The following is a 55,897-nucleotide window of genomic DNA, read 5'->3' as shown; positions in this document are numbered from 1 at the left end:
AGCGGACCCGGTTCGCCGTCCGTGACGCCCAGCGGCTCGCGATGGCGGGCCGAAACACGCCCGATCCGCGTCACGCCGGGCCGCTCGACAACGCGGTGGCCAGGCTGGACCGTGCGATCGCCGCCCTCGATGTCCGCCACCCCGACTACTGGCACTTCCTGACCGAGACGGAGGCCGTCCGGCAGACCGCGGGCCAGGTCGTCTCGGACATCCGCGAAGGGCTCGGCGCCGGCAACTGAACGCCTGTCGCCGGCGGAAAGCCCTGCCTCCTGGGCCGTGTCCGACCATTCCCGCCGGGCGGGCGGCGCCCGGCACGGCACCCCGCGGCGCTGTCGGATCGCCCGAGTACATCCAGGGGCCCTGGTGCGGGGACGGCGGCCGGGCAGGCTACGTTGCGGGGATGAGTCTCCTTGATGATGTGGCCGAGCGCGACGGCTGGCGATGCTGGGTGTGCGACGAACCGGTCGACCCGGACATGTCGGTGAACGATCTGCGAGGGCCCAGCGTGGACAGCCGGACCGCCGACCGGAAGGCGAAGGTCGCCGAGCGGCTCGCGCACCGCGGGTGCAACTCCCGCAAGGGTGCGGTCAAGGTCGTCGTCGCCTGGCCCGACCACCTGTACGTGGCCGAACCCGCGCCGCTGATCGCCGTCGCCGAGAGGCTGGAACGCAAGGGGGGCCGCGAGACGGTGGGCCGCTGCCCGAACGAGCAGGACGCCCAGGAAGCGGCCGACTGGCTGGTGGACCGGTTCTCCCGGCTGGTGCCGGGGCTGCCGGTGACGGCGGACATCCGGGCGGGTGGCGGCCAGTTCCTGGTCACCCTGGCCGCCGGCCGCCGTTGACCGGGGATCAGGGGCGCACCCTCGCGTCGGGCTGACTCCGGCCGGGGATCAGGGGCGCACCCTCGCGTCGGGCCGCCCCGCCCCGTCCGGCCCTCGCCGGACACCCGCTGCACCCGCTGAGCCCTGAGCCCTGCCCCCGCTCCGTCAGGACTTGTCCCGTTCGGTCCCCGGGCCGATGCTGGAAGGGATCCGTGCGCCGGTGCGAACCTCCGGAGAGGGCCGGGACGAACCTCCGTGGAGACCCGTGCGTCGGCGCGCACCTCCCGAGGAGGCCGCCATGAGGAAGCCCGGCAGCACCGGACCCGCGAAGACCGTGTACGAACAGGCCGACCCCGTGAAGGCCGCGCCCGACAGGGTCGAGGCCGTGAAGGCCCAGCCCCTGCATGCCCGTCTCAACGAGGAGCTGCCCGTCGACCACCGACTCAGTCAGGTCTACCGGGTCGGCGCCGGACTGATGGGGCTCGTGCTCCTGGTCTTCGGCATCCTCGGCCTGATCAACAAGATCGGATTCTTCGACACCGGTGGCGACACCGTCGCCGGTCTCAACACCAACGGCGCGCTGAGCATCCTCTCCATCTGCGTGGGGGTGCTGCTCTTCGGCGGCATGGTGGTGGGCGGCAACAAGGCGTCCACGCTCAACATGACGGTCGGTGTCCTCTTCATCGCCAGCGGTTTCGTGAATCTGGCTCTGCTGGACACCGGGCTCAACTTCCTCGCGTTCGAGATGCAGAACGTGCTGTTCAGCTTCATCGTCGGGTTGATGCTGATGTTCTTCGGGATGTACGGCAGGGTCAGCGGCGGACTTCCGCACGACAACCCGTACTGGCGGGCCCGCCACCCGGAGGAGGCCGCCCGCGAGGACCGCGCCCGCTCCGACCGGCCCCGGATGATGCCGGGCACCCGCCCTCAGCCGCACGCGTGAGGAGGGACGGCCCCAGCGGCGGGTCCGCCGCTCTACTCTTGCTCCATGCCTCGTTACGAGTACCGCTGCCGCACCTGCGGAGACACCTTCGAGCTCAGCCGTCCGATGGCCGAGTCCTCCGATCCCGCCGTGTGCCCCGTCGGCCACGACGACACCGTCAAGCTGCTCTCCGCCGTCGCCGTGGGCGGGACCTCGGGTTCCGCGCCCGCCCCGGCGGGCGGCGGCGGAGGGGGCGGCTGCTGCGGCGGGGGCTGCTGCGGCTGAACGGACCCGGAGCGACAGGATGAGTGCGGGTGCCCCCGGGGGCACCCGCACTCATCCTGTCGCCTCAGCCGGCACTCACACCTTGCGCGAGAGCGTCAGTCCGTCCGCGACCGTGAGCAGGACGCTGTCCATCCGGCGGTCGGCGAGCACGTGGTCGTTGAACTCCCGGATGGCCGCCGCTCCCCCGGTGGCGTGCGGGTCCACGACTCCGCCGTGGAAGAGCGTGTTGTCGGTGGCGATCATGCCGCCGGGCCGCAGTCGGGGCACCAGCTCCTCCCAGTACGCGATGTAGCCGCCCTTGTCCGCGTCCAGGTAGGCGAAGTCGATGTGCGGCTTCTCGGGCAGGGCGCGCAGGGTGTCGAGCGCCGGCGCGATGCGCAGGTCGATACGGTCCGCGACCCCCGCCTTCTCCCAGGCGGCCCTGCCGTACGCCGTCCACTCCTCCGAGACGTCGCAGGCGATCAGGCGCCCGCCCGGTGCCAGCGCCCGGGCCATCGACAGGGCGCCGAAGCCGGTGAAGGTACCGACCTCCACCACGAGCCGGGCGGCGGTCAGCCGGACCAGGAAGGCGAGCAGCGGGCCCTGTTCCTCGGCCGACTGCATGCCCGCGCTGTCCGGCAGTTCGGCGTACGTGGTCGCGACGAGCTCCTGCTGGACGGGGTCCAGCGGCGGGTTGTGCGCGAGTACGTACGCGTACAGCTCGTCCGTCATCCGGGTTTCGTTGCCCTTGGTCATCGTGCGCAGCTCCTGGACTGTCGGTGCGGCGTGGTGCCGTTCGGGTTCAGCCTGCCCAAGAGGCCGCCGGTTGCCCAAGACCTCTCGTCAGCCGCGCGCCGCCGCCAGGAACCTGCGCAGGATCTCCTCCCCGGCGAGGACGCCCTGCTCCTGGAGGGCGACGACCCCGCCGGTGTGCCAGCCGCTGTCGGCGAGTTCGCCGTGGCCGGGGCGCCAGGCGAGGTCGGTGCTGAGCAGCAGGTCGGCGTCGAGGAGGGAGTCGCCCGCGGAGAGGGTGAGGCCGGCGCCGGTGCGGCGGGCGACCTCGCGGACGGCCGCGCTCTTGGTGAGTGGCCGGGGTACCGCGTAGATCTTGCGGCCCTGGAGGGAGACGGTCCAGCCGCGCGGGCCGGCCCAGTCGACCAGTTCCTTCACCCAGCTTTCGGGGAGCAGGGAGCGTTCGACGACGAGGTATGCGAAGAGGTCCTCGGCGACCCGGTCCTTCAGCAGCCAGGCGGGTTCGGAGACGGCGGCGAGGTGGGCGCGGACCTCGGTGAGCGGGGCGCACTCGCCGGCGATGCGGTCCAGGACTCCCGCGTGCCACTCGGGGTCGGACTCGCCGTCCACGAGGATGTGCCCGCCGTTGGCGACGACCGCGTAGGCGGGCGCCGGTCCGGGGAGGCTGATGCGGTGGTACTGCTCGCGGGTGCGGGTCGTGGTCGGTACGAAGACCGTGGTGCGGCCCAGCTCTTCCAGCAGGGCGGCGGCCGTTTCGGTGACGTAGGAGAGCGGTTTGCTGCCGTACGTCTCGACGCAGAGCAGCCGGGGTGCGTCGGCGTCCGGCATGGTGAGCTGGAGGGCGTTGGTGGAGTAGATGAGGGTGCGGTCGAGATCGCTGGCGACCATCGCCACGGGGTTCGTCCCCGGTGAGGTCACTGTTCCGTCACCGCCTTGCCGTCGGCGCCCGTCGCACCCCGGGTGTACTTGGGGTGGATCAGTCCGACACAGCTGTACGGAAGTCCGTCGACCTCCTCGACGGGCACCCCGCGCTGCTCCGCGAGGAGCCGTACGTGGTCGAGGTCGGCTCCGGCGCGGCGGTCGGCGAGGATCTTCCAGGGGACCCGGCGGAGCAGCACGCGGGTGGTCTCGCCGACCCCGGGCTTGACGAGGTTGACGTCGTTGATGCCGTACTCCTCACTGATGCGCTCGACGGCCGCCCAGCCTTCCCAGGTGGGGGCGCGGTCTGCGGCGAGCAGGGTCTTGGCCTCCTCGGCCGCCTCGTCGGCGACCTCGTCGAAGCGGGCGGCGACGGTGTCCAGGAAGTCGAGGGAGACGTCCGAACCGGCCAGTTCCCGGTAGAACTTGGCGCCGTGGAAGTCGTCCGGGCCGACCAGGTCGGCGCGGAGTACGGTGCGTGAGATCAGGCCGGAGACCGTGGAGTTGAGGCAGGCGGAGGGGATGAGGAAGTCCTCGCGGGTGCCGTAGGTGCGAACGCAGCCGCCGGGGTCCGCGAGGACGGCGATCTCGGGGTTGAATCCCTCGAACTCCGCGAGGGCGAGGGCGAGTTCGCGGGTGATGGCGCCCTTGCCGGTCCAGCCGTCGACGAAGACGACGTCGGCGGGGTCGTGGTGGGCGGCGAGCCAGCGCAGGGCGTTGGCGTCGATGCCCCGGCCGCGCACGATGGAGACGGCGTAGTGCGGCAGGTCGAGTCCGTGGCGGTGCTGGGCCCACCGCCGCATCAGGACGCCGACGGGTGTTCCGGCGCGGGCGAGCGAGACCAGGACGGGGCGGGGGCCGCGTTCGGCGAGGACCGTCTCGGTGACGGTGCCGACCGCGCGGGCGATGCGGGCGGCGGAGGTTTCCAGGGCGGCCTGGAAGAGCGCCTGGTAGGCGGGGCTGGGCTGGTACTCCACGGGGAGCGATTCGGCGTAGTGCGCGCCACCGCTCTGTATCGCCTCCTCGCGTTCCTCCGTGGGGGCCTCCAGCTCGGTGTCCGAGAGGTCCTGGAGCAGCCAGCCGACGTCCTCGGCGGCGTACGAGGAGAATGCGGGGCCTCTGAGGGGCTCGGGCAGCATGGTGAATTCCTGCCGTTCGGGGGTGTACGAGGGGATGACCGCGAGGAGCACCCGGCCGGCGTGAGCGGCGAGGCGGGCCAACAGCCCTTCGGGGGCGTGGAGTTCGGGAGTGTCGGCCTGCGAGTCGACCACTACGACGACGGCGTCGAAGCCGGCCCCGGCGACGTTGTAGGTGTACCGGTCGCCCGGCCCGTCCGCCGGGGTGTCGTGGGCCGGGAAGACCAGCCTGCTCCGTATCGCGTAGCCGGGGTCGTCGACGGCGAGGACGGGTGAGCGGGTGGTGGTGGAGTAGCGGACTTCGGCGTCGGTCAGCTGTTCCAGGGCGGTGCCGAGGCGCAGCGGGGCGTACATGAGTTCTTCGAAGCCGAGGACGAGTACGCGGCGGGGGCTGTCGGGGCCGCCAGCGTTTCCGGCGGCGGGTCCGTCGTGCAGGGCCGCGGCGATCCGGGCGGCCATGTCCGGGAGCGCGTGTTCCAGGGTGGCGCGGTGGGCGGGGGTGAAGCCGTGCCGGCCGCCGTCCGGGAGGCCCTCGGGCCATCCCAGGTCGACACGGGTGATTCGAGCGGCCTCCCCGGCCTCCCCGGCCTCCGCACCTTCCACGGCCTCCGCACCTTCCGCGGCCTCCCTCGCCTCCTGCGCGGCGACGAGGGCCTGTCCCCGCTCCAGCACCCCTTCGGGCAGCACGACCGTGCCGGAGCCGCGGGCTATGAGGTCGACCCGGGCGCCTATCTCGGCGGCGAACTCCGCGAGCCGCCCCCGGTCCGCGGGCGAGCGCATGTCGGCGAGGGCCACGATGACGTACCGCTCGCGGGGATAGAGGTCGTGGAGCGCGCGGATGGTGTTGAGGACGGTGTTGCCGGTGGAGAACTCGTCGTCGACGAGTACCAGCGTCCCGGGGCTCGCGAGCAGCGCCGGATCCTCCGGGAGCAGCAGGTGGGAGGTGGCGTGGGAGTGGGATTCCTCGAAGCCGCCGGCCCGGACCACGCCCGGAACCGGGCGGCGGGTGGAGTGGAGGTAGGGCGCCGAGCCGATGCCGTCGGCGACCGAATGGCCGAGTCCGGTGGCGGTCTCGGCGTATCCGAGGACGATCGCCCGGTCCGCCTCGGGTCCGAGCAGTTCGCGCACCCGGTGGCCGAGCTCGACCCCGGCGCCGTGGACGACGGACGGGAGCTGCGGGACGTGCTTGCCGAGGACGTGGGAGACGAGCAGATGGGCCCGCCGGGGGTTGTGCCGCAGGGCGAGGCCCAGCATGTCCCTGATCTCGGAATCGCCGGTGAGAGCGACTCCCAGCCGCTCGGCCACCCAGCTGCCCGACCACACCACGTCCATCGTCTCTCTCTCCGTCGCCCGCCCGCTCATCGGTACGCGCTCACTTCGCCCCGGCCGCGGCCAGCAGGTCCACGAAGCCGATGTCCTCACGTGCGACGCCGAAGACCTCGGCGCGCAGGAGAGTGCGTTCGGCCCACGCCCGGTGCGGTTTCACTTCATTCATCTTGTTCGTATACGCGGAGCGCAGCACTCCGCCGGCGTCGCGCTCGGGCCGCAGAATGTCCTGGGCGTCGCTGAATTCCTCGTGGCTGACGACGGAGAGCGCGTGCACGGGGTCCACGTGCGAGGGGTGGATGCAGGTTTTGCCGAGGAGGCCGTTGGCCCGGTCGAGTTCGATCTCCCGGAGCAGCCCGTCCAGGTCGTGCTCGATGAGCGCGGTGCGCAGTTTCTCCGCCCGGCCCTCCTGGAAGGGGCTGCGGCGCAGCTGCGGCTTGAACATGCGTTCCTGGTTGCGGAAGTACTCCCAGACGGGGCCGGTGATGGTGAATCCGGTGCCGTCCGCGCGCCCGAGGACATTGACGACGTCGGAGATGACGGCGCTGACGATCTGCACGTCGTACGCGGTCATGTCGGAGGATCTCCGCAGCCCGTAGGCGGAGCAGAAGTCGGTGACTCCGAGCCGCAGCGCGAGAACGTGCTCACGGTGGGTTCCGACGACACGCGCGATTCCCTGGAGCGTTTCGGTGCGGGTTTCCAGGTGGAGGAGTTCCGGCGATTCGAGCACCGGCATGGCGAAGAGCCGCTGCCCGGAGGCCGCTTCCGCGCGGGTCAGTGCCGCCAGGAAGAGTTCTCCGCGGCGTTCGGTGAATTTCGGCAGGACGAAGCCGGAGAGCAGCCGGACCGAGGCGCCGAGGCGGTTCACCAGGTCGGTGATCTGTTCCGGCTCACGCACGCGGACGAAGAGGAGGGGAATCGCCGCGTCCCGGTCGGCGAGGTCGGCGAACTGCTTGACCAGGTTCTTCTCCGCGCCTTCCACTTCGGTGTCGGCGATCGAGTCCTCCAGGCAGAGGACCATGGAGATCACGCCGCGCGCGGCTTGCTTCACGACGTCGTCCGCGAGCCGGGGACGGGTGGCCGGGGCGTAGAGCGTGGCGCCCAGTGCCGCCGAGAGCACCCGGGCGGAGGCGTTCGCGTCGAATGCGCATGGTTCCTGGAAGAACAGTCCCTGCCGGGCAGCAGGCGAGATGTGCCCGAAATGACGCATGATTTTCCCCCGTACCGCCTGATCGATCGAACAACGCATGGCCGGTAATAGTACGTATGGACGGGTGTCCGCAGTTCCCCGCATATGTGAACTTCGGGTAACTCGCCCGTGTCGGAGGGCTCCGGCACGGTAAGGTGCTCCAGCTCAGCTCTACCCCCGGATACCGGTTTACGGCCCCCGCGTTGTCCGGGGAAGCCGCCAACAGGCAGGATGACGGGCATGACGCAAGGGATGCTGAAGGGTTCGAACGTCCCCCTCGATGCCACGGCCGTACGGGCCGTGCTGCGCTGGACTCCTGGGGCCGGGGTTCCGGACGTGGACGCCTCCGCCCTGCTGCTGGGTGCCTCGGGGCGGGTGCGCATCGACGAGGACTTCGTCTTCTACAACCAGCCCCGGCATCCCTCCGGCCATGTGCGCCGCCTGCCCAAGCGCACCGTCGCCGACGGGCTGACCGACACGGTCGAGGCGGATCTGGCGGCGCTGGACCCCTCGGTGAACCAGGTGGTGATCGCCGCCTCCTCGGACGGCGCGAGCTTCGGGAGCGTCCACGACCTGCGGATATCGCTGTACGACGCGACGGCCGGGGACGGCGCCCCGCTGGCCGTGTTCGAGATCCGCCCCGAGACCGGTGAGGAAACCGCCATCATCTGCGGCGAGCTCTACCGGCGCGGGGACGGCTGGAAGTTCCGTGCGGTCGGCCAGGGCTATCCGACCGGGCTGATCGGGCTCGCGACGGCCTTCGGCATCTCGGTGGACGACGGGGAGCCGCAGCCGGCCGAGCAGCCCGAGCCGGACGGCGAGCGGGAGGACGCGGCGGCGCCCGGCCGCCCTGCTCCGGAGCACGCCGGCGACCTCACGGTCCCCCAGCCGCAGCCCGGGTACGGCTACCCGCAGCCCGCCACCGCCGCACCGGCCTACGGCTACCCGCAGCCCGCCTCCGCCCCGGCGGCGTACGGATATCCGCAGCCCGCCTCCGCCGGGTACGGCTACCCGCACCCGACGAGCGCGCCCGCGTACGGGTATCCGCAGCCCGCTGCGGCTGCCGCGCCCGCACCGGACCCGCATTTCGTCCTGCCGCCGCAGGGCCCGCAGTTCGTCCGGTCCTGAGCGGTCAGGCACGCGACTTGTAGCCGCGGCCCCACTGCATGCCGAAGCCGTAGAGCCGGTCGAGCTCGGACTGGAATCCGTAGACGAACTTGACCTCTCGGCGCACGATCAGCTCCTCCTTGACGTTCTCCACGGTGAACACGGCGCAGGAGCGGGCCTGCGGAGCGCGTTCGTCCAGCTCGATCTCGATCCGCGGGCCGTTGCCCGGGTACAGCGTGACCATCGCGTGGGTACGGTCGAACGCCGGCGTCTGGTCGTAGATGTAGACGAAGAACAGCAGGCGTCTGATCTTGTCGCGGTGGTCCATGTTGACGTAGACCGTCTCCCCCGAGGGCGCGCCGAAGCGGTCGTCCCCGCTGAGCCGGATGTACGGCGGGTCGTTCAGGTCCCCGACAAAGTTACCGAGGGGCTGCACCACGCCCTTGGTGCCGTCCATGAGCTCGTACATGCACCCGAGGTCGAGGTCGACGTTGACCATGCCCTGGGTGTGGGCCTGCACGATCTCCGGCTGGAAGAGCTTCAGCGGGTTCCGCAGCAGGCCGCCTCCAGAGCGGCCCTCGATGTCGGAGCTGCGCATCCGCCAGGAGAGGTTGACCCGGAGGTTTCCGGTGAGCGCTCCCTGTTTGTTCAGCGAGACCGTGGCATTGCGCCGTGAGAGCTGAATCGAGTTCGTCGCCGCGCTGCCCGACTCGAACTGCGCCGTGCGTGCCGGCCACAGGCCGTCGAAGAAGCCCATCCCCCCACCCCCACCTAACTGTCTGCGCGTCCTCGCGGACCGGTGATCCGGTCCTTCTTCGCGCGTCCCGCACGTCACTGCGGGGCGGCCGGCGGACCGGCCCGGGTTTCCGGGGCCGTACCGCGCGGACCGCCCCGCAGAGAGCGTTCCCTCATTCCTTACCGGGTCACACACCCGGCGGAGGAGACTTCTGGCCAGAACTTCAGCGGACTCCGCCGTCGCCGGCGTCGACCAGTGTGCTGCCGCCCTCCTCGCCGATCGCGGCGAGCTTCTTGTTGCGCCGGACCGACGACCAGAACGACCAGGCGATCAGCACCACGCCGACCAGGCCGGTGATGATCTCGTTGATCTCGTACTGGATGGTCACGAGGAGGATGACCGAGAGGGCGCCGATCGCGTAGTGGGCGCCGTGCTCCAGGTAGACGTAGTCGTCCAGGGTGCCCTGGCGGACCAGGTAGACCGTGAGCGAACGGACGTACATGGCGCCGATGCCGAGGCCGAGGGCCATCAGCACGATCTCGTTGGTGATGGCGAAGGCGCCGATGACGCCGTCGAACGAGAAGGACGCGTCCAGGACCTCCAGGTAGAGGAACATGAAGAACGCGGCCTTGCCGGCCAGCACGACCGGAGCGAGGTTCTTGCCGCTCTTCTTGGCCTCTTCCTCGGCCTCGTGCTCGCGCTCCTCCTCCTCTTCGAGCTTGTTCTCGAAGAAGCCGGAGAGGCCGCCGACGACGAGGTACGTGATCAGGCCGGCGACACCCGCGAGCAGCACCGTGGACGTCTTGTCCGCGTGCGCGCCACCGTGCTGGTGGGCGTGGGTCGCGACGGTCAGGGCGGCGACGAGCAGGACGATCAGCGCGACGCAGACCGACAGCATGTCGACCTTGCCGAGCTTGGAGAGCGGGCGCTCGATCCACCGGAGCCACTGGATGTCCCGGTCCTCGAAGATGAAGTCGAGGAAGATCATGAGCAGGAACATGCCGCCGAAGGCCGCGATCGACGGGTGGGCGTCGGTGACCAGCTGCTGGTACCGGTCCGGGTCGTTGAACGAGAGGTCGATGGCCTCGATCGGGCCGAGTTTGGCGCTGATCGCCACGATCACGACGGGGAAGACCAGTCGCATACCGAAGACGGCGATGAGCACACCGATCGTGAGGAAGATCTTCTGCCAGAAGGCGTTCATCTTCTTCAGGATTCCGGCGTTGATCACCGCGTTGTCGAAGGACAGCGAGATCTCCAGGACCGTCAGGATCGCGACGACGCCGAGAGCCTGCCACCCCCCGTAGAACACCGCTGCGACCAGGCCGAGCGCGGTAACCGCGAACGACCAGCCGAAGGTTTTCAGAAGCACTGGCTACCCCATCGTGTATGTAACGGGTCTCCCCCGTAGTGCGGGGCTCCCCCGCGCCGAGCGCGGCTTTACGAAACGTTGACCCCGAAGTCTAGAGCGATGCCCCGCAGTCCTGACGCGTACCCCTGTCCCACCGCACGGAACTTCCATTCGCCGTTGTAGCGGTAGAGCTCGCCGAAGATCATCGCCGTCTCGGACGAGGCGTCCTCGCTGAGGTCGTAACGGGCGAGCTCCTGGCCGTCGGCCTGGTTCACGACCCGGATGAAGGCGTTGCTGACCTGGCCGAAAGCCTGCCCACGATTGTCCGCGTCATGGATCGAGACGGGAAAGACGATCTTGTCGCAGTGCGGGGGCACCTGGTCGAGGTGGACGATGACGGACTCGTCGTCGCCTTCACCCGCGCCGGTGAGGTTGTCCCCGGTGTGTTCGACGGAGCCGTCGGGGCTGGTGAGGTTGTTGTAGAACACGAACCACTCGTCTCCGAGCACCCGCCCCGACTGGCACAGCAGCGCGCTGGCGTCCAGGTCGAAATCGGCTCCGGTGGTGGATCGCGCGTCCCAGCCGAGGCCGATGAGCACCTGGGTGAGGTTGGGTGCGGCCTTGGAGAGGGAGACATTGCCTCCCTTGGCGAGCGTGACGCCCATGATGGGTCCTCCCCGATTCGTTCTTCGTGTGCGCGGATCCGCTTTTCGGTCCGTGCGGCACAGCATGCCCCGTACGGGCCCTCCCGCACCGGGAACGCCCGGCAAGCCCTGCGGGGCGCGGAAGCCCGCGCGCGGCACCGGCACGACCGGCGCTCCGCACGGGAGGTGCGGCAAAGCACGCCCGGCGCCGCACGGGAGGTGCGGCGCCGGGTGCTCTGCTGCTGGTCTCCGCCCTCGGGCCGGGGGCCGGGGGCCGCCGGTCAGACGTTGACGCCGAAGTCCTGCGCGATGCCCCGCAGGCCGGAGGCGTACCCCTGGCCGATGGCGCGGAACTTCCACTCGCCCGCGTTGCGGTAGAGCTCGCCGAAGACCATGGCGGTCTCGGTGGAAGCGTCCTCGCTGAGGTCGTAACGGGCCAGCTCGGAGTTGTCGGCCTGGTTGACCACGCGGATGTACGCGTTGCGGACCTGGCCGAAGCTCTGCTGCCGGCTCTCGGCTTCGTAGATCGAGACCGGGAAGACGATCTTGTCGACGTCGGCCGGAACGGCGGCGAGGTTGACCTTGATGACCTCGTCGTCGCCCTCGCCCTCACCGGTGAGGTTGTCCCCGGTGTGCTCGACGGAGCCGTCCGGGCTCTTGAGGTTGTTGAAGAAGACGAAATTGCCGTCGCTGCCGACCTTGCCCTCGGCGTTCGCGAGCAGTGCGCTCGCGTCGAGGTCGAAGTCGCCGCCGGTGGTCGTCCGGGCGTCCCAGCCCAGGCCGACGATGACAGCGGTCAGGTTGGGCGCGGCCTTGGTCAGCGAGACGTTGCCGCCCTTGCTGAGGCTGACTCCCACGAGTCCTCCCATAGGTATGTAGGGGCCGGCAGACACCAGCTTCCCCGTCGTGCGTGATACCGGATCAACGAATGGATCCTAGTGACCGGTTCCCGGCCAAAGCAGGCTTTTGGGCGGGCGGGGCGGCAGTTCTCCGCGAGCGGAAAACGGGCGGGTGTCCGGCCGGCGTACGGCGGGACAAGGGCGGGAGCCCGGTCGTACGGCTGCTCAGAGGGCTTCGAGCGCCGCGACGTACTCCTTGAGGTCCCGCGCGTCCGGAAGGCCGTTGACGACGCTCCAGCGCACCACGCCCTCCTTGTCGATGATGAAGGTGCCGCGCACCGCGCAGCCCTTGTCCTCGTCGAAGACGCCGTACGCGCGCGAGACCTCGCCGTGCGGCCAGAAGTCGGAGAGCAGCGGGTACTCCAGGCCCTCCTGCTCGGCGAAGACCCGCAGGGTGTGGATGGAGTCGTTGGACACGGCGAGGAGCTGGGTGTCGGCGTTCTCGAAGCGCGGCAGTTCGTCGCGGAGCGCGCAGAGCTCACCGGTGCAGACGCCGGTGAAGGCGAAGGGGTAGAAGAGCAGCACGACGTTCTTCTCGCCGCGGAACTCGGACAGCGTGACCGTCCGGCCGTGGTTGTCCTTGAGCTCGAACGCGGGGGCCTGGGAGCCGACCTCGATCGCCATGGGATGTCCCTTCGCTAGCGTCACCGCCCCGAACCGGTCCGCCGGGAGCGTGGCCCAGCCTACGCAGCGTCGGCGGCGGGACGTACGAAGGCCCCCGGCGACGTGATGCCGCCGGGGGCCTTGCGGGTACTACGGAGTGCTGCCGGACGAGCTCAGCGCTTGGCCTTGGCCGTCTTGGGAGTGACCAGACGGGTACCCGTCCAGTCCTTGCCCACGCTGATGCTCTTGGTCTGGGAGAGACCGGCGGTCTGGGCGGCGTCGCTGACGTCGCTGGGTTCGACGTATCCGTCACGGCCGGTCTTCGGCGTCATCAGCCAGACCGTACCGCCGTCCTCGATCAGGCCGATGGCATCCACCAGCGCGTCCGTAAGGTCGCCGTCCTCGTCGCGGAACCACAACACGACGGCGTCGGCGACGTCGTCGTACTCCTCGTCGACGAGTTCCCCACCGATGGTGGCTTCAATACCTTCGCGGAGCTCCAGCTCGACGTCGTCGTCGTAGCCGATCTCCTGGACCACCTGATTGGGTTCGAACCCCAGCCGTTCGGCCAGATTGGTCCGCTCCTCCGCGTGGTCCGCGGTCGCGCTCACGGGTTGCCTCCTGATCATGTTCGGAAAATGCTTCAGCCACGCGCGTACGCGCGGCGCTGGCCGTAGTCCACACGGGCTCGGCGAATCGCGCAAGTACCCGGCGCCACAGACCGCCTAAACGGTGACGTTCCCTGCCACGTCGCCGCAACCTCCGGCCGGTCCGCACCGGGGTCCGGAAAGCACCCGGCCCGTATACGTCCTTCCTCAGCTTATGCCGTTTCGCTCCGGCATTCGCCGCCGTACAGCGTTTGGGAACGCTTGGACGGGTTGGGCGTAAGGTTGCGATTTGGCCCGGCGCCCCGTTCCCGCCTTACGGCTACTGCCCCGGACGGGTGTCCGGTAACCCGTTGGTTACCGTGCGGTAGAGGTGACGAACGGCCCCTGGCGGTACACGATGGAAGGTGGCGAATCCGCGGACGCCGAGGGCGTCGCGGGGTTTCGCGCCCCGGTGGATCAGCCTCGCAGCAGACTCCGTAGCAGCACCGACAGCGAAGGAACAGTGTGGCTTCCGGATCCGATCGCAACCCGATCATCATTGGCGGCCTTCCCAGCCAGGTCCCGGATTTCGATCCCGAGGAGACCCAGGAATGGCTGGACTCGCTCGACGCCGCCGTGGACGAGCGCGGCCGTGAACGGGCCCGCTATCTGATGCTCCGACTCATCGAGCGGGCGCGCGAGAAGCGTGTCGCCGTGCCGGAGATGCGCAGCACCGATTACGTCAACACGATCGCCACGAAGGACGAGCCCTTCTTCCCCGGCGACGAGGAGATCGAGCGCAAGGTCCTCAACGCGACCCGCTGGAACGCGGCCGTCATGGTCTCGCGGGCCCAGCGCCCGGGGATCGGCGTCGGCGGCCACATCGCCACGTTCGCCTCCTCCGCCTCTCTCTACGACGTGGGCTTCAACCACTTCTTCCGGGGCAAGGACGAGGGGGACGGCGGAGACCAGATCTTCTTCCAGGGGCACGCCTCGCCGGGCATCTACGCCCGCGCGTTCCTGCTGGACCGGCTGAGCGAGGCGCAGCTCGACGCGTTCCGCCAGGAGAAGTCGAAGGCGCCCGACGGTCTCTCCAGCTACCCGCACCCCCGGCTCATGCCGGACTTCTGGGAGTTCCCGACCGTGTCGATGGGCCTCGGCCCGCTGGGCGCGATCTACCAGGCGCGGATGAACCGCTACATGGAGGCGCGCGGTATCGCCGACACCTCCAAGTCGCACGTCTGGGCGTATCTCGGCGACGGCGAGATGGACGAGCCGGAGTCGCTCGGCCAGCTGTCCATCGCCGCCCGCGAGGGCCTGGACAACCTCACCTTCGTCGTCAACTGCAACCTCCAGCGGCTCGACGGCCCGGTGCGCGGCAACGGCAAGATCATCCAGGAGCTGGAGTCGCAGTTCCGGGGCGCCGGCTGGAACGTGATCAAGCTGGTCTGGGACCGCACCTGGGACCCGCTGCTGGCGCAGGACCGCACCGGCATCCTGGTCAACAAGCTGAACACCACACCGGACGGCCAGTTCCAGACGTACGCCACCGAGACGGGCGCGTACATCCGTGAGCACTTCTTCGGCGAGGACCAGCGGCTGCGGGACATGGTCAAGGACATGTCCGACGACGAGATCCTGCACCTGGGGCGCGGCGGGCACGACCACAAGAAGGTCTACGCGGCGTACGCGGCGGCCAAGGCGCACCAGGGCCAGCCGACGGTGATCCTGGCGCAGACGGTCAAGGGCTGGACACTGGGGCCGAACTTCGAGGGCCGCAACGCGACCCACCAGATGAAGAAGCTCACCACCGAGGACCTGAAGCGGTTCCGCGACCGGCTGCACATCCCGGTCACGGACAAGCAGCTGGACGAGGGGTACCCGCCCTACTACCACCCGGGCCGGGACTCCGAGGAGATCCAGTACATGCACGACCGGCGGCAGAGCCTGGGCGGTTACGTACCGACCCGGGTGGTCCGCGCGAAGCCGCTGGCGCTGCCGGAGGAGAAGACCTACGCCGCCGCGAAGAAGGGTTCGGGGCAGCAGTCGATCGCCACCACGATGGCGTTCGTCCGCATCCTGAAGGACCTCATGCGGGACAAGGAGATCGGCAAGCGTTTCGTGCTGATCGCGCCCGACGAGTACCGCACCTTCGGCATGGACGCGTTCTTCCCGAGCGCGAAGATCTACAACCCGCTGGGACAGCAGTACGAGGCGGTGGACCGCGAACTCCTGCTGGCCTACAAGGAGTCGCCGACCGGGCAGATGCTGCACGACGGCATCTCCGAGGCGGGATGCACGGCTTCGCTGATCGCGGCGGGCTCGGCCTACGCCACGCACGGCGAGCCGCTGATCCCGGTCTACGTCTTCTATTCGATGTTCGGGTTCCAACGCACCGGTGACCAGTTCTGGCAGATGGCCGACCAGCTCGCGCGCGGTTTCGTGCTGGGTGCGACCGCCGGCCGTACGACCCTGACCGGTGAAGGCCTCCAGCACGCGGACGGCCACTCACAGCTGCTCGCCTCGACCAACCCGGCGTGCGTGGCCTACGACCCGGCGTACGGGTTCGAGATCGCGCACATCGTCAAGGACGGCCTGCGCCGGATGTACGGCGAGAACAGTGAGGACGTCTTCTACTACCTCACCGTCTACAACGAGCCGATCCAGCACCCCGCCGAGCCCGCCGACGTGGACGTGGAGGGCATCCTCGCCGGTGTCCACCGCTTCCGGCGGGGCGAGCAGGGCCAGATCCCGGCGCAGATCCTGGCGTCCGGGGTGGCGGTCCCGTGGGCGCTTAAGGCGCAGCGCATCCTCGCCGAGGAGTGGAACGTCCGGGCGGACGTCTGGTCGGCGACCAGCTGGAACGAGCTGCGCCGCGAGGCCGTGGACACCGAGCGGTACAACCTGCTCCACCCGGAGGAGGAGCAGCGCGTGCCGTACGTGACGCGGAAGCTCTCCGGCTCCGAGGGACCGTTCGTGGCGGTTTCGGACTGGATGCGATCGGTGCCTGACCAGATCGCGCGCTGGGTCCCGGGGGCGTACCAGTCGCTGGGCGCGGACGGCTTCGGGTTCGCGGACACCCGTGGCGCCGCCCGCCGGTTCTTCCACATCGACGCGCAGTCGATCGTGCTGGCGGTCCTCACGGAGCTGGCGAAGGAGGGGCGGATCGACCGTTCGGCACTGAAGACGGCGGTCGACCGGTACGAGCTGCTGGACGTGGCGGCGGCCGACCCGGGCGCGGCGGGCGGCGACGCCTGACGCACGGCCGTGCGCGGCGCCCCGACGGGCGCCCCGCACGCGCACGCGTCGGCCGGCCCCGGGTACTCCCGGGGCCGGCCGACGGCGTTCGCGGGGTCGGGCCCGCGCGGTGGTGCGGTGCGCCGGGCCCGTCCCGCCCGCCGCTCGGGCGGCAGGCTGCTCAGGCGGAGGGCTGCTGTTCCTTCCACTCCGCCTGGGCGTCGTTCAGCTCTCCTGCCATCTTGGTCAGGAACTCCTTGGCGGAGGTGCGGCCGAGCAGGACCTTCTGGAGTTCGGGCTCGTTGTCGGCCTTGCTGATGCCGTTCCAGTCCGGCAGGTAGTAGGGCAGCTGCACGGTGACGGTCGAACCGTCGGTGAGCGCCTTGGCCGCGAGGGCGGTGGGCTCGGCGCGGGAGACCCAGGGGTCCTTGGCTGCCTCGATGTTGGCCGGAATCAGCCCCGCCTGCTCGTTGAACTTCGAGTTGGCCTCGTGGGAGGCGGCGTACTCGATGAACTTCCAGGCGGCGGCCTTGTGTTCGGAGCTCTTGAAGAGGCCGAGTCCGTCGACGGGGTTGGAGACCTGGACCCGCTTGCCGCCGACGCCGATCGGCTGCGGGACGCCCCGGAACCTGGCCGTGCCGAGCGCGGTCACATGGTCCTGGTACGAGCCGAGGTTGTGGTTGACCATGCCGATGGTGCCGGAGTCGTACTGGGCGACCATCTTGATGAAGTCGTTGTTGAGGTCGGCGGACGGCGTGACCTTCTTGTAGAGGGCCGCGTACTTCTCCAGGGCGGCGACGTTCCGGGGGTCGTCGAGTGTGGTCTTCTCGCCCTTCGCGTCCCAGAAGGACGTGATCCCGGACTGTCCGTACATGGCGTCCATGGCCTGCGCGATGGAACCGGCACCGCCGCGGATGGTGTAGCCGAAACGATTCTTCTTGGGGTCGCTCAGCTTCTCGGCAGCCTTGTAGAAGTCGTCCCAGGTGGCCGGCGCGGCGAGGCCGGCCCTTTTGAAGAGGTCGGTGCGGTAGTACAGCACCCCGTTGTTGGCGGAGATCGGGACGTTGTAGGTGTGCGCCTCGGAGCCGCCCGCCGCCTTCATCGCCTCGACCATGCCCGGGTCGAGCTCGCCGTCGAGCGAGGAGTCCGCGCTCCGGTCCTCCAGGGGTTCCAGAGAGCCCTGGGCGGCGAGCCCGGCGAGCATCGCCGCGCCGACCCCGCCGACGTCCGGCAGTCCGCCGCCCTGGATGGCGTTGTCGTACTTGGTCTGGATCTCGGTGGCCGCCACCCCGACGTACTGGACCTCGATGCCCGGGTTCTCCTTCTCGAAGCCGGCGATGATCTCCTTCCATATGTCGGTGCGCACGCCGCCGTTGTTGTCCCAGAAGACGATCTTCCCCTTGCCGTCGCCCTCGGCTCCCGCGCCTCCGGCGAAGCCGCTGCCGTCGTCGCCGCAGCCGGTGACGGTCAGGGCGAGAACCGCCGTGAGGGACATCGCCGCCGCCGCGCGTGCCCGGTGCGTCTTCGAGATCTTCATCGTCGGCTCCACTCTCTCGGTTCTTCGGTAGCGGTGTGGCGGGTACGTCGGGTGGTGGGTGTCAGCTCGCCGCCACCGGTCTCGGGGCGTTCCAGGTGTCCGGGGCCGCCGCCTGCTCCGTACGGGCGGCGGGGCCCGCGGGTTCGCCTGCCGGGAAGGCACGGCGGAGGAAGGACGCGATGTGGTCGTGGAGGGCGGCCGCGGCACCGGCCGCGTCGGCGGCCAGCGCGAGCCGCAGGATCTCCCGGTGTTCGGCCGCCTCGCGCTCCCAGGAGGGGTCGGCCGCCCACGCGACGGTGGAGACGAGGGCGGCCTGGTCGCGCACCTCGTCGAGCATCCGCCCCAGCAGCGGGTTGCCGCAGGAGAGGTAGAGGGCCCGGTGGAAGTCCCGGTTGGCCAGCGACCTGTCGGCCTTGTCGGCTGCCGAGTCGGCCCGTTCCAGGGCCTCTTGGGCTGCCTCCAGCGAGGCCCGGCAGGTGATCGTGCGGCGCAGCGCCTCGGGTTCGAGGAGCAGGCGCACGTCGTAGACCTCGCGCGCCATCTCGGCGTCCACGAGCCGGACGGTGGCGCCCTTGTACTGGCTCATGACCACGAGCCCGGTGCCGGCGAGCGTCTTGAGCGCCTCGCGCACCGGTGTCTTCGACACCCCGAACCGCGCGGCGAGTTCGGTCTCGACGAGTGCCTGTCCCGGCTGCAACCGGGCGGTCAGGATCGCGTGTTTGATCGCTTCCAGCACGAACTGCGTCCTGGACGGGATCGGGGTGGGCGCAAAAGTCATGAAGGGCTCTCGCATCTCGCGTATCGCGTCTCATATATGACGTACGAAGTACGACGCGTCGAAGCTAGATGTACCGCGAAGATTTCGTCAACGGATCGGACAGAACAACTTCGCAGAGCGACGAAGCGCCCAGTGTCCCCCACAGGCCCTTCTCCGGACTGCCGCACCCACGAGGGAGGTTGCGGAAACGGGTCACCGGCCCCCTCGGCCCGGCGTTGCTGGAGGATGCGGCACATGACTCAGATCGAAAGGCAACTCCCCCGCCGGGTGGCCGACGCATACGTCGACGCCCTCGTCGAACTCGACCCGATCACGGGCACCTACCTGGGCGTGCGGGCGAGCTCCGGCCGTCTGCCCGACACCTCGCCGGCCGGGGCCGCGGCCCTCGCCGCGCTCGCGCGGAAGACTCTCGCGCACCTGACCGAGGCCGAGCTCCTGCCCGGCGCGGACTCCGGTGTCGAGCGCCGGTGCGCACGGCTGCTGCGCGAGCGCCTCCATGCCGAGCTGGCCGTGCACGAGGCGGGTGAACACCTGCGTGCGGTGGGCAACATGGCGACGCCGCCACACATGGTGCGGGACGTCTTCACGGTGACGCCCGCCCGGACGGAGGAGGACTGGGCGGCCGTCGCCCGGCGGTTGCGGGCGGTGCCCCGCGCCCTGTCCGGGTACCGCGAGTCGCTGGCGCTCGGCCTGGAACGCAAGCTGTACGCGGGGCCGCGCACGACCGCCACCTTCGTCGGGCAGCTCGGGGACTGGGCCGGCGCCGACGGGCAGAAGCGCGGCTGGTTCGAGGAGTTCGCCTCCGGCGGCCCCGGGACACTGCGCGGCGAACTGGACGACGCGGCACGCGCCGCCACCGCGGCCGTCCGGGAACTGCGGGACTGGATGCGGGACGTCTACGCGCCCACCGTCGAGGGGGCCCCGGACGCGGTCGGCCGGGAGCGGTACGCCCGCTGGGCCCGCTACTTCAACGGCACCGATCTCGACCTGGACGAGGCGTACGCCTACGGCTGGTCGGAGTTCCACCGTCTGCTGGCGGAGATGCGCACCGAGGCGGAGCGCGTCCTGCCCGGTGCGAGGACTCCGTGGGTGGCGCTGGCCCGCCTGGACGAGCACGGCCGGTGCGTGGAGGGGGTGGACGAGATCCGTGACTGGCTCCAGGGGCTGATGGACCGGGCGATCGACTCGCTGGACGGCACGCACTTCGAACTGGCCGGGCGGGTGCGGCGGGTGGAGTCCCGCATCGCTCCGGCGGGCGGCGGCGGGGGCCCGTACTACACCCCGCCGTCGGAGGACTTCTCCCGTCCCGGGTGTACCTGGCTGCCGACGATGGGGCGCACCCGCTTCCCGGTGTACGACCTGGTGTCGACCTGGTACCACGAGGGTGTCCCGGGCCATCACCTCCAGCTCGCCCAGTGGAAGCACGTGGCCGGGGACCTGTCCCGCTACCAGACGGGCGCCGGCATGGTCAGCGCCAACGTCGAGGGCTGGGCCCTGTACGCGGAGCGGCTCATGGACGAGCTGGGCTTCTTCCCCGGGGCGGAGGAGCGCCTCGGCTACCTGGACGCCCAGATGATGCGCGCGGCCCGGGTGATCGTGGACATCGGCATGCACCTGGAGCTGGAGATACCGGCGGACTCGCCGTTCCACCCCGGCGAGCGGTGGACGCCGGAGCTGGCGCGGGAGTTCCTCGGCGCGCACAGCAGCCGGCCCGCCGACTACGTGGAGAGCCAGCTGACCCGGTACCTGTCCATGCCGGGGCAGGCGATCGGCTACAAGCTCGGCGAGCGTGCCTGGCTCCTCGGCCGGGAGAAGGCCCGCGAGCGACGGGGCGAGGCGTTCGACCTGAAGGCCTGGCACATGGCCGCGCTCTCCCAGGGCTCTCTGGGCCTGGACGACCTGGTGGACGAGCTGACCCGGCTCTGACCCGGTCCCCGGCCCCGCGCCCCGCTCCGGACGCTCACCGCGCCGGAGCGGGGGCGTTCCGTCCGGGGCCGGCGGGCGACGGGAACGACCGCCCACCGCCCGCCGGCCGTGTCTCAGTTCTCCCAGATCTTGAAGGCCCGTACCTGGTAGGGGGAGCGCGGGACCCAGGTGCCACCGCCCGGATAGGTCTCGAACTCGCCCGTCTCACCGCACTCGGCCGACTGGTACAGGGTGACGTTGCGGCCGGTGCGGTTGGCGAAGGACTGCGCGTCGCTCCCGGCCGGCAGGGGGACGCAGCTCTCGATGTCGACGGCGGACAGGTCGCGGTTCAGCCGGCCGCCGGTGAAGTCCGGCTTCTTCCAGAGGCAGAGCTGGCCTGCCGCGCACTCCCCGAGCCGCACCCCGGCGGCGGACGGGGCCGCGGCGGGCCGGGGGCTGGCGGCCTCGGTGGCGGACCGGGCGGTGGCGGTGGTCGTCATGTCGGTGGTCGTCACGGTGGTGTACGTGCCCCCGGGCGCCAGGGGTGTGGCTGCCGGAGCGACGGCCGAGGCGGCGGGAACGAGAGCGGTGGCGGCCAGGACGGCCGCGATGACGGTCTTGCGCATGGTGGATCAATCCCCGTGGTCGTGCGGTTTCTCTTGGCCGAACCCTGACCTGACGCGATGTGCCCGGGGAAGGGGTTCGGAGCGGGACCACCCGGATAGGCGACAGCCCCGCCGGTTTGGACCGACGGGGCTGTGTGGGCGTGGTGTTGACGCGGATGCGACGGGGACGGGAGGGGTCAGATGTGACCGACTCCGGCACCGGCCTCGGCGTTCTCGCCGCGCTTGGTGAAGAGGGCGACCACGGCGGCGATCACGGCGACGCTGCCGGCCACCACGAACGCGGTACTCATGCCGGACACGAACGTGTCGTGCGCGACCGCGGTGATCTTCGCGGCGATCTCCGGCGGGGTGTTCGGGGCGATGGGCGGCATGCCGACCTCGATGGCCGAGGACGCCTGGGACAGCTCCGCCGCGGAGGTCTTCGGAAGACCCGCGCCCGTCCAGTTGCCGGGCAGCAGGGAGTCGACCCGGGCCGCCATGACCGCGCCCAGGACGGCCGTGCCGAGGCTGCCGCCGACCTGCATGCCCGCCTGCTGGAGGCCACCGGCGACGCCGGACAGCTCCATGGGGGCGTTGCCGACGATGACCTCGGTGGCGCCGACCATGACGGGGGCGAGCCCGAGGCCGAGCAGCGCGAACCAGATCGACATGGTCAGCGTGCCCGTACCGATGGTCAGCTGCGACATGCCGAAGCAGGCGACGGCGGTGCACACCATGCCGCCGACCAGCGGGACCCGGGGGCCGAACTTGGTGATGAGGGCGCCGGCCAGCGGCGAGGCGACGATCATCATGGCGGTCAGCGGAAGCAGGTGCAGACCACTGTCGACCGGGCTCATGCCGTGCACGTTCTGGAGGTAGAACGTCACGAAGAACAGGCCGCCCATGAAGGCGAAGGCCATCAGCACCATCAGGATCGTGCCCGCCGACAGCGGGATCGACCTGAACATCGCCAGCGGGATCAGCGGCTCGCGGACGCGCTGCTGGACGAGGGCGAAGACCGCGAAGAGGACGACCGCCGCGACGAGGAAGCCCACCGTCTTGGTGTCGCCCCATCCCCATTCGGCGCCCTTGATGAGCGCCCAGATGAGACTGAACATCGCCAGCGAGAGCAGGACGATACCGCCGATGTCGAAGGAGCGCGGCGCGTTCTCCGCGCGGTGATCCCTGAGGATCATCACACCGAGCACCAGCGCGATCACACCGACCGGCACGTTGATGAAGAAGACGGACTGCCAGCTGACGTGCTCGACGAGCACCCCGCCGAGGATCGGGCCGCCCGCGGTGGAGGCGCCGATGACCATGCCCCAGATACCGATGGCCATGTTGAGCTTCTCGGCCGGGAAGGTGGCACGCAGCAGGCCGAGTGCGGCGGGCATCAGCAGGGCACCGAACAGGCCCTGGAGCACGCGGAAGACGATCACCAGGGTGACGCTGGAGGAGAGGCCGATGGCCCCGGACGCGGCGGCGAAGCCGACCACGCCTATCAGGAACGTCTGGCGGTGGCCGAATCGGTCACCGAGCTTGCCCGCGGTGATCAGTGAGACCGCGAGCGCCAGCATGTAGCCGTTCGTGATCCACTGGACGTCCGCGAGGGAGGCGTCGAGGTCCTTCTGGATGGCGGGGTTGGCGATGGCGACGATCGTGCCGTCGAGCGCGACCATCATCACGCCGATGGCCACGGCGAACAGCGTCAGCCATGGGTGGCCGCGAAGTCCCTTGCCCTGCACGGGAGCTGCGATGTCTTCGGGCTCCCGGGAAGCCTTGTCGACAGTGGTCTGACTAGTCATGTCCGTGAGAATAGTGACAGCGACTGACAGTTGACCAACCAATTCGCCGACCGGTAACTGTCGGGTGGCTCACACCGGCGCCCACTGCGGCGGTACGACAAGAGAGGAGCGGCACGTGACGGACGGTCCGGCGGGACGGCGGGACGGCGCCCGCGAGGGTACTCAGCCCGCGGTGGCCCGCGAACAGCGGGTACGGGCAACGGGTTTGTTCCGGCGTCCGGAGTGCGCGGTCGGGTTGCGCGAGCGCAAGAAGCAGCGCACCCGCGACGCGCTGCTGCACGCCGCACTCGAACTCTTCACCACCCAGGGGTACGAACGGACCACGGTGGACGGGATCGTGGAGGCGGTCGCGGTCTCCCAGCGCACGTTCTTCCGGTACTTCGCGAACAAGGAAGACGTCCTCTTCGCCACCCAGGACATGGTGGAGGCGCGATTCCTCGCGGAGTTGCTGCGACGGCCGGCGGACGAGCCGCCACTGGAGGCGTTGAGGCAGGCCGCGTTCGCCTCCTGGGACGCGCTGGAGCTCTCCGATCCGCCCTCGGCCACGGTGGAGTTGCACGTCCGGACGTTCCGGATGATCGAGTCCGAGCCCACGCTGCTGGCCGCGCACATGCGCCGCTGCATCGCCATGGAGGAGGAGATCGCCTCGGTGATCGCCGGGCGGGAAGGGCTGGACCTGGACGCCGACCCCCGTCCCCGGGTGGCGGTCGCCGCCTTCTCCGGGACGATGCGGGTCACCGGGCAGCTGTGGGGGCGGTCCGGCGACGGAAGCCTGGCCTCGCTGCGCGCCCTGGCGCAGAGCCATCTGGACATGCTCGGCCCGGCGCTCGCCACCGGCTGGCGCGCCCCGGCGCCGGGCGCCACCGGGGCGCCCGAGGCCGCGCCGCAGGTGCCGCGACTGCCGGTGGCGCCGGGACCGCCGGTGGTGCCGATCCTCGCGCCCGGGGCGGCACCGGGTCCGCTCGTGGTCGTCGGTCCGGCCTCTCCGGGGCGCGCGGGCGGACGGTGACGTCCGTGACGTCCCCGGCTCCCGGCAGGGAACGGGGAGGCGCGGGGCGGGGAGGCGCGGGGCGGGGAGGCACGGCGGTGGCGAGGCACGGCGGTGGCGAGGCACGGCGGTGGCGAGGCACGGCGGTGGCGAGGCGCGGCGGTGGTAGCGGCCGGGAGGTGCGGGGGGAGGAGCGCGAGGGCGGGAAGGAGCGACGAGGAGGCGCGGTCACCGACCGCGAGCCGGAGCGCGAGACCCACGCCACTGCGTACGGCGGACCATCCACTCCACATGCCCCTACCGGCTACGGAACGTAAGAAAAACGGTCCACAAACCCCTCCGTCGAGTGAGGTACGTCACCCGCGCACCACGGCCCGTCACCCGTCTCCTAGGGTGTGCCGCAGTGAATCCCTCCTTCGACACCTCCCCCACTCTGACCGCGTGGCGCGCCCTGCTCGCCATAGCCGTCGTGTTCGTGATGCTGGCGACCACCGGGTGGACCGCCGTTCGCCATCAGCCCTCCGACGAGCCACGCGTGCGTGCGTTGGCCGCCTGGGCGCATGCCCGGGCGGCCGGCCGGCCCGTACCGGCCCTGGACGCGCCGTCCTCGGCGATCGCCCGGTTCTTCGCCTCGCTGTCCGCCACGCAAGCGCTCTCGCTGGCCGATCACCACCCCTTGGTGGTCGGCAACCTCAACGGCGTGCCGGTCGCTCTGCGTTACCGTGCGAACCGGCACGCGCTGCATGACGCGGAGGCGGTGGAACAACGCCGGACCCGTGATCCCGGGCTCTCTCCCGACGGCCGCACCGAGGCGCGCATGCGGCTGGAACGCTTCCGCGGCATGCTCGCCGGCGACCGTCAGATCCTGTCCTTCGATCCGTCGGGCCGGGGCCGCGCGGCCGAGGTGTTCGGCGATCTGGACCGGGCCGAGCGGGTTTCCGTCGTGGTCCCGGGCGTGGACACCCAACTGCTCACACTGGAGCGGGAGAACCATCCGTACAGCGCGCCGGTCGGCATGGCGAGGTCCCTGTACGCCGCCGAGCGGGACGCCCGGCCCGCCGTCCGTAGCGCGGTCATCGCCTGGGCGGACTACACCGCGCCGGCCGGGATCGGCATGGACGCGGTCCTCGGCGGGCTCGCCGGCCAGGGCGCGTTGCGGCTGAACGCGCTGGTGGACGCTCTGCCGGGGAAGTCCACCGTCTCGCTGGTCTGCCACAGTTACGGCTCCGTGGTGTGCGGGGTGGCGGCGCACCGCCTGCCGTCCCGGGTCACCGACATCGCCGTCGCCGGCAGTCCCGGTATGCGGTCCGCGAGTGCCGCCGCGCTGGGCACGGACGCCCGGGTGTGGGCGATGCGCGACCAGGACGACTGGATCGCGGACGTGCCCAACCTGGAGGTCGGCGGGCTGGGGCACGGTGCCGACCCCGTGGACCCGGAGTTCGGAGCGCGGATCGTCTCGGCGGGCGACGCGCAGGGCCACAGCGGTTACTTCGAGCCCGGTACGGAGAGTCTGCGCAATTTCGCGGCGATCGGCGTCGGCTCATATACGACGGTCGGCTGCGCACGTGCGGATCGCGAGTGCCGCAGCGGTATTTCCGGTGGAACAGATGTCTGACGCGCGTAGATCGTGCGGAAGCTCGGTGAATCGGGGCTGACACCAGGGGGGCGACGTATGGGCGAGTGCCGCATACGATGAGGCACATGGGTGATGTGCTGGCTGGAATCCATGCCACCTGGGAGTTCGACACCGACTCCGTGCTCATCCGCTTCGAACGGGGCATCCGTACGCCGAGGCTCTTCCAGAGCCTGCGGGAGCGACGCATTCCGTATGCGGCGCTGTCGGCGGTCGGTATGACTCCGGGCAAGCGGGGCACGGTGGTTCTGCACGCCTCGCCGAGACCCGGTGCCGACCCGCTGATGGAGGCGGCCGCGGGGCAGTTGAAGGACGGAGCCGATCCCTACCGGCTGGTCCTGCCCGGCGACCGGGAGACCCTCGCGGAGTACTACCGGGACGAGCTGCGGGCCGTGCTCGGCCCGGAGGCCGGACAGCCCGCGGACCACTTCCTGGTCCCGGCGCCGAAGGGCCCGCTGCAGTTCAAGGCGTACGACGGGCGGGCCAGTTTCGACGGGGAGCGGGTCTCCTTCCGCTGGTCGTGGACGGGCGCGTCGAGCGCCAAGTGGCGCGCGGGCGACCAGTCGTTCCCGGTGGAGCGGGTGGCCGGGGTGGAATGGCGTTCCCCGGAGGCGTTCGAGGGCTATCTGCGGCTGCTGACGCACCCGTCCGACCCGGCAGCGGCCGTACCCGCGCAGCCGTGCGTCACCTCTCCCGGCGAACTGCCCGGGGGTGGTACGGCGGAGCGTCCCGCCCAGGCCGACCAGGACCCGGCGGCCGTGCTCTTCGGCCTGGGCTACGGCCCGGTCCACGAATCGCTGCCGTTCGCGGCGGCGGTCCTGGAGTCGGCCCGCCGCAGGCCGTCCGTACCCGTACCGACCTCGCTGGTGCCGGTCGGCGCGGCGGCGCGGCGCGATCCGGCGGACATCGCGGAGCGGATCCGCCACCTCGGCGAGTTGCACCAGGCGGGGCTGGTGACGGACGTGGAGTTCAGCGCCAAGAAGGCCGAGCTGCTGGCGGAGTTGTGAGGGCGGTCACGGAAGGCGGGGCCGGAGCGGGTCCGGCGGGCGGTCACCGCGTCCCGTTCCGTCGTCCGTGACGGGTCCCCGCCTCACCCGGTCGGCGCCCGCGGCGGAGGCGGCAGTCTCGGGCCCGCCCGCAGCCGGGGCAGCCGTCCGGCCGCCGGAGCCACCCCGTACCGCGGTATGACACGGCGGGCCGCACTCCGACACCCCGGTATGACGCCTGCGGGGCGGTCGGCTGCCTACGCTGGCCGGGCCATGTCCGAGACCCCTGAATCCCCCGAATCGTCCGAGCCCTCACGCCGGAGCCGTCCGCGCGCCCTCGCCGACCGGCTGTCGCGGCCCTCGCACCCGACCACCGCGCTGCTCGCCGAGGCCCCGAAGCGGTGGCAGCGGATGATCCCGTACGTCGTGGTGGTCGCCCTGACCGCCGCGCTCCTGCCGGTCACGGTCAATGTGCTGGCCCACGACCGGGGCGTGCCGGGCGCGTTGGCGGCGACCCTCGCGGTGGCCCAGACGCTGCCCCTGCTCCTGCTGGCCCACCGGCCCCTTCAGGTCTGGTGGATCACCTTCCTCGCCTCGGTCGCCGGGGCGCTGGTGCTGCTCGCCGAGCCTTCGGGACCGTACGCGGTCTGGCCCTGGCCGCCGACCGTCATCGTCGGTCAGCTCTTCGTCCTCCTCGCGGTGGGGCTGCGGGAAAGCCGTCGGACCCTGGTGGCCGTGTGGCTGGCCACGGGCGCGGCGGGGCTCGTGCTCTCCTCGGTGGCGTCGGACCGGGCGAGCGCGAGCGCGCTGCTGCTCTTCGTCCTCGGCGCGGTGGTGCTGCTGGCCGGCGCCGCCGTACGGGAGCGGGGCGTGGCGCAGCGGCGGCTGGTCGAGCAGGAGACCATCAGCGCCGAGGAGCGGGCCCGGCGCACGCTGCTGGAGGAACGCGCGCGGATCGCGAGGGAGTTGCACGACGTGGTCGCGCACCACATGTCCGTGATCACCGTGCAGGCGGACTCCGCGCCCTACCGGGTGGCCGGGCTCTCCGAGGAGACCCGCGAGGAGTTCGCCTCGATCGCGGCGAGTGCCCGGGAGTCCCTGGCCGAGATGCGGCGGCTGCTCACGGTGCTGCGCGGCGACGGCACGGCGGGCGAACGGGTCCCGCAGCCCGGCCTGGACCGGTTGCAGCAGCTGGTGGAGGCGACCGTACGCACGGGGCTGCCGGTGGAGTTGGCGCTCGCGGCGGACCTCGGCGAGGTGCCGCCGGCGGTGGACCTGTCGGCGTACCGGATCGTGCAGGAGGCGCTGGCCAACGTGGTGCGGCACGCACCGGGCGCCCCGACCCGGGTGTCCGTCCGGGCGGACGGCGGCCACGTGACCGTACTGGTGGTCAACGCGACTTCCCCGCGCCCCGGTTCTCCGCTGGAGTCGTCCGGGACGGGTCATGGTCTGGTCGGGATGCGGGAGCGGGTGCGGCTGACGGGCGGCACCCTGGACACCGGCCCGCTGCCGGACGGCGGCTTCCGGGTCGCGGCCCGGCTCCCGCTGGGGCCGCCCGCCGCCGGTGGCGTACCGCCCGGGCCTGCCGGGCAACCGCCGCCACCGGCCGGGCCGCCGACACCACCGCCGCCACCGGCCGGGCCGCCGACGCCACCGCCGACACCGACCGGGCCGCCGCCACCGACCGGGCCGCGAACGCCTCAGCCGCCGCCCGATCCGACCACCGCCCCGGAGGATTCCCCGTGACCATCCGCGTGATCATCGTCGACGACCAGGCCATGGTGCGGGCCGGGTTCGCGGCCCTGCTGTCGGCGCAGAGCGACATCGACGTGGTGGGCGAGGCGCCGGACGGCCGCCGGGGCATAGAGGTGAGCCGCGACCGCCGTCCCGACGTGGTCCTGATGGACGTCCGGATGCCCGAGATGGACGGACTCGCCGCCGCCCGCGCCCTGTTGGACCCACCGGTCGGCGTGGTGCACCGCCCGAAGGTGCTGATGCTCACGACGTTCGACGTGGACGACTACGTGTACGAGGCGCTGCGCGCCGGGGCCTCCGGGTTCCTTCTGAAGGATGCGCCTCCTGCCGATCTGATCACGGCGGTACGAGTGGTGGCGGCGGGCGACGCGCTGCTCGCACCCTCCGTGACGCGGCGGCTGATCGCGGACTTCGCCGCCCAGCGGCCGTCCGGCGCCTCCCGCAGCGGGCAGGCGCTCCGGCTGAACGGGCTGACCCCCCGGGAGACCGAGGTGCTGGAGCTGATCGCGCGCGGGCTCTCCAACCAGGAGATCGCGGGCCGGCTGGTGCTGGCCGAGCAGACGGTGAAAACGCACATCGGGCGGGTGCTCGCCAAGCTGGACCTGCGGGACCGCGCGCAGGCCGTGATCTTCGCGTACGAGTCGGGGCTGGTGACACCGGGGAGCTGAGGACGGGCCGAGGGCGCGGGACAGCCCTCAGACTGATCGCCATGAACCCGGGGAACGACCCCCGCGACCGGTCCGGCGCGACGGCACCCACCCACGCCGACGAGGTGCGCCGCCTGCGGGCCCTCGCCGCCCGGGTACGGCGCGACCTCGTCCTCTCGGACGCCGCCGAACGGCTGGTGGCGGCGCTGCGCGCCCGCACCGGCGTCAACGATCCCGAAGCACTCGCGGTCGCGCTCCTGGACGACCGGGGCCCGTGCGGCGCGGTGGCCCGGCGGACCACCCGCGACGGCGTCCGGGTCGACGAGGGTTCCCATCCGTTCCGGAACCCCGCCAACCCCTTCGCGCCAACCCCTTCGCGGTGACGCCCGGCCGGATGGCCCGTGTCTCCGCCGCGCCGGCGCCCTGAGAGCCGGCGGGCCGGGGTACTCGCCCGGACCGCGCCCGACCACCCTCCCCAAAACCCCTCACGGGAAACTCCGTTGCGTCCAGAAGTAAGAAACCCGAAGCTTGATCGACTCTTACCTTCGACCACGAGGGCCTGCTCATGCCCGCACTGCTGCCGGATACCGCACCTCAACGCGTGCTCGCCGTCTCGAACTTCGTGTACACCCTCGGCAGCGGCCTCTATCTGACCGCCGGAGTCCTCTACTTCACTCAGGCGGTCCACCTCCCGGCCGGCCGGGTGGGCCTCGGACTCGGGGCTGCGGGGATCGTCGCGCTGGCCGTGGGCATCGCCGCCGGCCACCTCGCGGACCGGCGTGGAGCGCGCGGTGTCTACGCGAGCACCCTGGCCGTGCAGGCGGTGGCCACGGCGGGATTCCTGTGGGCGGACAGCTTCTGGCTGTTCGTCCTCGCCGTGGGTGTGGCCAGTGGCGGCAAGGCGGCGGGGCAGTCTTCGCGCGGCCCGCTGATCCGGCACTACGGAGGAGCCCGGCCGCAGGCCTTCCGCGCCTACCTGCGCGCGGTGACCAATGTGGGCATCTCGCTGGGCGCCCTGGCGGCCGGCTGGGCGGTCCAGGTGGGCACGGTCCCGGCGTACCGGCTCCTGGTGATCGGCAACGCGGTCGCCTTCGCGGCATCCGCGGTGCCCCTGCTCAGGCTGCCTCCGGTGAAGCCCGTGCCCGCGAGCGCCGGCCCCCGCTGGGCCGCGCTGCGGGACGGACCGTACCTCGTGCTCACCGCACTCGACGGGGTCATGACCGTCCAGTTCAGGGTGCTCACGGTGGCCGTCCCGCTCTGGCTGGTCAGCGCCACCACCGCGCCGCACTCCCTGATCTCGGTCCTGGTCCTGCTCAACACGGTCACCATCGTCCTGTTCCAGGTCCGGGCGGGCCGCGGCGTCGCCTCCCCGGCGGCCGGCGGAGCGGCCTACCGCCGGGCAGGGGTGGCCTTCCTCGCCTCCTGCTCCCTGATCTCGCTGTCGGCCGGGACACCCGCGTGGGCCGCCGTCACCCTCCTCCTCGTCGCGATGGCGATCCACACGATCGGCGAACTCTGGCACGCGGCGGCGGGTTTCGAGGTGTCCTACGCCCTCGCCCCGCAGCACGCCACCGGCCAGTACCTCGGTGTGTTCGGCCTGGGCGGCGGCCTCGCCGAGGCCTTCGGGCCCGCCCTGCTCATCTCGCTCTGCATCACCTGGGGGCGCCCCGGCTGGTACGTCGTGGGCGCGATGTTCGCGCTGACGGGCCTGGCCGCCCCGCCCGCCGTCCGCTGGGCTCGGCGCAAGGGCGTCCGCCCCGCCGAAGCCCTGCCGGAAAACACGGTGTCCGCCGCGCCGATCGCCCCTACGGTGACCGGATGACGACTCAGGTGATCGTGTTGAACGGCGGCTCCAGTTCCGGCAAGTCCGGCATCGTCCGATGCCTTCAGGCGGTGTTGCCGGAGCCGTGGCTCGCCGCCGCGATCGACACCCTGGTGGACTCGATGCCCGCGTCGATGCACACGTCCGACGGCGGGATCGAGTTCACCGCGGACGGCGGGGTGAACGTCGGAGCGGAGTTCCGGAGGCTGGAGGCGGCCTGGATGGAGGGCGTCGCGGCGACGGCCCGTGCGGGTGCCCGGGTGATCGTCGACGACGTCTTCCTCGGCGGCGCGGAGTCCCAGGCGCACTGGCAGAAGGCCCTCGTGGGGCTGGACGTGCTGTGGGTCGGCGTCCGGTGCGCGAGCGAGACCGCCTCGGGGCGGGAGATCGCGCGCGGCGACCGTACGCCGGGGATGGCCGCCGCGCAGGCGGAGACGGTGCACCGGGGGGTGGTCTACGACCTGGAGGTGGACACCACGCGCGCAGAGTCGCTGGAGTGCGCCCGGACCATCGCCGCCCGCGCCGCGTGAACGGTTCCCGACCGGACGACGGGCTCCCGACCGGACGACGGGCTCCCGACCGGACGACGGGCTCCCGACCGGACGACGGGCTCCCGACCGGACGACGGGTCCCGACCGGACGGCAGGCTCCTGACCGGACGGCAGGCTCCCGACCGGAGGGCAGGCTCCTGACCGGACGACGCCGGACCCGGCACACCCCCTACCCCGGTAGTACCCCACAGTTGGCTCCCCGGTGTGACGCCCGCCGGGACGTCCTCTTCCTACCTTCTGCTCCGTCGCGCCGTCCGGTGCGGCGGAGCGGAAGGAGGGGCGGATGCGCCGGTACGCGAGGACTCTGGTGGCGGTCGCGCTGGCGGCCACCGTGGCGGCGGGGACCGCCGGCTGGGCGTCGGGGAGTGCGCAGGTGGCCGTGAGCGGGCCGCCGCCGGGCAGCGCGTCCTGGCGCGCCGACGAGGTACGGGGACGGGCGCTGCCCGACCCGGCGAGCGCCACGCCCGCCCAAGTGGCTGCTTTCTTCGCCGCGTTGAGCCCCGAACAGCAGCAGGCACTCGTGGTGCGGCACCCTTCGGTGACCGGCAACCTCGACGGCGTACCGCTGGAACTGCGCTACCGGGCCAACGCCCTCGCCCTGAAGGCGAACACCGATCCCCGCTACCGGTCGCTCGCCGAACCGGGGCGCCGGATAATCGCGTTCGACCCGCGCGGTCGCGGGCTGGTGGCGGAGGTCTTCGGCGACCTGCGGACGGCCCGGCACGTGGGGGTCGTGGTGCCCGGGTCGGACATCGACGCGGGCACGTTCGACCGGGACGGCGATCCGTACGGGACTCCGGCCGGGATGGCCGTCTCGCTACGGGACGCCACGGGTCCGGACACCGCCGTGATCGCCTGGGCCGGGTACACCACGCCGGTCGGGGTCGGGTGGGACGCGGCCACGGGGAAGCTGGCGGAGGTCGGCGCGGACCGGCTGGCCCGGTTCGCGGACGGGCTGGCGGCGGACGGCCTGGTGGCGCCCGCCGTGTTCTGCCACAGCTACGGCTCGGTGGTCTGCGGGCTCGCCGCGCACCGGCTGCACGTCGCCGACCTGGTGGTGCTCGGCTCCCCCGGGATGCGCGCCGGCAGTGTCGGCGCGCTCTCCACCACCGCCCGGGTGTGGGCGGCGAAGGACCCCACCGACTGGATCGACGACGTGCCGAACATCGAGTTCGCCGGACTCGGCCACGGGACCGACCCGACCGACCCCGGTTTCGGCGCCCGCCGGGTCCCGGCCCGCGAAGCCGTGGGCCACACCGGCTACTTCGCCCCCGGCACCGACTCGCTCCGCGCCTTCGCCGCCATCGCCACGGGCGACTTCGCCGGGGCCGGCATCGTCACCGAGGGGGCGCTCCGATGAGTCCCGCCACCCTCGCCGCCCGGATCGAGTCCCGCACCCCGGCCCACCGCGACCGCGCGATCGACGGGATGCGCGCCCTCGCGCTGCTCGCCGTACCGACCGGGCACTGGCTGCTCGGCGGGTTCACCCGGGGAGACGACGGCGCCCTGCACAACGCGAGCCCGCTCTCCGCCTTCGGGGCGCTCGCTCCGGTGAGCTGGGTGCTCCAGATGCTCGGGGTGTTCTTCCTGGTCGGCGGGTACGTCTCCGCCCTCTCCTACCGCCGCCGCGAGACCACCGCCCGCGCCTGGCTGGGCGGGCGGCTGGCCCGGCTGGGCCGTCCCGTCCTCGGGGTGACGGCGGTGTGGGCGGTACTCGCTCCGGTGCTGCACCTGCTCGGGGTACCCGGGGACACGCTGCGGACCGGGGCGACGCTGGTGATCCAGCCGCTCTGGTTCGTCGGGGTCTACCTGGTGGTCACCGCGCTGACCCCGGTCTGTGTACGGCTCGCGGAACGGATGGGCGGGTGGGGCGCCGCGCCGCTGCTGGGGGCGGTCGCGGTGGTCGACTTCCTCCGGTACGGGCCGTACGCGGACGCCGTGCCGTCCTGGCTGAGCCTGCTGAACATCCTGCCGGGCTGGCTGTTCGCGTACCAGCTCGGCGTGGGCTGGGGCATGGGCCGGATCGGGCGGCGCGGTGCTCGGTTCCTGCTGGTGGGCGGTTCGGTGCTGTTCGCGGTACTGCTGCTGGTCGGGCACTACCCGGCGTCGATGGTCGGCGTGCCGGGCGTGGCGCGCACCAACTCGCATCCGCCGTCGCTGCTGGTACTGGCGCTGGCCGCCGCGCAGAGCGGTGCGGCGATCCTGCTGCGCGACCGGATCGGCCGACTGCTGCGACGGCCCGCGCTCTGGGCGCCGGTGGTGGTCGTCAACCTGTCGGCGATGACGATCCTGTGCTGGCACCAGACGGCGCTGCTGGCCGCCGCCGTCCCGGCGTCCCTCCTGGGAGCCGGTGCCGTACCGGGGCTGACCACGGCCCCGGACAGCCTCGGCTGGATCGCGGCGCGGGTGCTCTGGCTGCCGGTCTGCGCCGCGCTGCTGGTGCTGCTCGCCCGCTTCACGCGCCGATTCGAGGCCCCGTGGCGCCGGGGCACCCGCACCACCCGGGCCCGTAACGCCGTGGTGGGGGTGCTCGCGGCGGGGTTCGCGGTGTTCGCGCTGGGGCTGGCGTGAGGCGGGTGCCCGTACCCCGGATCGGGTACGGGCACGGGACGGGCGCCCGTACCCCGGATCGGGTACGCTCGCCCGGGTCACGCGGGCCCTGCCGCGGGCCCCGGATCGGGTACGGGCGCCCGGGTCACGCGGGCCCTGCCGCGGGTCCTACTTCTCCCGGGCCGCCGCCGTGCTGCTCATGTCCGGGTAGCGGTCGCCCGCCACCTTTCCGGCGATCGGCTCCAGCTCGGCCAGCTCCTCGGCGGTGAGGACGATCCGGGCCGCACCGACGTTCTCCAGCAGCCGGGCCGGCTTCCGGGTACCGGGGATCGGTACGACGGTCAGCCCGTGCACCTGGGCGCGCTGGTGCACCCAGGCCAGCGCCACCTGCGCGGGGGTCGCCCCGTGGGCCTCGGCGATCCGGCGGACCGGCTCCAGCAGGGCCGCGTTGTTCTTCGCGTTGTCGCCCGTGAAGCGGGGCTGGTACTGCCGGAAGTCGTCCTTCCCGAGCTCCTTGCCGGCGTCCGCGAACGCCCCGGTCAGAAAGCCCCGGCCAAGCGGCGAGTACGGCACCAGTGTGACGCCCAGCTCGGCCGCCGCCGGCACCGCGCTGCGCTCCAGGTCCCGGCTGAAGAGCGACCACTCCGACTGGAGGGCGGCGATCGGGTGCACCGCGTGCGCCTCGCGCAGCTCCGGGCCGGTCACCTCGCTCAACCCGAGCTGCTTGACCTTGCCCTCCTTGATCAGTTCGGCCATCGCGCCGACGGACTCGGCGAACGGGACCTTCGGGTCGTGGCGGTGCATGTAGTAGAGGTCGATCACGTCGGTGCCCAGGCGGCGCAGGCTCGCCTCCACCGCCTGCTTGATGTAGGCGGCGTCGTTGCGTACGGCCCGGTACTCGGGGTCGTCGGACCGCTCGATGGCGAACTTGGTGGCCAGCGTGATCCGGTCGCGGTTGGTCCCGACGAACGAGGCGAGGAACTCCTCGTTGGCGCCGCGTCCGTAGATGTCCGCGGTGTCGAAGAGGGTGACCCCCGCGTCCAGCGCCGTGTGCAGGGTGTCGTGGGCGGCCATCTCGTCGGTCTCGCCGTAGAACTCGCTCATGCCCATGCAGCCGAGTCCCTGCACGCCGACCTGCGGTCCGTCCGCGCCGAGCTGCACGGTGGGAAGGGTGTTCTCCGTCATCAGCCACACGGCCTTTCCGGCGCCCGTCGGGCGCTCGCATAGAAGTCGATCTTGTGATCCAGGACGGTGAGCGTCTCGTGGAGCTCCGCGATCCGGGCCCGTACGTCGCGGCGGGTCGCCTCCAGCAGCTCCTGCCGCTGGTCGAACGTGTGCTCGCCCTCGCGCAGCAGTTCCGCGTACCGGACCATGTCGGCCACCGGCATCCCGGTCAGCCGGAGCTTGCCGACGAAGGCCAGCCAGCCGAGGTCCTTGTCGGTGAACCTCCGCTGTCCGGTCTGCGAGCGGTCCACGTGCGGCATCAGGCCGATCCGCTCGTACCAGCGCAGGGTGTGCGCGGTGAGCCCGGTGCGGGCGGCCACCTCACTGATCGTGTACCGGACCGTGCGGCCCGGCGGGGAGACCTGCTGGGGCACCGGTCGTACGGACGTGCTCTGCGTCACCGTCATGTCCTCCACGTTAGAACGTTGGAGTGCACTCGAAGCAAATGGACCGGGCGGGAAACCCACGAAGGCCCGTCCCCGCCGCGCGGGACCCCCTGCGGGGCGGGTGTCCCCTGCCTCTACCCTCGTCATCATGCAGAGTCTGGCGATGATCGAGAACTGGCCCGTCCCCACCGCGGCGGCCGCCGTCGTACGCGCGGACGGCACCGTCCTCGGCACGTACGGCGACACCGCGCACCGCTTCCCCCTGGCTTCGGTGTCGAAGCCGCTGGCGGCGTACGCGGCGCTCGTGGCGTACGAGGAGGGGGCCCTGGAGCTGGACGAACCCGCCGGCCCGGAGGGCTCGACCGTCCGCCACCTGCTCGCCCACACCAGCGGCCTCGCCTTCGACGAGCACCGGGCGACCGCCCCGGCCGGTACGCGGCGGCTCTACTCCAACGCGGGCTTCGAGGTCCTCGGCGAGCACCTCGCGAAGGCGTCCGGCATCTCCTTCGCCGACTACGCCCGTGAGGCCGTGTTCGAACCGCTGGGGATGGCCTCGACCACGCTTGCCGGCTCGCCCGCCAAGGACGGCGTCTCGACCGTGGCCGACCTGGTCCGTTTTGTCGCCGAGGTCCAGGCTCCCCGGCTGCTGGACCCGCGCACGGTCCTGGAGGCGCAGACCGTCGTGCACCCGGGGCTGAAGGGCGTACTGCCCGGGTACGGCCACCAGAACCCCAACGACTGGGGCCTCGGCTTCGAGATCCGGGACTCCAAGTCCCCGCACTGGACGGGCGCGAGCTCCTCCCCCGCGACCTTCGGCCACTTCGGCCAGTCCGGCACCTTCCTCTGGATCGACCCGGTCGCGGGCCTGGCCTGTGTCGCCTTGACGGACCGCGCCTTCGGCCCCTGGGCCGCCGAGGTGTGGCCGCCGTTCACGGACGCGGTACTGGCGGAGGCCGGCCGCTGAGCCGTCCCCCGGGGAAGACCACCGGGGCACGGGGTCGTGGAATCAGGTCACCGGGCGGTGCGTGCCACGTGCGCGCGCACCTGGTCGGCCGCGTCCAGGTAAGCCTCACGGACGACGTGGCGGGTGATGCCCCAGCGCCGCTCATGGGCGGCCAGTGCGGCTGCGATCTCCTCCACGGTGCCGATCCACGCGTAGGGGGAAGCGAGCACCACGGACGCGTCGCAATCCACGCGACGGGCGTGTTCCCGCGCCGCCTCAGCTCCCCACGCCGACCGATCCCATGAACGCGGCCGGGTAGCGCTCGCCCCGCGCCGATCCCCGGGGCACCGCCTTCTCGATCCGGGCGAGATCGTCCGCGGTGAGTTCCAGCGCGAGCGCGGGCAGCGCCTCGGTGAGCCGCTCGCGGCTGCGGGGGCCGACGAGCGGAACGATGTCGTCCCCCTGCGCGGCGACCCAGGCGATGGCCAGCTGCGCGACGGTGCAGCCCTTCGCCTCGGCCACCTCGCGCAGGGCCTCCACGAGGGCGAGGTTGTGTTCCACGTTCCCGGCCCCGTACCGCGGGCCGTGAACGCGGCTGTCGCCCGGCCCGGCGCTGTGACCCGCGGTCCAGTGCCCGGAGAGGAGGCCGCGGCTGAGAACGCCGTAGGCGGTCAGCCCGATCCCCAGCTCGCGCAGTACGGGCAGGACCTCGTCCTCGACCGCCCGCGAGAGGAGGGAGTACTCGATCTGGAGATCGGCCACCGGGTGCACGGCGTGGGCCCGGCGCACGGTGGCCGCGTCGACCTCCGAGAGGCCCAGGTGGCGTACGTACCCGGCGTCGATCATCTCCTTGACGGCGCCCACCGTCTCCTCGATCGGCACCTCGGGGTCCAGCCTGGCCGGGCGGTAGACGTCGATGTGGTCGGTGCCCAGACGGGTCAGCGAGTGGGCGAGGAAGTTGCGCACCGCCTCGGGACGGCAGTCCGGCTTGCCGAACCCGTTGCCGGGCTTCATGAGCATGCCGAACTTCACGCTGAGCTGGTAATCCTCCCGCTTCCGGCCGCGCAGGGCCTCGGCGAGGAGCAGTTCGTTGTGCCCGGTGCCGTAGAAGTCGCCGGTGTCGATCAGCGTGACACCCGCGTCCAGCGCCGCGTGCACGGTGGCGATGCTCTCCTCGCGGTCGGACCTCCCGTAGGCGCCGGACATGGCCATCCCGCCCAGTCCCAGGGCGGAGACCGCCGGACCGTTGGTCCCCAGATGACGTCGTTCCATGACACTCTCCTCCATCGCTCGGTAGGTCCAGCCTGCGCCCGCTCGCCGGGATGCGGGAGAGGAGCCTTCATCCAGGGAGCGGCCCTCCCTGGATGAGCGCGTCCCCCGTCGGTTACAAAGGAATCCATGAGCGAAGCCATGAGACGGGACGACCTCGCGGACTTCCTGCGCCGCCGCCGCGAAGCCCTCCGGCCCGCCGAGGTCGGCCTTCCCGACGGCTCGCGGCGCCGCACCCCCGGCCTGCGCCGCGAGGAGGTGGCCATGCTCACGGGGGTGTCGGTGGATTACGTCGTACGCCTCGAACAGGGGCGCGGCAGCCGCCCCAGCCTCCAGCTGCTCACCGCGCTCGCCCGGGCGCTGCGGCTGAGCGACGACGAACGCGCCCACCTGTTCCACCTGGCGGGACACCAGCCGCCTCCGGCGGACGGCACGGCCCGGCTGGCGCGGGCCGGGCTGATCCGCATGCTCGACCTGCTCGGTGACACCCCCGCCCTGGTCCTGTCCGACCTGGGCGAGGCGCTGGCCCAGAACCGGATGGCGCTCCTGCTGTACGGCGACCACACCGGCCTCTCCGGGCCCCGGCGCCATCTCGTGTACCGGTGGTTCACCGAGCCCGCCACCCGGGCCGTCCACCCGCCGGAGAAGCACGAACACCAGTCGCGTCAGTTCGTCGCGGACCTGCGGGCGGTCGCCGGCCGCCGGGGCCACGACCCCACCGTCACCGACCTCGTCGCCCGGCTCAGCGGGGCGAGCGGCGAGTTCCGCCGCCTGTGGGCCGAGCACGAGGTGGCCGTCCGGCGCGCCGACCGCAAGGAGCTGCTCCATCCGCGGGTGGGCCGGCTGGTCCTGGACTGCGAGACCCTGGTGACCCTCGACCAGCGGCAGATGCTGCTCGTACTCACCCCCGCCGACACCGAGACCCGCGAACGGCTGGAACTGCTGAGCGTGTTGGGCATCGAGAACTTTCCGGTGAGCACGGCGGGAGAGTGACGGCCGAGGCGCGCCGATCGGCGCGCCTCGGGGGGGCGGGCGGGCCCGTGTGCAGGATTCGGTGGGGCGGCGGTCCTCTCCGGGGGCGGCCCGCCCGTCACCGCCCACCGCGTGGAGAGGCCCGGTCATGCACCTGTACGGCGACCCGTTCCCGTTGTTCCCGCCCCTTCGTCCGAACCGGGCGCCGGACGCGCCCTCGACGGCTTCCGCTCCGGGCTGCGCGCGGGTGTCGGGGTGAACGCGGCACCGGGCCAGGGCGCCTTCGAGGGCGGTCGCTACGGAGAGGCGTACTTCCGCCCCGGGCAGGCGGGCGAGGGCGAGCGCATCGACTACGGGGCCCTCGCCTACGACGACATCAGCCTCGCGCGGCTGCGGGCGCTCGGTGCCGGCCCCGGGTGGCGCTGCCTCGACGTGGGGGCGGGCACGGGTACGGTCTCCCGCCGGCTGCTGGGCGAGGCCGGGGTGGAGAGTGTGCTCGCCGTCGACCGCGACGTACGGTTCCTCGGCGAGCGGCCGGTGCCCGGGCTCGACCTGCTGGAGGCCGACATCACCGCCCCGGGGTCCCTTTCCGGCCAGTACGACCTCGTCCACGCGCGCTTCGTCCTGATGCACCTGGCCGAGCACGAGAGCCTGATCACGTCACTGGCCGCGCTCGTGGCTCCGGGCGGGGTGCTGGTACTCAGCGACGCGGTGGACCTGACGAGCGACGTCACGCCCGCGACCCCGTACACCGCGGCGATGCGGGCGATGTGGCAGGGGCTGCGGGCCACGATCGGCACCGACGTCTCCTGGGTGCCGTCCTCCCCGCAGCTGCTGCGCGGGGCGGGGCTCGAACCCGTCGCCGCCGAGATCCACGTACCGCCGCTCCAGCCGGACAGCCCCATCAGCCGCTTCTGGGCCGACACCTGGGAGCGCAGCCGGCCGGCGATGCTCGCCACCGGCCTGGTGGACGACGCGGGGATCGACGCGGCGATCCGGTACCTGGTCTCCGACGAGTGCGCCGCGCTGTCGGCCGGGATGCTCACGGCGTGGGGGTGGAAGCCCGGGGAGCGCACTTCCGGTCCCTGACCGGCGGGCCGCGACAACACCGCCCCCGGCAGCTTGCCGGTCGAGGTGGCGGCACACCTGCGGAATCCCTCCGCCGTCGATGTCAGCGCCTCGGTATACGGTTCCGACCATTGCGGCCGGACGGAGATCGCGAGGGACTCGCGGCCATGGGGGGTGGGTTGCACAGGCCCCGGCTCGGGCTCGGGCTCGGGACTGGAAACATCTTGCCCATCACCACCCCTCACACTCCGCCCCGCTTCCCCTCGCATGTTTCAGGGGTGCGGGAACGCTTCCGGGGCACCATCCTCCGAGCCAGAGGTCAGCCGCCCCCGGCCCCACCTCCCCCGTCGGTCAGACTCTCGAACCACACCGTTTTTCCGCCGCCGCCCTCCCGCACCTCCACGCCCCACCTGTCGGCGACGGCGGCGACCAGCAGCAGCCCTCGGCCACCCTCGTCGAGCGCGTCACGCACGGTGGCCGTAGGCAGTTCGGGACTGCTGTCGGCGACCTCCACGCGCACCCCGTCGACCCCCAGCAAGTACATACGGATCTGGCAGTGGCGGCCGGGCACGTGCCGGACGACGTTCGCGATCAGCTCGGTGAGCGCGAGTTCGGCCGCGCCCGCCACGTCGAGAAGCCCCCGGTCGACGAGGTAGAGCCGCAGGATGCGACGGAGATGCCGCGCGGAATGCTCACCCATCGTGAAGTCGGCGTGGTACACGGGCTCCCTGAGGACGGGCGAGGTCTCGCCCACTCCGGACCGCTGAACAGTTACGTGATTCATGTCACCAGCGTGCAGCGATCCGACTACGCTCGGCTACGTACCGAAACGAACGCCGCCAGGCGTTGTACGCCGGAGGTCCCCCCGTGGCCAACATCCAGACTCTCGACCCCAGCACCTCGCCGCTGGCCTACTACGGCTGGGAGTTGCGCCGCCAGCGCGAGGCCGCGAACCTCAAACAGGGCCAGCTCGGAGCCATCATCTTCTGCACGGGTTCGCTGATCGGTCAGATCGAGACCGCGCGGAAGGTCCCCACCCGGGACTTCTCCGAGCGGCTGGACGCGGCCCTCGGCACGGGCGGACTGTTCTCCCGGCTGATCGGGCTGGTGCTGCGCAGCCAACTGCCGACGTGGTTCCAGGCTTACGCGGAGATGGAGTCGCGGGCGACGTACATCTCCACCTATCAGTCGCAGATGGTTTACGGGCTGCTGCAGACCGAGGAGTACGCGCGGGCGGTCCTGGCGACCGGCATGCCCGAGGACCTGGACGGCCTGCTGGCAGCGCGGATGGAGCGTCAGCGCATCCTGAAGAGGGAGCAGCCGCCGCTCGCCTGGGTCATCCTGGACGAGGCGGTGCTGTCCCGCCCGATCGGCGGGCGTCGGGTCATGCGAAGCCAACTCGCCAGGCTGTTGGAGTGCATCAGCCATCGTTGGATGCGCATTCAGGTGCTGCCCTTCTCGGCGGGTGAACATGCGAGCCTGGCCGGCTCGTTCAATCTCTTGCGCTTCGAGAGCGACCCGGACCTCGTGTACACCGAGGACGTCATCTCCGGCCACATGACCGCCGATCCTGAAACCATCCGGGAGGCTTCTCTCCGATACGCTCACCTGCAAGGGGCTGTCCTGTCCGTCGAGGAGTCGGCGGCTCTGATCAGCCGCGTGATGGAGGAGCGTTATGGAGCCGGGACCGGAAATGAAGAACTCGTCGTGGCGTAAGTCCAGCTACAGCGCCAACACCGGCGGCGACTGCCTCGAAGTGGCGGCCGGCAGCCCCACCGACTCCGTACCGGTCCGTGACAGCAAGGTCCCGGACGGTCCGGTCGTGACCGTCGGCCCGGTCGCCTGGCAGGCGTTCGTGGACGGTCTCCGGTAGGTGATGCGGGCCCGGCGAAGCTCGGTTCCACGGGTTACCGCCCCGCCCGGGCCTACTTCACGCCGCCGACCCCCGCGTTCCGCCCAGGAAGGGCTTTCCGTGCGTACCGTACCCACTTGTGTCCTCAGCAGCGGCGAAGCCCCTCGGGCCCTCCACGGACACGACCTGGACGCGTACGTACAGATCGGGTCACTGAGCAAGACACTCACCGGAACGGCCCTTGACCGGATGGTGGCGGAGGGCGCGCTCCAACTGGACACACCTCTGGAGCAGTTACTGCCCGTCCCGGCCGGCACCGGAATCTCCCTGAGGCATCTGGCGCAGCACACCTCCGGTCTGCCCCGGCTCCCCCCGCGCGTGAAGCGGCGCGACCCGTATGCGGACTTCGACACCGCCGCCCTGCACGCCGTGCTCCAGGGACTGGACACCCTCACCACCGATGCCCCCGGTCGCACCGAGGCGTACTCCAACCTCGGATACGCCATCCTCGGCTCGGCGTTGGCGTCCGCTTCGGGCATGACCTACGAAGAACTCCTGCACCACTACGTACTCGCGCCCCTGGACATCGCCGAGATATCCGGCGATCCCCCCTCGGACAAGCGTCTCCACAGTCGTGGGCTGTTGGGTCGCCCACGACGCCCTTGGACCATGAGCGGCGCCATCCTGCCCGCCGGTGGTCTCTGGGCCACCCCGAGGGCCGCTGCCCACTTGGTGACCGCACTCCTGACCGAACGGAAATTCGGTGAGCCCGCACTGAGTTGGCAGCGAGCCGGAACCGTGGTCTGGCACAACGGCGCCACCGGGGACGCCTCCGTCTTCGCCGGGGCCACGCAGGACGGCAGGTGGGTGCTGGTCCACCGCCTCAGCGGCCGGGCGGACCGCACCGACGCGTTGGGCGCCGATCTCCTCCGACGGGCGACGCCGGGAAACTCCACCGCACGGCGGGAGAACGACGATCCCCCACGGGGGTAACGCCAGGGCGGCCAAACCCTCGTGCCCGTTACGACTCACTTGGCCGAAGCGGCGCCCCCGCGCCCTCCAGCATCGCGACCGTCTCCGGCCAGGGCCCGGCCATCGCCCATTCGAGGGGCGTCCGCCCGGTGCCGTAGTCCTCACGGAGATCCGGAACCGCGCCTGCGGCCAGGAGCGCGCGTACGACGTCCGTGTGCCCCCAACAGGCCGCCGCGCACAGGGGTGTTCCCTCGCTGCCCTCGCCGCCGCTCTCGGCGTCCGGAGCGGCGCCGGCCCGCAGGAGGATGCTGACGGCTTCCGCGTCGCCCTGGACCGCCGCCGCGTAGAGCGGTGTGGTGCCGTCCGAGTCGGCCGCCTCCGGGTCGGCTCCGGCGCGCAGGAGGGTGCGGACGCGTGCCGCGTCACCGGTCAGGGCCGCTCCGACCAGATCCCTGGACAGTTTCTTGGACCGTCTTCGCTTCATGGGCGCGGAGCATAGCGAAGGACCGGCCTCAGCTCGTCCACGAAGTCACCAGACGGTGGACCGACCCGGGCGTCGGCCACCCACGCTCCAACCGGCTTCCCCGCCGGCCCCGCGTGAAGACCGAGCGGGACGCCGGAGGTAACCCGGGAGCCCTTGCGTGCCCTGGCCCCGGCTACGCGCGGCCCGTGCCGCGCCGTGACCGCGCGTGATTCGGCCACGGCGCGCGCTCTGCGCACTTGCCGCCGGGCACCTCGACGCGACACGGTCACAGGGCGACCGCACGCGATCGATTCGATGCCGTCCTCCTGCCCGCCCGACTCCTCCACCGGAAGGCACCACCGTGTCCCGCGTCCTCCTCGACCCCCGCGCGGACCTGCGCGAGCAGGCCACAGCGCTCCACGCATACGGCAGCGTCGTCCCCGCCCAGTGGCCGGGAGGCGTCGACTGCTGGGCCGTGGTCGGCTACGACGAACTGGAGACGGTGCTGAGCGACCCGTTGTTCTCGCGGTCCCCGCTGCACTTCCGCGCGCTGCGCGACGGGGAGATCCCGCCGGACTGGCCCATGACCGACCACCTGAACCGGCAGTGGATGCTCACCGCCGACGGTGCGGACCACACCCGGCTCCGGCGTACGGCGGTCTCGGCCTTCACTCCCGGGAACATCCGTCGGCTGCGGCCGGAGGTGGAGAGCGCCGTCGGCCGGCTGCTCGCCGGGCTGGTCGCGGCCGGGCGCCCCTTCGACCTGCGGGCGGAGTTCGCGCTCCCGTTGGCGTTGGACGTGCTCTGCTCGCTCCTCGGTGTTCCGGCGGCGGAACGCGCGGAGGCGAGTTCCCTGGTGCACCGCGCCCTCTCCCGGGCGGCTCTCACCGCGGACGAGTCCCGGCGGCTGAGTGCCGAGATCCGGGGGTTCCTCGGTGGTCTCCTGGAACGTCCGGGCCGGTCGGGCGGCCTGGTGGCGGATCTCGCCCGGTCCGTGGAGGCCGAAGCCCTGACCAGGCAGGAGGCGCAGGACACCCTCTGGCTCTTCCTCGCCGCCGGATTCGACACGACGGTCGCCGCTCTCGTCAACGCAGTCCGCGCCCTGCTGGGCCATCCCGACCGGTTGCGAGGCGTCCTGGGCGGCGAGGTGCCCTGGGAGGACGTGGTGGAGGAGGCCCTGCGGTACGACTCCAGCGTCTTCGCCCTGCCCTTCGCCTTCCCCCGCCGGGACGTGACACTGGGCGGGCAGCCGGTCCGCGAGGGCGACGCCCTTCTGCTCTGTTACACGGCCGCCAACCTGGACCCCCGCCGTACCGCCGGGGACCGGTTCACCGGGAGCGCGCCGCCACGCCACCTCGCCTTCGGACGCGGCCCCCACTACTGTCTCGGCGCCCCGCTCGCCCGCCTTCAGCTGCGGACCGCCCTCGCCGGACTGTTCACCTTCCTGCCCCACCTGCGGGCAACCGCCCGGCCTGGGCCGCCCATCGCGTCACTGACCGTCAACTCCCCACAGAGCCTGATGGTTTCGGACGCCCCCTGCCCGGCGGCCCGGCACGGTGGATCCCCCGACGACCCTGCCCGGTGGGGAGATCCCGTTCTCTGCCCGGGCGTCGCGGGCTGACCTCTCCGACGGGCTTCCGTCCCCGGCCATCACCCGGCGGACCCGCTGAATCGTCCGGGGCCACCGGTATGGGGCCTGGGCCGTGTCTGACCATTCCCGCCGGGCGTGCGGCGCCCGGCACGGCACCTCGCGGCGTTGCCGGACCGCCCGAGTCGCCCGAGTACATCCCGTACTCGGGCGATCCTCCGCCTCGCGACGCACCGCACCGGACACCGCCCGCTGATCCGACGCGCAGGGTCGGACACGGCCTGGCCGTGACCCGCTACTCCCCGGCCGTGGCCGCCATGACCGCCTTCAGCCCGTCCAGCGACTCCCGCAGGAAGTCCGCCAGGGAGCGGGCCCCGTCCTCGGCCACCCAGCGTTCGAAGCCGACCTTGAAGACGGCGATGCCCGCTTCCGCGGTGAGGCCGGCGGCGGGTTCCGGGACGCCGCGTCCGCGGAGCGTCGCCGTCAGGGCGGCGACCAGTGACGCGAGCTTGGTCAGCTCGCGTTCGCGCAACTCGCGGCTCGCGACGATGACGGCATGGCGTTGCCGGGCGAAGGCGTGGCGGTCGTCGAAGAACACGGCGACGCTCTCCAGGGCCGAAGCCATGGCGTCGATCGGGGCCGCTGCGGCCGGGGCGGCTCCGAGGGCGTCCACGAAGGCCTGCTCCAGCTGCTGCGCACCGCCGAACAGCACCTCGCGCTTGTCGGCGCAGTGCCGGAAGAAGGTGCGCTCGGTGACTCCGGCGCGAGCGGCGATCTGGGCGGCGGTGGTCTGTTCGTAGCCGTGCTCGGCGTAGAGCTCCAGGGCCGCCTGTTCCAGACGTCCGCGCGCGTTCGGCTCCCATCGACCCATGGTGTCGATCCTACGCGATGACAGCCACTGACATCGGGTGTACGTTGATGAACACGACGACAGTCACTGACATCGGTCGCCCGTCGCGCTCCGAGGCCGGATTCCCCGAGCCACGGCGTCCGCGACCAGGACGGCCACCCCACCCCTCGTGGAGGTTCATCCCATGCGTGTATTCGTCACCGGTGCTTCCGGCTGGATCGGCTCGGCCGTCGTTTTGGAACTCCTCGCCGCCGGGCACCACGTAGTCGGGCTCGCCCGCTCGGAGGCTTCCGCCGCTGCGCTGGCCAAGGCGGGCGCCGAGGCTCGCCGAGGCTCGCTCGACGACCTCGGCGTCCTGCGGGACGCGGCGGCCGAGTCGGACGGCGTGATCCACCTCGCCTTCAAGCACGAGCTCGCGTTCTCGGGCGACTTCGACGCCGCCGCCGACGCGGACCGCCGTGCGATCGAGACCCTCGGCGACGCGCTCGCCGGCTCCGGCCGCCCCCTGCTCATCGCTGCGGGGACGCTCGGGATCGCGCCCGGCCGGCTCGCGACCGAGGAGGACGGCCGGGCGTCGGCCCCGTCCGACGCGGGCGCCCTCGACTCGGGCCCGTCGAAGCGGATGGACAACGCGCGGGCGGCCCTCGCCCTCGCGGACCGCGGCGTTAGCGCCTCGGTCGTACGGCTCCCCCCGACCGTGCACGGGGACGGCGACCACGGCTTCCTCGCCGCGATCGTGGCGACCGCCCGCGCGAAGGGGGTCTCCGGCTACATCGGTGACGGCGCCAACCGCTGGCCCGCCGTGCACCGCGACGACGCCGCGCACCTTTTCCGCCTCGCCCTGGAGGGGGCTCCGGCGGGCTCCGTCCTGCACGCGGTCGCGGACGAGGGAGTACCCATCCGTGCGGTCGCGGAGGTGATCGGCCGGCGCCTCGGCCTGGCCGTGGCGTCCGTGGACCCCGCCGACGCCGCCGCGCACTTCGGCTGGCTCGCGGCGCTCCTCGCCCTGGACGGTCCGGCCTCGGGCGTGCGCACCCGCGCGCTGCTGGGGTGGCAGCCGACCCGGCCGGGCCTCCTCGACGACCTCGACCGGGGGCACTACTTCGCCGCCCCGGCCGCCTGACCCTCCCGGGCTGCCCGGCAGGGCCCGCCGTTCAGCCCGCCAGCTCCCAGACCAGCACCTGGGCCGGGCCCTGCGCCCGCAGTTCCAGCCCCTCGGCCCCGGTGATCCGGGCGGAGTCGCCCGGCCCGAGGCGTTCGCCGCCGAGGTCCACCTCGCCGTCCACCACGTGCACGTACGCCCGCACCGCGTCCGGGACCGCCGCGCGCTCGCCCGGCGCGAGCCGTCGCACGTGCAGCATCGCCCCGGCGGCGGGCAGGGCGTACGGGGTGGAGTCGGCGATGCCGGGGACGACGGCGTAGGCGGGCTCGCCGCCGGCCTCCAGCGGCGCCAGCCACATCTGGAGGAACACCAAAGGCGCGTCGCCGTCGTTGCGTTCGAGGTGCCGGACCCCGGCCGCCGCGCTGAGGTGCTGTACGTCACCGGCGCGCACCACCCGGGTGTGACCGGCCGAATCGCGGTGGGTGAGCTCGCCCTCCACCACCCACGTGACGATCTCGGTGTGACTGTGCAGATGCTCGTCGAAACCCGCACCGGGAGCGAGCCGCTCCTCGTTGCAGGCGAGGATCGCGCCGAAGCGGAGGTTGTCGGGGTCGTAGAAGGAACCGAAGGAGAAGGCGTGCCGGGACTCGATCCCCGCCGCCCGGTCCCCGCCCTCGTACCGGCTCTGCGCGCGGTGTACGGACATCACACCCCCACCGTAGCCGGGCGCCGGGCAGCCGCCCCGCCCCGGAGCGACCGGAACCGGCCCGGCCCGTACGAGGACGTCTCCGTGCCCCTCACCCGCCCCGCCCCTCCGTCCCTCTGCCCGGATAAGGCAGTCTTGTCTCCGTGCCCCGACCCGATCCCGCGCAGCGCGCCGCCCACGACGCCCATCTGCATGCCGCGACCCTGAAGCGGCTGGAGCAGTCCTCCGGCCGGCTGTCGGCGAACGCCATCGCCCGCATGGACGAGACGCTGCCGTGGTACCGGGCGATGCCCCCGGAGAACCGGTCCTGGATCGGCCTGGTGGCGCAGGCGGGCATCGCCGCGTTCACCGAGTGGTTCCGGCATCCGGAGACCCCGCAGGCGATCTCCACCGACGTGTTCGGCACGGCCCCGCGCGAGCTGACCAGGGCGATCACCCTGCGGCAGACGGTCGAGATGGTCCGTACGACGATCGAGGTCATGGAAACGGCGATCGAGGAGGTCGCCGCACCCGGCGACGAGTCGGTACTGCGTGAGGCCCTGCTCGTCTACGCCCGGGAGATCGCCTTCGCGACCGCCCAGGTCTACGCGCAGGCGGCCGAGGCGCGCGGCGCGTGGGACGCCCGGCTCGAATCGCTCGTGGTCAACGCGGTCCTGTCCGGCGAGGCGGACGAGGGGGCGATCTCCCGGGCCGCCGCGCTCGGCTGGAACTCGCCCGAGCACGTCTGCGTGATCCTCGGTACCGCCCCGGACGGGGACAGCGAACTGACGGTCGAGGCCATCCGGCGTGCGGCGCGCGGCTCCAAGGTGCAGGTACTGACCGGGGTACTGGGCAATCGGCTGGTGGTCATCGCGGGCGGCAGCGACAACCCGCTCCAGGTCGCGCGCGGCCTGATCGGCCCGTACGCGGCCGGTCCGGTCGTCGCCGGACCGGTGGTGCCCGACCTGCTGGCGGCGACCCGGTCCGCGCAGGCGGCGGCTGCCGGGCTGAAGGCCTGCATCGCCTGGCAGGACGCCCCGCGTCCGGTCCTGGCCGACGACCTCCTGCCGGAGCGCGCGATGGCCGGAGACCCTGCCGCGCGCGACCAGTTGGTGGAGGAGATCTACAGCCCTCTGGAGGAGGCCGGGTCCGCGCTCCTGGAGACTCTGAGTGTCTACCTGGAGCAGGCGAGCAGCCTGGAAGGTGCCGCCCGAATGCTGTTCGTGCACCCCAACACCGTGCGCTACCGGCTACGACGTGTGACGGACGTCACCGGCTGGTCGCCGTCCGACGTACGTTCCGCGTTCACGCTCCGGATCGCGCTGATCCTGGGGCGCTTGGCCGCGAGAGACAGCCAGTCCTAGACTTTTGTCGGACTTCAACAATTCCCCTGACGGTTCTTCGTCCCTGTCCCCACGGGCGTACGGGACCGTCCGCAAGAGAGAGTGTGAGGGTGCTCGTACTCGTCGCTCCCGGCCAAGGCGCTCAGACGCCCGGCTTCCTGACTCCCTGGCTCGACCTCCCCGGTGCCACCGACCGCATCGCGGCCTGGTCCGACGCCATCGGGCTCGACCTTGCCCACTACGGCACGAAGGCCGACGCCGACGAGATCCGTGACACGGCGGTGGCCCAGCCCCTGCTGGTGGCCGCGGGTCTCCTCTCCGCGTCCGCGCTGAACGCGTCGCCCGCCGTCGTCGCCGGGCACAGCGTCGGCGAGATCACCGCCGCCGCCTACGCCGGTGTGCTCGGCGACGAGGCGGCGCTCCGCCTGGTGCGGGCCCGCGGGCTCGCGATGGCCGACGCCGCCGCGGTCACCGAGACCGGCATGGCCGCTCTGCTCGGCGGCGACCCGGACGTCACGGTCCCGCACCTGGAGAGCCTCGGGCTGACCCCGGCCAACGTGAACGGTGGCGGTCAGATCGTCGCCGCGGGCACGGCCGCCCAGATCGCCGCGCTGACCGAGAACAAGCCGGAGGGCGTGCGCCGCGTGGTGCCGCTCAAGGTCGCCGGGGCGTTCCACACGCACCACATGGCTCCGGCCGTCGAACGGCTGCGCGAAGCGGCCCGGGGCCTGGAGATCGCCGATCCCACCGTGACGTACGTGTCGAACGCGGACGGCAAGACGGTCGCGACGGGCGCCGAGGTCGTCGAGCGCCTGGTCGGGCAGGTCGCGAACCCGGTCCGCTGGGACCTGTGCATGGAGACGTTCCAGCAGCTCGGTGTGACCGCGCTCATCGAGGCGTGCCCCGGGGGCACCCTCACCGGGCTCGCCAAGCGCGCGCTGCCCGGCGTGCGGACCCTCGCGCTCAAGACCCCCGACGACCTCGACGCGGCCCGCGCGCTCATCTCCGAGCACGCGTCCGCCTAAGGAGCACGAGCATGTCGAAGATCAAGCCCAGCCAGGGCGCCCCGTACGCACGCATCATGGGGGTCGGCGGCTACCGCCCGACCCGCGTGGTGCCGAACGAGGTGATCCTCGAAACGATCGACTCGTCCGACGAGTGGATCCGCTCCCGCTCCGGCATCGCCACCCGGCACTGGGCCTCCGACGAGGAGACCGTGTCCGCGATGTCCGTGGAGGCCGCCGGCAAGGCCATCGCCGACGCGGGGATCGCCCCGGAGCAGATCGGCGGTGTGATCGTCTCCACCGTCTCGCACTTCAAGCAGACTCCGGCCGTCGCCACCGAGATCGCGCACAAGATCGGCGCGGGCAAGCCCGCGGCCTTCGACATCTCCGCCGGCTGCGCGGGCTTCGGTTACGGTCTGACGCTCGCCAAGGGCATGGTCGTCGACGGTTCCGCGGAGTACGTCCTCGTCATCGGTGTGGAGCGGCTCAGCGACCTCACCGACCTGTCCGACCGTGCCACGGCCTTCCTCTTCGGTGACGGAGCGGGCGCCGTGGTCGTCGGCCCGTCGAAGGTACCGGCCATGGGCCCGACCGTTTGGGGCTCCGAGGGCGACAAGTCGGACACCATCAAGCAGACCGTGTCGTGGGACCAGTTCCACGCCGAGCGCCCGGAGAAGTTCCCGGCCATCACGCAGGAGGGTCAGGCGGTCTTCCGCTGGGCCGTCTTCGAGATGGCGAAGGTGGCCCAGCAGGCGCTGGAAGCCGCCGGGGTCGCTCCGGAAGACCTGGACGTCTTCATTCCGCACCAGGCCAACATGCGGATCATCGATTCGATGGTGAAGACCCTCAAACTGCCGGAGAGCGTCATCGTCGCCCGCGACGTGGAGACGACCGGCAACACCTCCGCCGCCTCGATCCCGCTCGCGATGGAGCGGCTCCTGGCGACCGGGCAGGCGAAGAGCGGCGATACCGCCCTCGTCATCGGCTTCGGGGCGGGTCTCGTCTTCGCCGCGACGGTCGTTACTCTCCCCTAAGGCTTTTCGCCCGGTCCGAACGAGAAGATCCAGCACCATCGGGGTTCTCGGTCCGGACGTCAGAACCCAGCAGACACTTATCGAAGGAGCGCCAACATGGCCGCCACCCAGGAAGAGATCGTCACCGGTCTCGCCGAGATCGTCAACGAGATCGCCGGTATCCCGGTCGAGGACGTCCAGCTGGACAAGTCCTTCACCGACGACCTGGACGTCGACTCGCTGTCCATGGTCGAGGTCGTCGTCGCCGCCGAGGAGCGCTTCGACGTCAAGATCCCCGACGAGTCCGTCAAGAACCTCAAGACGGTCGGCGACGCTGCCGACTACATCCTGAAGAACCAGGCCTGATCCCAGGCCGGTTCGTGTGTCGCCACCCGGCGGTGGCGCCGCTGATTCACGACCCTCTACACGTGGAGAAGATTTTCCAGTGAACTCGACCAATCGCACCGTGGTCGTCACCGGTATCGGCGCAACCACTCCGCTGGGTGGCGACTCCGCATCGACCTGGGAGGGGTTGATGGCCGGTCGCTCCGGCATCAAGCCCCTCGAAGGCGAGCGTTTCGCCGAACTGCCCGTCCGGATCGCCGCGTTGGCAGCGGTTGACCCGGGCGAGGTTCTGCCCCGCCCGCTCGCCCGCAAGCTGGACCGCTCGGCGCAGTTCGCGCTGATCGCGGCCCGCGAGGCGTGGGCGGACGCCGGCTTCACCGGCAAGGCCGGTGAGGACGACGCGATCGAGCCCGAGCGGCTGGGCACGGTCATCGCCTCCGGCATCGGTGGCGTGATCACGCTGCTCGACCAGTACGACGTGCTGAAGGAGAAGGGCGTACGCCGCGTCTCCCCGCACACCGTCCCCATGCTCATGCCGAACGGCCCGGCGGCCAACGTCGGCCTGGAGGTCAACGCCCAGGCCGGTGTCCACACCCCGGTCTCCGCCTGCGCGTCGGGTGCCGAGGCCATCGGGTACGCCGTCGAGATGATCCGTACCGGCCGTGCCGACGTGGTCGTCGCCGGTGGTACGGAGGCGGCCATCCACCCGCTGCCGATCGCGGCCTTCGCCAACATGATGGCGATGTCCAAGAACAACGACGAGCCCCAGAAGGCCTCGCGGCCGTACGACACGGGCCGTGACGGCTTCGTCCTCGGTGAGGGCGCGGGCGTCGTGGTCCTGGAGTCGGTCGAGCACGCCGCCGCGCGCGGCGCCAAGGTCTACTGCGAGGTGCTGGGCCAGGGCCTGTCCGCCGACGCCCACCACATCGCGCAGCCCGAGCCGACCGGCCGGGGCATCGCCGCGGCGATGCGCAACCTGCTGGACACCACGGACCTCAAGCCGTCCGAGGTCGTCCACCTCAACGCGCACGCCACGTCCACGCCGCAGGGCGACGTGGCCGAGCTGAAGGCGCTCAGCTCGGTCCTGGGCGACGACCTCGACCACGTCGCGATCTCCGCGACCAAGTCGATGACGGGCCACCTGCTGGGTGGTGCGGGCGGCATCGAGACCGTGGCCACGGTCCTCGCGCTGCACCACCGGATGGCCCCGCCGACCATCAACATCGAGAACCTCGACGACGACGTGACGGCGAACATCGTCCGCGACAAGCCGCAGCCGCTGCCCGAGGGTTCGATCGCCGCGATCAACAACTCGTTCGGCTTCGGCGGCCACAACGTGGTCCTGGCCTTCCGCAGCGTCTGATCGTTTCTGCTCGGTCCGCCACGACGATGCCCGCCCCCCGGTTCTCCGGGGAGGCGGGCTTCGTCGTTCCCGGGGGCCTCACGCCCGGCCGGGTTCGACGATCACCTCACTGCCGACCGGTACGAACCCGGCGGCGAGGAAGCCGCGCAGGGAGCGGGCGTTGCCCGGGGCGACGGCCGCGAAGACGGGGCTGCCTGACGGTACGAGGGTGAGGGCGTCGGCGAGCAGCCCGCGCCCCCGCCCGGGAGCGCGGGCCCCGGGATCGTGGAGTTCGATGCTGAGCTCCGGGCGCCCCGCGAGCCCTTCGGCGAGGGTGATCATGCCCCGCTCGTCGCCGTACACCCGGACGTTCCGGCGCAGGCGGCGGGCGTGCCGGACGCGCGGGTGCTCGTCGTGGCCGTCCAGTGGGACGAGGCGGGGCGGGCCGCCGGTGCCCCGTGCGGTGAGGGTCGCGTCGGTGACGCCGACCGTGCCGTGCGGGCCCCCCAGCAGCCGCAGGAAGTCCGGCGCGAGCGAGGCTCCGAAACCGTCCGGGCCGGCGCCGAGGACCTCGTCGGCGGGGAGTGCGGTGGCGACGACGGCGTGGCCGGTGAACGCGACGGAGCACTCCAGCCCACCGGGCAGGGGCGGCAGCACCGTCACCGAGCCGTCCACGGGCGGAAAGTGTCCCTCGGCCGCGTCGAGGAAGAGACCGAGCAGCGGGTGCGGTGCGGTCATCGGACGCCCGCCACCTGCTCGGTGAGGAAGTCGAGCAGGACCGCGTTGAACCGCTCGGGCTGCTCCGCGCCCGGCAGGTGGCCGGCGCCCTCGATCACTTCGAGCCGCGCGTGCGGGGCGTGGTGGCGCATCTCCTCGGCGTCGGCGACCGGGGTGTACACGTCGTCGGCGCCGACCACGACGAGTACGGGAACGTCGGCGGCGGCCAGCACGGGCCGCAGGTCGGGGCGTTCGGCGCGGCCCCGGAGCGCGGCGGCGGCGCCGCGCGGGTCGGTGGCCCGCATCATCGCGAGCACCCGGTCGGCCACCTCGGGCAGGGCGGTCACGTTGTAGGCGGCGAGCATCTTGTCGATGACCTCACCGGCGTATCCGCCCATGCCCTCGGCGAGCAGCCGGTCGGCGAGCTTGTTGCGGTACGCCTTGCCGTCCTCCGTCTCCGGCGGCACCGAGGTGTCGGAGAGGACGAGTGCGCGTACCCGCCCGGGGTGGCGCCGCCGGAACTCCAGGGCGATCTGACCGCCCATCGAGACACCGCCGACGACCGCGTCCGCGAGGCCGAGACGGTCGAGGAGGGCGGCGAGGTCGTCGGCGAAGTCGGAGAGGTACACCGTCCCCTCCGTCACCCCGCTCGCGCCGTATCCACGGAGGTCCGGGGTGATCACCCGGTATCCGGCCGTCGTCAGCGCCCGCGCCTGCGGGGCCCAGAGCGTGCGGTCGAAGGGGTGGCCGTGGATCAGGACGACGGGTGTTCCGTCGCGGGGGCCGGTGTCGTCGTGGTGGAGGGTGGCGCCGCGCACCTCGTGGAAGGTCATGCGTGCGCAGCGTAGTGAAGCCGCGCCCCTCGGCCGCCGGTGATTCACCATGTGGAACACGGCTCCTGAGGGCACGTGAGCCCCTGGGCGCGCGGGGGCTCAGACCACCTGGTGCAACCAGCGGACCGGGGCGCCCTCGCCGGCGTGCCGGAAGGATTCCAGCTCGTCGTCCCAGGGTTTGCCGATGAGTCCCGCGACCTCCGCCTCCAGGTCGGACTCCCCGCGCACGGAGCGCGTCAGGGCCGCCCGCAGCCGGTCCTCGGGGACGAGGATGTCGCCGTTCATGCCGGTGACCGCGTGGAAGATGCCGAGCGTGGGGGTGGAGCTGTAGCGCTCACCCTCGGCCGTGGCACACGGTTCGGCGGTCACCTCGAAGCGGAGGAGGTCCCAGCCGCGCAGGGCGGAGGCCAGCTCCGAGGCGGTGCCGGCGCGGCCCCGCCAGGAGAACTCGGACCGCCAGGTGCCGGGCGCGGCCGGCTGTCTGATCCAGTCCAACTGGACCCGCACCCCGAGTACGCCTGCCACCGCCCATTCGATGTGCGGACAGAGCGCGCGCGGTGCGGAGTGTACGTACAGGACTCCACGTGTCGTCACCGGAACCTCCCGTGTGGGACGAGGTACGCCTTCCCCAGCGGCCTCGCGCCCATGCCGCCTGTTCCCGGCCGGCTCCCGAGGTTGTCATCAGTAAACAGCATCGGGAGATAATCTCCAGAAAACGGACAGTATGTGACGTGAGGTAACTTACCGGACCTCCCGTGCGGGGCGCGGGCGGGCGGGCCTCACTGGCTCTCCGGGAAAAAGCTACCGTGCGCCGGGGCCGGACGTGTGACGTACGGTCGGTCCCGGGCCCCTCATTCGCCCGCTTTCACCCGGCGGAGCACGCCCGGCGCACGCCTGCGCGTACGGGGTGTGCCGGGGGCCAGGACCAGCGGCATAGGCCAGCAACGACCGGAGGTTCAAGATGCCGGAACGCACATGGCGGGGTCGCCGCCCGCGGACCGCCGTCACCGGAATGGCGGCATGGGCGTGCGCCGGCGCACTCGTGCTGACGGGGTGTTCCGGAGGGGCGGACGGCGGTGCGAAGAGCGCACCGAAGGGCGCCGGTCGCGCCACGGCCGCGGCGCCCGCCGGTCCGGTGTGGAATCGCCGTCCGGGCTCGGTCGCGGCGGTCGGCGATTCGATGACCCGGGGGTTCGACGCCTGCTCGGTGCTGGCCGACTGCCCCGAGGTCTCCTGGGCCACCGGGACGGACACCGCGGTGCGCAGTCTCGCCGCCCGGCTCCTCGGTCCGTCCGAGGTGACGGCGCACAGCTGGAACCACGCCGTGTCGGGCGCGCGGATCGCCCAGTTGCCGGAGCAGATGGCCGAGGCGGCGCGGGAGCGGCCGGAGCTGGTGACGGTGATGATCGGCGCCAACGACGCCTGCCGGGGCTCGGTGGCGTCCATGACGTCCGTCGAGGACTTCCGGTTCTCCTTCGACCTGTCGCTGCGGCAGTTGCGGGCCGCCGTCCCGAAGGCGCAGGTGTACGTGTCGAGCGTGCCGGACCTGTGGCGGCTCTGGTCGACCGGGCGCCGCAACCCGCTCGGCAAGCAGGTCTGGAAGCTCGGGATCTGCAAGTCGATGCTGGCCGACGCCGACGACATGGGCGCCGCCGCCACCGCCCGGCGGGCCGCCGTACGCGAGCGGGTGGTGGAGTACAACAAGGTGCTGCGCGAGGTGTGCGCCGGGGACGAGCTCTGCAGGTACGACGGCGACGCGGTCTACGACTATCCGTTCACCGGCGCCCAACTCAGTCCGTGGGACTGGTTCCACCCGGGGCGCGACGGGCAGGCCCGGCTGGCGGAGATCGCCTACCGCAATGTCACGGC

At 71.8% G+C, this 55,897-nt stretch carries 55 protein-coding genes and 1 pseudogene (2 of these 56 running past the window's edge); 31 read left to right on the top strand and 25 right to left on the bottom strand.

What is annotated here, in order from left to right:
- The 4 genes from OHT52_RS22465 to OHT52_RS22450 form a co-directional block, all read left to right on the top strand.
- Window positions 1–239, top strand: partial view of a hypothetical protein gene (locus OHT52_RS22465; RefSeq protein WP_328723851.1) — the end only. The gene continues 1,060 nt to the left of window position 1, outside the view; 239 of the gene's 1,299 nt are visible here — the last part of the coding sequence; the start codon falls outside the window, past its left edge; it ends in the stop codon at window positions 237–239.
- 161 nt (window positions 240–400) lie between these two features.
- Window positions 401–841: a hypothetical protein gene (locus tag OHT52_RS22460; RefSeq protein WP_328721977.1), complete on the top strand. Its 441-nt coding sequence runs from the start codon at window positions 401–403 to the stop codon at window positions 839–841.
- Window positions 842–1,118: 277 nt separating this feature from the next.
- Window positions 1,119–1,763: a DUF4383 domain-containing protein gene (locus OHT52_RS22455; RefSeq protein WP_328721976.1), complete on the top strand. Its 645-nt coding sequence runs from the start codon at window positions 1,119–1,121 to the stop codon at window positions 1,761–1,763.
- 45 nt (window positions 1,764–1,808) lie between these two features.
- Window positions 1,809–2,027, top strand: a complete 219-nt coding sequence (locus OHT52_RS22450; protein WP_328721975.1) for an FmdB family zinc ribbon protein — start codon at window positions 1,809–1,811, stop codon at window positions 2,025–2,027.
- Window positions 2,028–2,102: 75 nt separating this feature from the next.
- On the opposite strand, the gene OHT52_RS22445 is transcribed toward OHT52_RS22450, so the two are convergent.
- The 4 genes from OHT52_RS22445 to OHT52_RS22430 form a co-directional block, all read right to left on the bottom strand.
- The gene (locus OHT52_RS22445; protein WP_328721974.1) at window positions 2,103–2,762 is read right to left on the bottom strand and encodes an O-methyltransferase; all 660 of its coding nucleotides are present in this window, start codon (window positions 2,760–2,762) and stop codon (window positions 2,103–2,105) included.
- Window positions 2,763–2,849: 87 nt separating this feature from the next.
- Window positions 2,850–3,647 (bottom strand): HAD family hydrolase, encoded by a 798-nt coding sequence (locus OHT52_RS22440; protein ID WP_328723850.1) that lies wholly within the window; start codon window positions 3,645–3,647, stop codon window positions 2,850–2,852.
- 26 nt (window positions 3,648–3,673) lie between these two features.
- Window positions 3,674–6,145, bottom strand: coding sequence for a phosphoribosyltransferase (locus tag OHT52_RS22435; protein ID WP_328721973.1), 2,472 nt, complete (start codon window positions 6,143–6,145; stop codon window positions 3,674–3,676).
- A 40-nt stretch (window positions 6,146–6,185) separates the two neighbouring features.
- Window positions 6,186–7,349, bottom strand: a complete 1,164-nt coding sequence (locus OHT52_RS22430) for an HpcH/HpaI aldolase/citrate lyase family protein (RefSeq protein ID WP_328721972.1) — start codon at window positions 7,347–7,349, stop codon at window positions 6,186–6,188.
- A gap of 210 nt (window positions 7,350–7,559) precedes the next feature.
- On the opposite strand from OHT52_RS22430, the gene OHT52_RS22425 reads away from it, so the two are divergent.
- On the top strand, window positions 7,560–8,456 hold the full coding sequence (locus tag OHT52_RS22425; protein ID WP_328721971.1) for a TerD family protein: 897 nt from the start codon (window positions 7,560–7,562) through the stop codon (window positions 8,454–8,456).
- Between the two features lie 4 nt (window positions 8,457–8,460).
- Here OHT52_RS22425 and OHT52_RS22420 read toward each other — a convergent pair whose 3' ends face one another.
- The 6 genes from OHT52_RS22420 to OHT52_RS22395 all read right to left on the bottom strand — a co-directional run bounded on the left by OHT52_RS22420 (window position 8,461) and on the right by OHT52_RS22395 (window position 13,279).
- Window positions 8,461–9,192, bottom strand: coding sequence for a TerD family protein (locus tag OHT52_RS22420; protein WP_328721970.1), 732 nt, complete (start codon window positions 9,190–9,192; stop codon window positions 8,461–8,463).
- Window positions 9,193–9,394: 202 nt separating this feature from the next.
- The gene (locus tag OHT52_RS22415; RefSeq protein WP_328721969.1) at window positions 9,395–10,543 is read right to left on the bottom strand and encodes a DUF475 domain-containing protein; all 1,149 of its coding nucleotides are present in this window, start codon (window positions 10,541–10,543) and stop codon (window positions 9,395–9,397) included.
- A gap of 68 nt (window positions 10,544–10,611) precedes the next feature.
- Window positions 10,612–11,187, bottom strand: coding sequence for a TerD family protein (locus OHT52_RS22410; RefSeq protein WP_328721968.1), 576 nt, complete (start codon window positions 11,185–11,187; stop codon window positions 10,612–10,614).
- Between the two features lie 260 nt (window positions 11,188–11,447).
- On the bottom strand, window positions 11,448–12,023 hold the full coding sequence (locus OHT52_RS22405) for a TerD family protein (protein WP_275494434.1): 576 nt from the start codon (window positions 12,021–12,023) through the stop codon (window positions 11,448–11,450).
- A 207-nt stretch (window positions 12,024–12,230) separates the two neighbouring features.
- The gene (locus OHT52_RS22400) at window positions 12,231–12,689 is read right to left on the bottom strand and encodes a peroxiredoxin (protein ID WP_266703844.1); all 459 of its coding nucleotides are present in this window, start codon (window positions 12,687–12,689) and stop codon (window positions 12,231–12,233) included.
- A gap of 152 nt (window positions 12,690–12,841) precedes the next feature.
- Entirely contained in the window at window positions 12,842–13,279 is a 438-nt protein-coding gene (locus OHT52_RS22395; RefSeq protein WP_328721967.1) for a DUF3052 domain-containing protein, read from the bottom strand.
- Window positions 13,280–13,780: 501 nt separating this feature from the next.
- Between OHT52_RS22395 and aceE the strand changes: the two genes are divergently transcribed.
- Entirely contained in the window at window positions 13,781–16,513 is a 2,733-nt protein-coding gene (gene aceE, locus OHT52_RS22390; protein ID WP_328721966.1) for a pyruvate dehydrogenase (acetyl-transferring), homodimeric type, read from the top strand.
- A 160-nt stretch (window positions 16,514–16,673) separates the two neighbouring features.
- On the opposite strand, the gene OHT52_RS22385 is transcribed toward aceE, so the two are convergent.
- Window positions 16,674–18,029, bottom strand: a complete 1,356-nt coding sequence (locus OHT52_RS22385) for an ABC transporter substrate-binding protein (RefSeq protein ID WP_328721965.1) — start codon at window positions 18,027–18,029, stop codon at window positions 16,674–16,676.
- A gap of 61 nt (window positions 18,030–18,090) precedes the next feature.
- The gene (locus OHT52_RS22380; RefSeq protein ID WP_328721964.1) at window positions 18,091–18,807 is read right to left on the bottom strand and encodes a GntR family transcriptional regulator; all 717 of its coding nucleotides are present in this window, start codon (window positions 18,805–18,807) and stop codon (window positions 18,091–18,093) included.
- A gap of 234 nt (window positions 18,808–19,041) precedes the next feature.
- Between OHT52_RS22380 and OHT52_RS22375 the strand changes: the two genes are divergently transcribed.
- Window positions 19,042–20,733 carry a DUF885 domain-containing protein gene (locus OHT52_RS22375; RefSeq protein WP_328721963.1) on the top strand — a complete coding sequence of 564 codons (1,692 nt, stop codon included), beginning with the start codon at window positions 19,042–19,044 and terminating at the stop codon, window positions 20,731–20,733.
- Window positions 20,734–20,846: 113 nt separating this feature from the next.
- Here OHT52_RS22375 and OHT52_RS22370 read toward each other — a convergent pair whose 3' ends face one another.
- Entirely contained in the window at window positions 20,847–21,338 is a 492-nt protein-coding gene (locus OHT52_RS22370) for a peptidase inhibitor family I36 protein (protein WP_443046640.1), read from the bottom strand.
- Between the two features lie 176 nt (window positions 21,339–21,514).
- Window positions 21,515–23,125 carry an MFS transporter gene (locus OHT52_RS22365; RefSeq protein ID WP_328721962.1) on the bottom strand — a complete coding sequence of 537 codons (1,611 nt, stop codon included), beginning with the start codon at window positions 23,123–23,125 and terminating at the stop codon, window positions 21,515–21,517.
- Window positions 23,126–23,330: 205 nt separating this feature from the next.
- Here OHT52_RS22365 and OHT52_RS22360 point away from each other — a divergent pair.
- From OHT52_RS22360 to OHT52_RS22315, 10 genes and pseudogenes are all read left to right on the top strand, one after another.
- Window positions 23,331–23,969 (top strand): annotated as a pseudogene (locus OHT52_RS22360) (TetR family transcriptional regulator); the annotation flags it as partial.
- A 547-nt stretch (window positions 23,970–24,516) separates the two neighbouring features.
- Entirely contained in the window at window positions 24,517–25,728 is a 1,212-nt protein-coding gene (locus OHT52_RS22355) for an alpha/beta hydrolase (RefSeq protein WP_328721961.1), read from the top strand.
- An 86-nt stretch (window positions 25,729–25,814) separates the two neighbouring features.
- The gene (locus tag OHT52_RS22350; RefSeq protein WP_328721960.1) at window positions 25,815–26,753 is read left to right on the top strand and encodes a DUF4429 domain-containing protein; all 939 of its coding nucleotides are present in this window, start codon (window positions 25,815–25,817) and stop codon (window positions 26,751–26,753) included.
- A 252-nt stretch (window positions 26,754–27,005) separates the two neighbouring features.
- A complete protein-coding gene (locus OHT52_RS22345) occupies window positions 27,006–28,478 on the top strand; it encodes a sensor histidine kinase (protein ID WP_328721959.1) in 1,473 nt (490 codons plus the stop codon).
- On the top strand, window positions 28,475–29,155 hold the full coding sequence (locus OHT52_RS22340) for a response regulator transcription factor (protein ID WP_328721958.1): 681 nt from the start codon (window positions 28,475–28,477) through the stop codon (window positions 29,153–29,155). The genes OHT52_RS22345 and OHT52_RS22340 overlap by 4 nt, the downstream gene beginning before the upstream one ends.
- A 41-nt stretch (window positions 29,156–29,196) precedes the next feature.
- Window positions 29,197–29,517, top strand: coding sequence for a hypothetical protein (locus tag OHT52_RS22335; protein ID WP_328721957.1), 321 nt, complete (start codon window positions 29,197–29,199; stop codon window positions 29,515–29,517).
- 182 nt (window positions 29,518–29,699) lie between these two features.
- Window positions 29,700–30,956 (top strand): MFS transporter, encoded by a 1,257-nt coding sequence (locus OHT52_RS22330; RefSeq protein ID WP_328721956.1) that lies wholly within the window; start codon window positions 29,700–29,702, stop codon window positions 30,954–30,956.
- A complete protein-coding gene (cpt, locus tag OHT52_RS22325) occupies window positions 30,953–31,486 on the top strand; it encodes a chloramphenicol phosphotransferase CPT (protein WP_328721955.1) in 534 nt (177 codons plus the stop codon). Before OHT52_RS22330 ends, cpt begins: the two co-directional genes overlap by 4 nt.
- A 304-nt stretch (window positions 31,487–31,790) precedes the next feature.
- A complete protein-coding gene (locus OHT52_RS22320) occupies window positions 31,791–32,867 on the top strand; it encodes an alpha/beta hydrolase (protein WP_328721954.1) in 1,077 nt (358 codons plus the stop codon).
- On the top strand, window positions 32,864–34,078 hold the full coding sequence (locus tag OHT52_RS22315) for an acyltransferase family protein (protein ID WP_328721953.1): 1,215 nt from the start codon (window positions 32,864–32,866) through the stop codon (window positions 34,076–34,078). Before OHT52_RS22320 ends, OHT52_RS22315 begins: the two co-directional genes overlap by 4 nt.
- A gap of 147 nt (window positions 34,079–34,225) precedes the next feature.
- Here the strand turns inward: OHT52_RS22315 and OHT52_RS22310 are convergent, their stop codons facing one another.
- Together OHT52_RS22310 and OHT52_RS22305 are read right to left on the bottom strand one after the other, a co-directional pair.
- Window positions 34,226–35,242, bottom strand: coding sequence for an aldo/keto reductase (locus OHT52_RS22310; RefSeq protein WP_328721952.1), 1,017 nt, complete (start codon window positions 35,240–35,242; stop codon window positions 34,226–34,228).
- Window positions 35,242–35,688 carry a MerR family transcriptional regulator gene (locus OHT52_RS22305; RefSeq protein WP_328721951.1) on the bottom strand — a complete coding sequence of 149 codons (447 nt, stop codon included), beginning with the start codon at window positions 35,686–35,688 and terminating at the stop codon, window positions 35,242–35,244. The genes OHT52_RS22310 and OHT52_RS22305 overlap by 1 nt, the downstream gene beginning before the upstream one ends.
- A 127-nt stretch (window positions 35,689–35,815) precedes the next feature.
- Between OHT52_RS22305 and OHT52_RS22300 the strand changes: the two genes are divergently transcribed.
- Window positions 35,816–36,631 carry a serine hydrolase domain-containing protein gene (locus OHT52_RS22300; RefSeq protein ID WP_328721950.1) on the top strand — a complete coding sequence of 272 codons (816 nt, stop codon included), beginning with the start codon at window positions 35,816–35,818 and terminating at the stop codon, window positions 36,629–36,631.
- A gap of 47 nt (window positions 36,632–36,678) precedes the next feature.
- On the opposite strand, the gene OHT52_RS22295 is transcribed toward OHT52_RS22300, so the two are convergent.
- On the bottom strand, window positions 36,679–36,861 hold the full coding sequence (locus OHT52_RS22295) for a hypothetical protein (RefSeq protein ID WP_328721949.1): 183 nt from the start codon (window positions 36,859–36,861) through the stop codon (window positions 36,679–36,681).
- Between the two features lie 25 nt (window positions 36,862–36,886).
- Window positions 36,887–37,882, bottom strand: a complete 996-nt coding sequence (locus OHT52_RS22290; protein ID WP_328721948.1) for an aldo/keto reductase — start codon at window positions 37,880–37,882, stop codon at window positions 36,887–36,889.
- A gap of 138 nt (window positions 37,883–38,020) precedes the next feature.
- On the opposite strand from OHT52_RS22290, the gene OHT52_RS22285 reads away from it, so the two are divergent.
- Both OHT52_RS22285 and OHT52_RS22280 read left to right on the top strand, forming a co-directional pair.
- Complete coding sequence (locus OHT52_RS22285; protein WP_328723847.1) at window positions 38,021–38,872, top strand: helix-turn-helix transcriptional regulator; 852 nt, start codon at window positions 38,021–38,023, stop codon at window positions 38,870–38,872.
- 234 nt (window positions 38,873–39,106) lie between these two features.
- Window positions 39,107–39,940 carry a class I SAM-dependent methyltransferase gene (locus OHT52_RS22280; RefSeq protein ID WP_328721947.1) on the top strand — a complete coding sequence of 278 codons (834 nt, stop codon included), beginning with the start codon at window positions 39,107–39,109 and terminating at the stop codon, window positions 39,938–39,940.
- 298 nt (window positions 39,941–40,238) lie between these two features.
- On the opposite strand, the gene OHT52_RS22275 is transcribed toward OHT52_RS22280, so the two are convergent.
- Window positions 40,239–40,703 (bottom strand): ATP-binding protein, encoded by a 465-nt coding sequence (locus tag OHT52_RS22275; protein WP_443046639.1) that lies wholly within the window; start codon window positions 40,701–40,703, stop codon window positions 40,239–40,241.
- A gap of 83 nt (window positions 40,704–40,786) precedes the next feature.
- On the opposite strand from OHT52_RS22275, the gene OHT52_RS22270 reads away from it, so the two are divergent.
- The 3 genes from OHT52_RS22270 (at window position 40,787) to OHT52_RS22260 (ending at window position 42,764) form a co-directional block, all read left to right on the top strand.
- Window positions 40,787–41,635, top strand: a complete 849-nt coding sequence (locus tag OHT52_RS22270; RefSeq protein WP_328721946.1) for a helix-turn-helix domain-containing protein — start codon at window positions 40,787–40,789, stop codon at window positions 41,633–41,635.
- On the top strand, window positions 41,613–41,792 hold the full coding sequence (locus tag OHT52_RS22265; protein WP_443046637.1) for a DUF397 domain-containing protein: 180 nt from the start codon (window positions 41,613–41,615) through the stop codon (window positions 41,790–41,792). The genes OHT52_RS22270 and OHT52_RS22265 overlap by 23 nt, the downstream gene beginning before the upstream one ends.
- Before the next feature lie 99 nt (window positions 41,793–41,891).
- On the top strand, window positions 41,892–42,764 hold the full coding sequence (locus OHT52_RS22260) for a serine hydrolase domain-containing protein (RefSeq protein ID WP_328721944.1): 873 nt from the start codon (window positions 41,892–41,894) through the stop codon (window positions 42,762–42,764).
- Window positions 42,765–42,792: 28 nt separating this feature from the next.
- Here the strand turns inward: OHT52_RS22260 and OHT52_RS22255 are convergent, their stop codons facing one another.
- Window positions 42,793–43,227 carry an ankyrin repeat domain-containing protein gene (locus tag OHT52_RS22255; RefSeq protein ID WP_328721943.1) on the bottom strand — a complete coding sequence of 145 codons (435 nt, stop codon included), beginning with the start codon at window positions 43,225–43,227 and terminating at the stop codon, window positions 42,793–42,795.
- Window positions 43,228–43,567: 340 nt separating this feature from the next.
- On the opposite strand from OHT52_RS22255, the gene OHT52_RS22250 reads away from it, so the two are divergent.
- Window positions 43,568–44,827: a cytochrome P450 gene (locus OHT52_RS22250; protein ID WP_328721942.1), complete on the top strand. Its 1,260-nt coding sequence runs from the start codon at window positions 43,568–43,570 to the stop codon at window positions 44,825–44,827.
- 262 nt (window positions 44,828–45,089) lie between these two features.
- Here OHT52_RS22250 and OHT52_RS22245 read toward each other — a convergent pair whose 3' ends face one another.
- Window positions 45,090–45,665: a TetR/AcrR family transcriptional regulator gene (locus tag OHT52_RS22245; RefSeq protein WP_328721941.1), complete on the bottom strand. Its 576-nt coding sequence runs from the start codon at window positions 45,663–45,665 to the stop codon at window positions 45,090–45,092.
- Between the two features lie 163 nt (window positions 45,666–45,828).
- On the opposite strand from OHT52_RS22245, the gene OHT52_RS22240 reads away from it, so the two are divergent.
- Window positions 45,829–46,767: an SDR family oxidoreductase gene (locus OHT52_RS22240; protein ID WP_328721940.1), complete on the top strand. Its 939-nt coding sequence runs from the start codon at window positions 45,829–45,831 to the stop codon at window positions 46,765–46,767.
- A 31-nt stretch (window positions 46,768–46,798) separates the two neighbouring features.
- Here the strand turns inward: OHT52_RS22240 and OHT52_RS22235 are convergent, their stop codons facing one another.
- Complete coding sequence (locus OHT52_RS22235) at window positions 46,799–47,455, bottom strand: pirin family protein (protein ID WP_328721939.1); 657 nt, start codon at window positions 47,453–47,455, stop codon at window positions 46,799–46,801.
- Between the two features lie 140 nt (window positions 47,456–47,595).
- Here OHT52_RS22235 and OHT52_RS22230 point away from each other — a divergent pair, with 140 nt between their 5' ends.
- The 5 genes from OHT52_RS22230 (at window position 47,596) to fabF (ending at window position 52,499) form a co-directional block, all read left to right on the top strand.
- Entirely contained in the window at window positions 47,596–48,795 is a 1,200-nt protein-coding gene (locus OHT52_RS22230; RefSeq protein ID WP_328721938.1) for a PucR family transcriptional regulator, read from the top strand.
- Between the two features lie 89 nt (window positions 48,796–48,884).
- Window positions 48,885–49,799, top strand: coding sequence for an ACP S-malonyltransferase (locus OHT52_RS22225; RefSeq protein WP_328721937.1), 915 nt, complete (start codon window positions 48,885–48,887; stop codon window positions 49,797–49,799).
- Window positions 49,800–49,810: 11 nt separating this feature from the next.
- Window positions 49,811–50,812, top strand: coding sequence for a ketoacyl-ACP synthase III (locus tag OHT52_RS22220; protein WP_328721936.1), 1,002 nt, complete (start codon window positions 49,811–49,813; stop codon window positions 50,810–50,812).
- 96 nt (window positions 50,813–50,908) lie between these two features.
- On the top strand, window positions 50,909–51,157 hold the full coding sequence (locus OHT52_RS22215) for an acyl carrier protein (RefSeq protein ID WP_328721935.1): 249 nt from the start codon (window positions 50,909–50,911) through the stop codon (window positions 51,155–51,157).
- A gap of 79 nt (window positions 51,158–51,236) precedes the next feature.
- Window positions 51,237–52,499, top strand: coding sequence for a beta-ketoacyl-ACP synthase II (gene fabF, locus OHT52_RS22210; RefSeq protein ID WP_328721934.1), 1,263 nt, complete (start codon window positions 51,237–51,239; stop codon window positions 52,497–52,499).
- Between the two features lie 78 nt (window positions 52,500–52,577).
- Here fabF and OHT52_RS22205 read toward each other — a convergent pair whose 3' ends face one another.
- The 3 genes from OHT52_RS22205 to OHT52_RS22195 all read right to left on the bottom strand — a co-directional run bounded on the left by OHT52_RS22205 (window position 52,578) and on the right by OHT52_RS22195 (window position 54,622).
- Window positions 52,578–53,216: a hypothetical protein gene (locus OHT52_RS22205; RefSeq protein ID WP_328721933.1), complete on the bottom strand. Its 639-nt coding sequence runs from the start codon at window positions 53,214–53,216 to the stop codon at window positions 52,578–52,580.
- Entirely contained in the window at window positions 53,213–54,028 is an 816-nt protein-coding gene (locus OHT52_RS22200; RefSeq protein ID WP_328721932.1) for an alpha/beta fold hydrolase, read from the bottom strand. Before OHT52_RS22200 ends, OHT52_RS22205 begins: the two co-directional genes overlap by 4 nt.
- A 99-nt stretch (window positions 54,029–54,127) precedes the next feature.
- A complete protein-coding gene (locus OHT52_RS22195) occupies window positions 54,128–54,622 on the bottom strand; it encodes a DUF3145 domain-containing protein (protein ID WP_328721931.1) in 495 nt (164 codons plus the stop codon).
- A 418-nt stretch (window positions 54,623–55,040) separates the two neighbouring features.
- Between OHT52_RS22195 and OHT52_RS22190 the strand changes: the two genes are divergently transcribed.
- Window positions 55,041–55,897, top strand: the 5' portion of a protein-coding gene (locus OHT52_RS22190) for a GDSL-type esterase/lipase family protein (RefSeq protein ID WP_443046808.1). It continues 19 nt past the right edge of the window; the window shows 857 of its 876 coding nt (coding positions 1–857); the start codon lies at window positions 55,041–55,043; the stop codon falls past the right edge of the window.

Origin of the sequence: Streptomyces sp. NBC_00247, from assembly GCF_036188265.1 — a bacterium.
GTDB lineage: Bacteria > Actinomycetota > Actinomycetes > Streptomycetales > Streptomycetaceae > Streptomyces.
The sequence above is the reverse complement of the archived record's forward strand: the minus strand, read 5'-3'. Positions and strand labels throughout refer to the sequence as shown.

Bases quoted from the DNA above. Each gene is read 5' to 3' on its own strand.
- OHT52_RS22350 (WP_328721960.1), top strand. From the start codon at position 25,815: ATGGGTGATGTGCTGGCTGGAATCCATGCCACCTGGGAGTTCGACACC.
- OHT52_RS22245 (WP_328721941.1), bottom strand. From the start codon at position 45,665: ATGGGTCGATGGGAGCCGAACGCGCGCGGACGTCTGGAACAGGCGGCC.
- OHT52_RS22310 (WP_328721952.1), bottom strand. From the start codon at position 35,242: ATGACGGAGAACACCCTTCCCACCGTGCAGCTCGGCGCGGACGGACCG.
- OHT52_RS22460 (WP_328721977.1), top strand. From the start codon at position 401: ATGAGTCTCCTTGATGATGTGGCCGAGCGCGACGGCTGGCGATGCTGG.
- OHT52_RS22275 (WP_443046639.1), bottom strand. From the start codon at position 40,703: ATGAATCACGTAACTGTTCAGCGGTCCGGAGTGGGCGAGACCTCGCCC.
- OHT52_RS22335 (WP_328721957.1), top strand. From the start codon at position 29,197: ATGAACCCGGGGAACGACCCCCGCGACCGGTCCGGCGCGACGGCACCC.
- OHT52_RS22450 (WP_328721975.1), top strand. From the start codon at position 1,809: ATGCCTCGTTACGAGTACCGCTGCCGCACCTGCGGAGACACCTTCGAG.
- OHT52_RS22240 (WP_328721940.1), top strand. From the start codon at position 45,829: ATGCGTGTATTCGTCACCGGTGCTTCCGGCTGGATCGGCTCGGCCGTC.
- OHT52_RS22440 (WP_328723850.1), bottom strand. From the start codon at position 3,647: ATGGTCGCCAGCGATCTCGACCGCACCCTCATCTACTCCACCAACGCC.
- OHT52_RS22320 (WP_328721954.1), top strand. From the start codon at position 31,791: ATGCGCCGGTACGCGAGGACTCTGGTGGCGGTCGCGCTGGCGGCCACC.
- OHT52_RS22300 (WP_328721950.1), top strand. From the start codon at position 35,816: ATGCAGAGTCTGGCGATGATCGAGAACTGGCCCGTCCCCACCGCGGCG.
- OHT52_RS22430 (WP_328721972.1), bottom strand. From the start codon at position 7,349: ATGCGTCATTTCGGGCACATCTCGCCTGCTGCCCGGCAGGGACTGTTC.
- OHT52_RS22255 (WP_328721943.1), bottom strand. From the start codon at position 43,227: ATGAAGCGAAGACGGTCCAAGAAACTGTCCAGGGATCTGGTCGGAGCG.
- OHT52_RS22380 (WP_328721964.1), bottom strand. From the start codon at position 18,807: ATGACTTTTGCGCCCACCCCGATCCCGTCCAGGACGCAGTTCGTGCTG.
- OHT52_RS22375 (WP_328721963.1), top strand. From the start codon at position 19,042: ATGACTCAGATCGAAAGGCAACTCCCCCGCCGGGTGGCCGACGCATAC.
- OHT52_RS22345 (WP_328721959.1), top strand. From the start codon at position 27,006: ATGTCCGAGACCCCTGAATCCCCCGAATCGTCCGAGCCCTCACGCCGG.
- OHT52_RS22435 (WP_328721973.1), bottom strand. From the start codon at position 6,145: ATGGACGTGGTGTGGTCGGGCAGCTGGGTGGCCGAGCGGCTGGGAGTC.
- OHT52_RS22455 (WP_328721976.1), top strand. From the start codon at position 1,119: ATGAGGAAGCCCGGCAGCACCGGACCCGCGAAGACCGTGTACGAACAG.
- OHT52_RS22370 (WP_443046640.1), bottom strand. From the start codon at position 21,338: ATGCGCAAGACCGTCATCGCGGCCGTCCTGGCCGCCACCGCTCTCGTT.
- OHT52_RS22285 (WP_328723847.1), top strand. From the start codon at position 38,021: ATGAGACGGGACGACCTCGCGGACTTCCTGCGCCGCCGCCGCGAAGCC.
- OHT52_RS22400 (WP_266703844.1), bottom strand. From the start codon at position 12,689: ATGGCGATCGAGGTCGGCTCCCAGGCCCCCGCGTTCGAGCTCAAGGAC.
- OHT52_RS22305 (WP_328721951.1), bottom strand. From the start codon at position 35,688: ATGACGGTGACGCAGAGCACGTCCGTACGACCGGTGCCCCAGCAGGTC.
- OHT52_RS22215 (WP_328721935.1), top strand. From the start codon at position 50,909: ATGGCCGCCACCCAGGAAGAGATCGTCACCGGTCTCGCCGAGATCGTC.
- OHT52_RS22200 (WP_328721932.1), bottom strand. From the start codon at position 54,028: ATGACCTTCCACGAGGTGCGCGGCGCCACCCTCCACCACGACGACACC.
- cpt (WP_328721955.1), top strand. From the start codon at position 30,953: ATGACGACTCAGGTGATCGTGTTGAACGGCGGCTCCAGTTCCGGCAAG.
- OHT52_RS22220 (WP_328721936.1), top strand. From the start codon at position 49,811: ATGTCGAAGATCAAGCCCAGCCAGGGCGCCCCGTACGCACGCATCATG.
- OHT52_RS22365 (WP_328721962.1), bottom strand. From the start codon at position 23,125: ATGACTAGTCAGACCACTGTCGACAAGGCTTCCCGGGAGCCCGAAGAC.
- OHT52_RS22290 (WP_328721948.1), bottom strand. From the start codon at position 37,882: ATGGAACGACGTCATCTGGGGACCAACGGTCCGGCGGTCTCCGCCCTG.
- OHT52_RS22330 (WP_328721956.1), top strand. From the start codon at position 29,700: ATGCCCGCACTGCTGCCGGATACCGCACCTCAACGCGTGCTCGCCGTC.
- OHT52_RS22445 (WP_328721974.1), bottom strand. From the start codon at position 2,762: ATGACCAAGGGCAACGAAACCCGGATGACGGACGAGCTGTACGCGTAC.
- OHT52_RS22385 (WP_328721965.1), bottom strand. From the start codon at position 18,029: ATGAAGATCTCGAAGACGCACCGGGCACGCGCGGCGGCGGCGATGTCC.
- OHT52_RS22205 (WP_328721933.1), bottom strand. From the start codon at position 53,216: ATGACCGCACCGCACCCGCTGCTCGGTCTCTTCCTCGACGCGGCCGAG.
- OHT52_RS22425 (WP_328721971.1), top strand. From the start codon at position 7,560: ATGACGGGCATGACGCAAGGGATGCTGAAGGGTTCGAACGTCCCCCTC.
- OHT52_RS22315 (WP_328721953.1), top strand. From the start codon at position 32,864: ATGAGTCCCGCCACCCTCGCCGCCCGGATCGAGTCCCGCACCCCGGCC.
- OHT52_RS22410 (WP_328721968.1), bottom strand. From the start codon at position 11,187: ATGGGCGTCACGCTCGCCAAGGGAGGCAATGTCTCCCTCTCCAAGGCC.
- OHT52_RS22420 (WP_328721970.1), bottom strand. From the start codon at position 9,192: ATGGGCTTCTTCGACGGCCTGTGGCCGGCACGCACGGCGCAGTTCGAG.
- OHT52_RS22265 (WP_443046637.1), top strand. From the start codon at position 41,613: ATGAAGAACTCGTCGTGGCGTAAGTCCAGCTACAGCGCCAACACCGGC.